This is a genomic window from Paenibacillus sp. Marseille-P2973 (genome assembly GCF_018101095.1).
Classification (GTDB): domain Bacteria; phylum Bacillota; class Bacilli; order Paenibacillales; family Paenibacillaceae; genus Fontibacillus; species Fontibacillus vini.
On the sequence record NZ_JAGQEH010000012.1, the window covers coordinates 1 to 57,671 of the forward strand.

Annotated in this window: 53 protein-coding genes (1 of these 53 running past the window's edge); 47 read left to right on the top strand and 6 right to left on the bottom strand. The window is 50.8% G+C overall.

Going from position 1 to position 57,671, the window contains the following annotated elements; all coding sequences use genetic code 11:
* Positions 1 to 216 precede the first annotated feature (216 nt).
* The 10 genes from KB559_RS19525 (at position 217) to KB559_RS19570 (ending at position 11,887) form a co-directional block, all read left to right on the top strand.
* A complete protein-coding gene (locus tag KB559_RS19525) occupies positions 217 to 738 on the top strand; it encodes an RNA polymerase sigma factor (protein ID WP_211024171.1) in 522 nt (173 codons plus the stop codon).
* Positions 728 to 1,732, top strand: a complete 1,005-nt coding sequence (gene rsiV, locus KB559_RS19530; protein WP_247681964.1) for an anti-sigma-V factor RsiV — start codon at positions 728 to 730, stop codon at positions 1,730 to 1,732. Before KB559_RS19525 ends, rsiV begins: the two co-directional genes overlap by 11 nt.
* A 148-nt stretch (positions 1,733 to 1,880) precedes the next feature.
* The gene (locus tag KB559_RS19535) at positions 1,881 to 2,831 is read left to right on the top strand and encodes an alpha/beta hydrolase (RefSeq protein WP_211024173.1); all 951 of its coding nucleotides are present in this window, start codon (positions 1,881 to 1,883) and stop codon (positions 2,829 to 2,831) included.
* Positions 2,832 to 3,261: 430 nt separating this feature from the next.
* Positions 3,262 to 5,175: a threonine--tRNA ligase gene (gene thrS, locus KB559_RS19540; protein ID WP_211024175.1), complete on the top strand. Its 1,914-nt coding sequence runs from the start codon at positions 3,262 to 3,264 to the stop codon at positions 5,173 to 5,175.
* 23 nt (positions 5,176 to 5,198) lie between these two features.
* Positions 5,199 to 6,119 carry a ketopantoate reductase family protein gene (locus tag KB559_RS19545; protein WP_211024177.1) on the top strand — a complete coding sequence of 307 codons (921 nt, stop codon included), beginning with the start codon at positions 5,199 to 5,201 and terminating at the stop codon, positions 6,117 to 6,119.
* A 22-nt stretch (positions 6,120 to 6,141) separates the two neighbouring features.
* Positions 6,142 to 6,969, top strand: coding sequence for a class I SAM-dependent methyltransferase (locus KB559_RS19550; protein ID WP_211024179.1), 828 nt, complete (start codon positions 6,142 to 6,144; stop codon positions 6,967 to 6,969).
* A 75-nt stretch (positions 6,970 to 7,044) separates the two neighbouring features.
* On the top strand, positions 7,045 to 7,218 hold the full coding sequence (locus tag KB559_RS19555) for a hypothetical protein (RefSeq protein WP_211024181.1): 174 nt from the start codon (positions 7,045 to 7,047) through the stop codon (positions 7,216 to 7,218).
* A 128-nt stretch (positions 7,219 to 7,346) separates the two neighbouring features.
* Positions 7,347 to 7,676, top strand: coding sequence for a YnfA family protein (locus KB559_RS19560; RefSeq protein WP_211024386.1), 330 nt, complete (start codon positions 7,347 to 7,349; stop codon positions 7,674 to 7,676).
* A gap of 114 nt (positions 7,677 to 7,790) precedes the next feature.
* Positions 7,791 to 9,965 (top strand): ATP-dependent helicase, encoded by a 2,175-nt coding sequence (locus KB559_RS19565; protein ID WP_211024183.1) that lies wholly within the window; start codon positions 7,791 to 7,793, stop codon positions 9,963 to 9,965.
* 161 nt (positions 9,966 to 10,126) lie between these two features.
* Positions 10,127 to 11,887, top strand: a complete 1,761-nt coding sequence (locus tag KB559_RS19570; RefSeq protein WP_211024185.1) for an alpha-glycosidase — start codon at positions 10,127 to 10,129, stop codon at positions 11,885 to 11,887.
* Between the two features lie 443 nt (positions 11,888 to 12,330).
* Here the strand turns inward: KB559_RS19570 and KB559_RS19575 are convergent, their stop codons facing one another.
* Positions 12,331 to 12,723 (bottom strand): CopG family transcriptional regulator, encoded by a 393-nt coding sequence (locus KB559_RS19575; protein ID WP_211024187.1) that lies wholly within the window; start codon positions 12,721 to 12,723, stop codon positions 12,331 to 12,333.
* A gap of 261 nt (positions 12,724 to 12,984) precedes the next feature.
* Between KB559_RS19575 and KB559_RS19580 the strand changes: the two genes are divergently transcribed.
* Positions 12,985 to 14,706: an ABC transporter ATP-binding protein gene (locus tag KB559_RS19580; RefSeq protein WP_211024189.1), complete on the top strand. Its 1,722-nt coding sequence runs from the start codon at positions 12,985 to 12,987 to the stop codon at positions 14,704 to 14,706.
* Positions 14,707 to 14,717: 11 nt separating this feature from the next.
* Here the strand turns inward: KB559_RS19580 and KB559_RS19585 are convergent, their stop codons facing one another.
* A complete protein-coding gene (locus KB559_RS19585) occupies positions 14,718 to 15,617 on the bottom strand; it encodes an AraC family transcriptional regulator (RefSeq protein ID WP_211024191.1) in 900 nt (299 codons plus the stop codon).
* Between the two features lie 200 nt (positions 15,618 to 15,817).
* Here KB559_RS19585 and KB559_RS19590 point away from each other — a divergent pair, with 200 nt between their 5' ends.
* The 8 genes from KB559_RS19590 to KB559_RS25500 all read left to right on the top strand — a co-directional run bounded on the left by KB559_RS19590 (position 15,818) and on the right by KB559_RS25500 (position 24,612).
* Complete coding sequence (locus tag KB559_RS19590) at positions 15,818 to 16,546, top strand: ThuA domain-containing protein (RefSeq protein WP_211024193.1); 729 nt, start codon at positions 15,818 to 15,820, stop codon at positions 16,544 to 16,546.
* 157 nt (positions 16,547 to 16,703) lie between these two features.
* Positions 16,704 to 17,294 carry a TetR/AcrR family transcriptional regulator gene (locus KB559_RS19595; RefSeq protein ID WP_211024195.1) on the top strand — a complete coding sequence of 197 codons (591 nt, stop codon included), beginning with the start codon at positions 16,704 to 16,706 and terminating at the stop codon, positions 17,292 to 17,294.
* Between the two features lie 165 nt (positions 17,295 to 17,459).
* A complete protein-coding gene (locus tag KB559_RS19600; RefSeq protein ID WP_211024197.1) occupies positions 17,460 to 18,659 on the top strand; it encodes an MFS transporter in 1,200 nt (399 codons plus the stop codon).
* A 172-nt stretch (positions 18,660 to 18,831) separates the two neighbouring features.
* On the top strand, positions 18,832 to 19,998 hold the full coding sequence (locus KB559_RS25395) for a winged helix-turn-helix domain-containing protein (protein ID WP_211024199.1): 1,167 nt from the start codon (positions 18,832 to 18,834) through the stop codon (positions 19,996 to 19,998).
* 104 nt (positions 19,999 to 20,102) lie between these two features.
* Positions 20,103 to 21,395 (top strand): MFS transporter, encoded by a 1,293-nt coding sequence (locus tag KB559_RS19610; RefSeq protein ID WP_211024201.1) that lies wholly within the window; start codon positions 20,103 to 20,105, stop codon positions 21,393 to 21,395.
* A gap of 180 nt (positions 21,396 to 21,575) precedes the next feature.
* Complete coding sequence (locus KB559_RS19615; protein WP_247681968.1) at positions 21,576 to 21,998, top strand: MarR family winged helix-turn-helix transcriptional regulator; 423 nt, start codon at positions 21,576 to 21,578, stop codon at positions 21,996 to 21,998.
* 26 nt (positions 21,999 to 22,024) lie between these two features.
* Positions 22,025 to 22,996, top strand: a complete 972-nt coding sequence (locus tag KB559_RS19620; protein ID WP_211024388.1) for a ring-cleaving dioxygenase — start codon at positions 22,025 to 22,027, stop codon at positions 22,994 to 22,996.
* 143 nt (positions 22,997 to 23,139) lie between these two features.
* Entirely contained in the window at positions 23,140 to 24,612 is a 1,473-nt protein-coding gene (locus KB559_RS25500) for a sensor histidine kinase (RefSeq protein WP_211024205.1), read from the top strand.
* Between the two features lie 6 nt (positions 24,613 to 24,618).
* Here KB559_RS25500 and KB559_RS19630 read toward each other — a convergent pair whose 3' ends face one another.
* The gene (locus KB559_RS19630; RefSeq protein ID WP_211024207.1) at positions 24,619 to 25,206 is read right to left on the bottom strand and encodes a response regulator transcription factor; all 588 of its coding nucleotides are present in this window, start codon (positions 25,204 to 25,206) and stop codon (positions 24,619 to 24,621) included.
* A gap of 262 nt (positions 25,207 to 25,468) precedes the next feature.
* On the opposite strand from KB559_RS19630, the gene KB559_RS19635 reads away from it, so the two are divergent.
* The 18 genes from KB559_RS19635 (at position 25,469) to KB559_RS19720 (ending at position 40,028) form a co-directional block, all read left to right on the top strand.
* Positions 25,469 to 25,915 (top strand): hypothetical protein, encoded by a 447-nt coding sequence (locus tag KB559_RS19635; RefSeq protein WP_211024209.1) that lies wholly within the window; start codon positions 25,469 to 25,471, stop codon positions 25,913 to 25,915.
* Between the two features lie 16 nt (positions 25,916 to 25,931).
* Positions 25,932 to 26,987, top strand: coding sequence for a phage tail sheath subtilisin-like domain-containing protein (locus tag KB559_RS19640; RefSeq protein WP_211024211.1), 1,056 nt, complete (start codon positions 25,932 to 25,934; stop codon positions 26,985 to 26,987).
* 40 nt (positions 26,988 to 27,027) lie between these two features.
* Complete coding sequence (locus tag KB559_RS19645; protein WP_211024213.1) at positions 27,028 to 27,462, top strand: phage tail tube protein; 435 nt, start codon at positions 27,028 to 27,030, stop codon at positions 27,460 to 27,462.
* A gap of 119 nt (positions 27,463 to 27,581) precedes the next feature.
* Positions 27,582 to 27,980, top strand: a complete 399-nt coding sequence (locus KB559_RS19650; RefSeq protein ID WP_211024215.1) for a phage tail assembly chaperone — start codon at positions 27,582 to 27,584, stop codon at positions 27,978 to 27,980.
* A 213-nt stretch (positions 27,981 to 28,193) separates the two neighbouring features.
* Positions 28,194 to 30,374 carry a phage tail tape measure protein gene (locus KB559_RS19655; RefSeq protein ID WP_211024217.1) on the top strand — a complete coding sequence of 727 codons (2,181 nt, stop codon included), beginning with the start codon at positions 28,194 to 28,196 and terminating at the stop codon, positions 30,372 to 30,374.
* The gene (locus KB559_RS19660; RefSeq protein WP_211024220.1) at positions 30,374 to 31,033 is read left to right on the top strand and encodes a LysM peptidoglycan-binding domain-containing protein; all 660 of its coding nucleotides are present in this window, start codon (positions 30,374 to 30,376) and stop codon (positions 31,031 to 31,033) included. Before KB559_RS19655 ends, KB559_RS19660 begins: the two co-directional genes overlap by 1 nt.
* Entirely contained in the window at positions 31,030 to 32,046 is a 1,017-nt protein-coding gene (locus KB559_RS19665; RefSeq protein ID WP_211024221.1) for an XkdQ/YqbQ family protein, read from the top strand. The genes KB559_RS19660 and KB559_RS19665 overlap by 4 nt, the downstream gene beginning before the upstream one ends.
* The gene (locus tag KB559_RS19670) at positions 32,046 to 32,495 is read left to right on the top strand and encodes a DUF2577 family protein (RefSeq protein ID WP_211024223.1); all 450 of its coding nucleotides are present in this window, start codon (positions 32,046 to 32,048) and stop codon (positions 32,493 to 32,495) included. Before KB559_RS19665 ends, KB559_RS19670 begins: the two co-directional genes overlap by 1 nt.
* Positions 32,495 to 32,908 (top strand): DUF2634 domain-containing protein, encoded by a 414-nt coding sequence (locus tag KB559_RS19675; RefSeq protein WP_211024225.1) that lies wholly within the window; start codon positions 32,495 to 32,497, stop codon positions 32,906 to 32,908. Before KB559_RS19670 ends, KB559_RS19675 begins: the two co-directional genes overlap by 1 nt.
* A gap of 2 nt (positions 32,909 to 32,910) precedes the next feature.
* Positions 32,911 to 33,972: a baseplate J/gp47 family protein gene (locus tag KB559_RS19680; RefSeq protein ID WP_211024227.1), complete on the top strand. Its 1,062-nt coding sequence runs from the start codon at positions 32,911 to 32,913 to the stop codon at positions 33,970 to 33,972.
* The gene (locus KB559_RS19685; protein WP_244861607.1) at positions 33,962 to 34,540 is read left to right on the top strand and encodes a YmfQ family protein; all 579 of its coding nucleotides are present in this window, start codon (positions 33,962 to 33,964) and stop codon (positions 34,538 to 34,540) included. Before KB559_RS19680 ends, KB559_RS19685 begins: the two co-directional genes overlap by 11 nt.
* 28 nt (positions 34,541 to 34,568) lie before the next feature.
* On the top strand, positions 34,569 to 35,621 hold the full coding sequence (locus KB559_RS19690) for a discoidin domain-containing protein (RefSeq protein ID WP_211024229.1): 1,053 nt from the start codon (positions 34,569 to 34,571) through the stop codon (positions 35,619 to 35,621).
* Entirely contained in the window at positions 35,614 to 36,054 is a 441-nt protein-coding gene (locus tag KB559_RS19695) for a hypothetical protein (protein WP_211024231.1), read from the top strand. The genes KB559_RS19690 and KB559_RS19695 overlap by 8 nt, the downstream gene beginning before the upstream one ends.
* Entirely contained in the window at positions 36,044 to 36,280 is a 237-nt protein-coding gene (locus tag KB559_RS19700; protein ID WP_211024233.1) for a hypothetical protein, read from the top strand. Before KB559_RS19695 ends, KB559_RS19700 begins: the two co-directional genes overlap by 11 nt.
* Before the next feature lie 82 nt (positions 36,281 to 36,362).
* On the top strand, positions 36,363 to 37,445 hold the full coding sequence (gene desA / locus KB559_RS19705) for a Delta(5) desaturase DesA (protein WP_211024236.1): 1,083 nt from the start codon (positions 36,363 to 36,365) through the stop codon (positions 37,443 to 37,445).
* A gap of 88 nt (positions 37,446 to 37,533) precedes the next feature.
* Positions 37,534 to 38,664: a sensor histidine kinase gene (locus tag KB559_RS19710; protein WP_211024238.1), complete on the top strand. Its 1,131-nt coding sequence runs from the start codon at positions 37,534 to 37,536 to the stop codon at positions 38,662 to 38,664.
* A gap of 14 nt (positions 38,665 to 38,678) precedes the next feature.
* On the top strand, positions 38,679 to 39,284 hold the full coding sequence (locus KB559_RS19715) for a response regulator transcription factor (RefSeq protein ID WP_211024240.1): 606 nt from the start codon (positions 38,679 to 38,681) through the stop codon (positions 39,282 to 39,284).
* A gap of 117 nt (positions 39,285 to 39,401) precedes the next feature.
* Positions 39,402 to 40,028 carry a TVP38/TMEM64 family protein gene (locus KB559_RS19720; protein ID WP_211024242.1) on the top strand — a complete coding sequence of 209 codons (627 nt, stop codon included), beginning with the start codon at positions 39,402 to 39,404 and terminating at the stop codon, positions 40,026 to 40,028.
* Between the two features lie 28 nt (positions 40,029 to 40,056).
* Here the strand turns inward: KB559_RS19720 and KB559_RS19725 are convergent, their stop codons facing one another.
* Positions 40,057 to 41,034 carry a helix-turn-helix transcriptional regulator gene (locus KB559_RS19725; RefSeq protein ID WP_211024244.1) on the bottom strand — a complete coding sequence of 326 codons (978 nt, stop codon included), beginning with the start codon at positions 41,032 to 41,034 and terminating at the stop codon, positions 40,057 to 40,059.
* A gap of 130 nt (positions 41,035 to 41,164) precedes the next feature.
* Between KB559_RS19725 and KB559_RS19730 the strand changes: the two genes are divergently transcribed.
* Entirely contained in the window at positions 41,165 to 42,058 is an 894-nt protein-coding gene (locus tag KB559_RS19730; RefSeq protein ID WP_211024246.1) for an SDR family oxidoreductase, read from the top strand.
* A gap of 127 nt (positions 42,059 to 42,185) precedes the next feature.
* Here the strand turns inward: KB559_RS19730 and KB559_RS19735 are convergent, their stop codons facing one another.
* Together KB559_RS19735 and KB559_RS19740 are read right to left on the bottom strand one after the other, a co-directional pair.
* A complete protein-coding gene (locus KB559_RS19735) occupies positions 42,186 to 42,620 on the bottom strand; it encodes a DUF2500 domain-containing protein (RefSeq protein WP_247681965.1) in 435 nt (144 codons plus the stop codon).
* A 322-nt stretch (positions 42,621 to 42,942) separates the two neighbouring features.
* Positions 42,943 to 43,878, bottom strand: coding sequence for an ArsR/SmtB family transcription factor (locus tag KB559_RS19740; protein WP_211024248.1), 936 nt, complete (start codon positions 43,876 to 43,878; stop codon positions 42,943 to 42,945).
* Between the two features lie 145 nt (positions 43,879 to 44,023).
* On the opposite strand from KB559_RS19740, the gene KB559_RS19745 reads away from it, so the two are divergent.
* From KB559_RS19745 to KB559_RS19785, 9 genes are all read left to right on the top strand, one after another.
* Positions 44,024 to 46,792 carry a glycoside hydrolase family 2 protein gene (locus KB559_RS19745; protein WP_211024251.1) on the top strand — a complete coding sequence of 923 codons (2,769 nt, stop codon included), beginning with the start codon at positions 44,024 to 44,026 and terminating at the stop codon, positions 46,790 to 46,792.
* Positions 46,793 to 46,822: 30 nt separating this feature from the next.
* Positions 46,823 to 47,788 (top strand): glycoside hydrolase family 43 protein, encoded by a 966-nt coding sequence (locus tag KB559_RS19750; protein ID WP_211024253.1) that lies wholly within the window; start codon positions 46,823 to 46,825, stop codon positions 47,786 to 47,788.
* Between the two features lie 237 nt (positions 47,789 to 48,025).
* The gene (locus tag KB559_RS19755) at positions 48,026 to 48,964 is read left to right on the top strand and encodes an ArsR/SmtB family transcription factor (protein WP_211024254.1); all 939 of its coding nucleotides are present in this window, start codon (positions 48,026 to 48,028) and stop codon (positions 48,962 to 48,964) included.
* A 284-nt stretch (positions 48,965 to 49,248) separates the two neighbouring features.
* The gene (locus KB559_RS19760; RefSeq protein ID WP_211024256.1) at positions 49,249 to 50,604 is read left to right on the top strand and encodes an ABC transporter substrate-binding protein; all 1,356 of its coding nucleotides are present in this window, start codon (positions 49,249 to 49,251) and stop codon (positions 50,602 to 50,604) included.
* 79 nt (positions 50,605 to 50,683) lie between these two features.
* A complete protein-coding gene (locus KB559_RS19765) occupies positions 50,684 to 51,571 on the top strand; it encodes a carbohydrate ABC transporter permease (RefSeq protein ID WP_211024258.1) in 888 nt (295 codons plus the stop codon).
* Between the two features lie 2 nt (positions 51,572 to 51,573).
* A complete protein-coding gene (locus KB559_RS19770; protein ID WP_211024260.1) occupies positions 51,574 to 52,380 on the top strand; it encodes a carbohydrate ABC transporter permease in 807 nt (268 codons plus the stop codon).
* 17 nt (positions 52,381 to 52,397) lie between these two features.
* Positions 52,398 to 53,429 carry an acyltransferase family protein gene (locus tag KB559_RS19775; protein ID WP_211024262.1) on the top strand — a complete coding sequence of 344 codons (1,032 nt, stop codon included), beginning with the start codon at positions 52,398 to 52,400 and terminating at the stop codon, positions 53,427 to 53,429.
* Between the two features lie 27 nt (positions 53,430 to 53,456).
* Positions 53,457 to 55,217, top strand: coding sequence for a glycoside hydrolase family 2 protein (locus tag KB559_RS19780; protein ID WP_211024264.1), 1,761 nt, complete (start codon positions 53,457 to 53,459; stop codon positions 55,215 to 55,217).
* Between the two features lie 96 nt (positions 55,218 to 55,313).
* On the top strand, positions 55,314 to 57,671 hold the 5' portion of the coding sequence (locus KB559_RS19785) for a family 43 glycosylhydrolase (protein WP_211024266.1). It continues 159 nt past the right edge of the window; 2,358 of the gene's 2,517 nt are visible here — the first part of the coding sequence; its start codon is at positions 55,314 to 55,316; its stop codon lies beyond the right edge, outside the window.

Below are 57,671 nucleotides of genomic sequence, written 5' to 3' on the forward strand. Positions count from 1 at the left end.
TAAGTGAAAGTGACAAAAACACTGAGCCTGAACAATTTTATTGTCAGGCTAGCGTCTTTAGGCGCAGTTTGGCAACAGGGGGTTATACCCCAAGAGCAAACCACCCGTTGGACGGGTGGTTATGATTTTGGGCGTCCGCAAACTTTTTACCGTACCTCGTGCGTCTATTTACTGATTGCAACGTTAGCTAACGAGAGGAAATCAGGTGGTGGCAAGATGAACAAGCCTAGGCAGTACGAACTTATTACGGATGTTGTTATGCATAACAAAGATAATTTTTACCGGCTGGCATACGGCTATGTTTTGAATCCGGAGGATGCGCTCGATATCGTGCAGGACTCCATTCACAAAGCGATCAAGTCGGACACGCTGCATGACGAGACAGCGGTTAAGAGCTGGTTCTACAAGATCGTGGTTCATACAGCGCTCGATTTCTTGCGGCGGAGAAAGAGGGTTGCCGTCGCAAGTGACGCCGAGCTGGAGTATCGGGATTCCGGGCAAGAGGATCATTACCGGGATATGGATCTGGAAAAGGCGCTGGACGAGCTTCCGCCCGATTATCGAAGCGTCGTCGTACTCCGATATTTTGAGGATTTAAAGATTGAGGAAGTCGCCGAGGTGCTTGGTCTGAATGTGAATACCGTTAAAACCCGGCTGTATAAAGCTTTAAAGCTGCTGCGAATTGAAATGGAAGAGGTAGAGGTAAACATCGAGGAGGCGCCAGAATATGGACGATAAAAAGGTTAGAAACATGGACGAATTAAAGAGACAATACGCATCCATTCCGATTCCCCCGGAGCTGGACCAAATCGTGAAATCCGCATTGCAGACGGGACGCCAAGCCGATTCCGGTAACGGGCACCTTGAGCCGCATACTGGAGGTCGGGATATGACGGGCGCCGGAGTACAGAGTGGATCGCATTCGGACGTGGGAGCACAGGCAGGTCCCCGCACGCGTTCCCGCTCCCGGTTGCGCCGTTCCTGGGTCATTGGGGTAGCTGCGGTTGCGGTTTTCGTGGCCGGTCTGAACACGAGTCCGGCATTTGCCCGAACGTTATCCGAAGTCCCCGTGCTCGGAAGTTTGGTAGACGTTCTGACCGTCAGGGAATACAAAGCCGACAAAGGCAATTACGAGGCGGATATCAAAGTACCTTCAGTCGGCGATTTGGGCGATCCGTCGCTGGAAAGCAGCCTGAATGAAAAGTATTTGGCGGAGGGTCAGGAACTGTACGATAAATTCATGGCCGAAATGAACGCTCAACAGGCGGTCGGCGAAGACGGACATTTCAGCGTGGACAGCGGCGTCGTCATCAAGACGGAGACCGAGGGACTTCTGTCCATCGGACGTTATGTAGAGGAGACGGCGGGTTCCTCGGCTACAAGCATTCAATATGATACGGTGGATAAAAAGAATCATGTGCTGCTTACCTTGCCGAGCTTGTTTAAAGACGACAGCTACATCGATGTGATCAGCGAAAATATTAAAGCCCAGATGAAACAGCAAATGGCGGAGGATCCGAACAAAATTTACTGGGCGGAGCCGTCGGAGGATATGCCGGACGCTTTTGTGAAAATTGCGAAGGATCAGAACTTCTATATTAATTCATCGAACCAGCTCGTCATTTCATTCAACGAATACGAAGTGGCCCCAGGTTATATGGGCGTCGTGGAATTTGTCATCCCGACCGAAGAGCTCTCATCCGTGTTGGCGAGTCAGGTATACCTCAAATAGTTCAGTCAAGTGATTGCGCACTGCCGCTCCTTCCATACGGGAAGGGGCGTTTTTTTTTCAGTTTATAAAAATTATCATCATGTGATGTGGTCTGAAAACGGTATAATGTTATGTAATGTAATTCAAAGGCAAGCCGTAGGAAATTTTGATGAAGAGAAAGGTGTTTATGGTGGTTGCTTCCGTAATTATTCTTGTATTTCTTGTACTCACCGCTGCAAGCTTCTATTTCTACAATGTTGCGGTCGCCCGCGCCGACAAGGAGTTTTTAAACGGCAACCCGGACCTGGAGGTCAGTGTCAGCGCCGATGAGACCCCTTATTCGAAAAATGAACACTGGTGGGAGCAGCAGGCTTTTGAGGACTGGAGCCTGAAGTCGGATGATGGACTTATGCTGCACGCCTTCTACCTGGATGCAGAAATCCCAAGTGATAAAACCGTTATTATTGCGCACGGATACAGCGGCAAAGCTGCGGATATGGGCAATTTGGCGCAAATGTACAGGGAAAAGCTGGGCTATAATGTGCTTCTGCCGGACGCCCGCGGACATGGTGAAAGCGAAGGGGATTATATCGGATTCGGCTGGCCGGAGCGAAAGGATTATGTCCGGTGGATTGAGCGGGTCATCGAGCATTCGGGTGATCAGGCGCAAATCGTGCTGCACGGCGTGTCCATGGGCGGGGCAACCGTTCTGATGACCAGCGGGGAGAAGCTGCCGGCCAATGTGAAGGCGATCGTAGACGATTGCGGGTATACGTCGGCCAAAGATCAGTTAGCTTACCAATTGAAACGAATGTATCATCTTCCGTCCTTCCCGTTAGTTCAGACTACCAGTCTGTTGACGAAATTGCGGGCTGGATATTTCTTTGGGGAGGCATCCGCCCTGGAGCAAGTGAAAAAATCAGTTACCCCGACTCTATTCATTCATGGCGATGCGGATCTGTTCGTGCCGACCGAAATGGTGCATGAATTGTACGAGAACGGCCCGTCGGAGAAGAAGCTCGTGGTTGTACCGGGCGCCGGGCATGGTCTTGCCCGATTCGTGAATCCGGAGGCTTATGATCATGAGGTATCCGAATTTATTGGAGCCTACGTAAAATAAGGCCCTTGACATTTTGAATGACTTTGTAATATTGTTGTAGCCAATAACAAATACAAGGTGATGACCAAAGACATGATTCCCATCACGGACTGCCCAGAGAGAGAAGCCCAAGCTGAAAGCTTCTCCTGTTACGGACGTGGAATTACCCCTTTGCAGCCGTGGCATTGAACCCGCCGATCCACTGGATAGCGGCAGTATGTGCCACCGACTAATCCCCGATACCGGATTCTAATAAGGACTTCCATTCCCATCCCTTTAGCAAATGCCAGGCGATGAAGGACGGGGGTCGAATTAGGGTGGAACCACGAGTTGAACGCACTCGTCCCTTGGCGGATGAGATGCGTTTTTTTGCATTCTTTTTTCGGAAACTAATCTATAAGCTTCCGTTACCGCACCAGCGTCCAATCACTAAAGAAATGGAGGCTAAATCATGGAGATCGAAGTTACTTTGCCAGATGGAACTGTTAGGAGGTATCAGAAAGGAACCACCCTTGTCCAAGTCGCGGGGTCCATCAGTACCGGACTCGGAAAGAATGCTGTCGCCGGCAAGATCGACGGGAAGCTCGCAGACCTTAACTGCCCGATCGGCCAGAATAGCACTATTGAGGTGATTACGCTGGACAGCAAAGAGGGGCTTGAGATATACAGACATACCACGGCGCATGTCATGGCCCAGGCAATCAAGTCAATTTACGGGGACAAGGCGGTTAAACTCGGTATCGGGCCGGTAATCGCAGACGGTTTTTATTATGACATTGATATCGAAAAGCCGTTATCCATCGATGATCTGGCCAGGATTGAACAAGCAATGGAAGGGATCATCAAGGAAGATCTGCCGATCGTTCGCCGTGCAGTCAGCCGGGAAGAGGCGACGGAATTATTTGAAAAGCTTGAAGAACCGCTCAAATTAGAGCTGATTCAGGGTTTGCCGGAGGACGCGGAAATTACAGTCTATGAGCAAGGCGAATTTCTGGATTTATGCCGGGGGCCGCATCTTCCGTCCACCGGGCGGATCAAAGCGTTCAAGCTGCTCAGCGTGGCAGGGGCCTATTGGCGCGGAGATTCGAACAACAAGATGCTGCAGCGGATCTATGGAACGGCGTTTCCAAAGAAGGCTCAGCTCGAGGAGCATCTGCATTTTCTCGAAGAAGCCAAAAAACGCGACCACCGCAAGTTGGGCAAGGAATTGGAGTTGTTCATGTTCTCGGAAGAAGCGCCCGGCATGCCTTTTTATCTGCCCAAAGGAATGACGATCCGTACGGAGCTGGAAAATTTCGAGCGCGAGCTTCAGCGGCAAAGAGGTTATGACGAGGTTCGCACTCCGCTGATGATGAACAATCGGGTTTGGGAAGAATCCGGACACTGGGACCATTACAAGGACAATATGTATTTCACGAACGTGGACGACACGACCTATGCGCTTAAACCGATGAACTGTCCGGGGCATATGCTTATCTTTAAAAACAGCTTGCGTTCGTACCGGGATTTGCCGATCCGGATTTCGGAATACGGCCAGGTCCACCGCCATGAGTTTTCCGGCGCTCTTAACGGAATGATGCGGGTCCGCACATTTTGCCAGGATGATGCGCATCTGTTCGTGCTGCCGGAACAAATTGAGGAGGAAATCGGCAACGTCATAGCGCTGATTGACCATATCTACCAAATCTTCGGATTTGAATATAAGATTGAATTATCGACCCGGCCGGAGGATTCCATGGGTTCGGAGGAGCTGTGGGAGCAGGCGGAACAATCGCTGAAAAATGTGCTGGACCGGCGCGGCATCGAATATCGCGTCAATGAAGGCGACGGGGCGTTTTATGGTCCCAAGATCGACTTTCACATTACGGACGCCCTCAAACGCAGTTGGCAGTGCGGAACGATTCAGCTCGATTTCCAAATGCCGGAGAAATTCGGCCTCTCCTACATCGGCGAGGACAATCAAAAACATCTGCCGGTCGTGATTCACCGTGCGGTGTACGGATCGCTCGACCGATTCATCGGGATGCTGACCGAGCATTACGCAGGGGCGTTTCCGCTGTGGCTGGCACCGGTTCAAGCCAAGCTGCTGCCTGTTTCCGAGAACTATGTCGACTATGCCTACCGGGTGAAAAAGTCGCTCGAGGAAGCAGGGATCCGCGTAGAAATTGATGCCCGAAATGAAAAGCTTGGCTATAAAATCCGAGAGGCCCAGTTGGAGAAGGTTCCGTACATGCTAGTCCTGGGTGAGAATGAGAAGAACTCGGACAGCGTTTCCGTAAGAAAACGGGGCGAAGGAGACTGCGGTTCAAGAACCATCCCGGAAATCGCCAACCAGATTGGCGAAGAAATTCGCTCGAGAAATTAAACCGGAAAGAGGGAGGACGAGATATGCGTATTTTAGTGCTTGGAGCAGGAGGGGTAGGCGGATACTTCGGCGGGCGGTTGGCGGAAAAGGGAGCGGACGTTACATTTCTGGTCCGCCAGCAGCGCAAACAACAGCTGGAGAAGGATGGCCTGGTCATCCGCAGCGTCGCCGGGGACATCACGCTGCAGCCGAAGACGATTACGGCTTCGGACCCGGCAAGCGCCTATGATCTGGTGCTGTTTTCAACCAAATCCTATCACTTGCAAAGCGCAATCACGGATTTGAAGCCTTTCGTCGGAGAGCATACGGTGGTTCTGCCGCTGCTGAACGGCGTGGCGCATTATCCCATCCTGCAAGAGCAGTTCGGAGCCGATCAAGTAATCGGCGGCCTTTGCTTCATAGAAACTACATTAAATAGCGAAGGACATGTCCTCCATTCCAGTCCGAATCATTACGTTGTGTTCGGAGAATTCGGACAGAAGGATACGGAAAGGATTCGAAGGATCGAAGAAGCGCTAAGCGGGACGAAGACTTCTTTTGTCCGCAGCGGCCATATTGAAACGGATATTTGGCATAAATATTTATTCATCGCGACGATGGCGGGCGTGACGACGCTGATGCGGGCTCCTATGGGCCCGATTCGGGAAAGCGGCGGCGACGACTTCCTCCGCAGCGTCCTTCGGGAGATTGAATCCGTAATGCTTGCGCACGGAGCTCCGCTCGATCCCGAGATCGTAAACAAGCATATGGCAACGATGGGAAAGATGTCTTATGAGATGAAATCCTCCATGCAGCGGGATATGGAGAAGGGTTTCTCCATTGAAGGAGATCACCTGCACGGTTACTTGCTGCAAATCGCGGCGGATCACCAAATCGACACTCCGCTGCTCAAAGCGATTTATCAGAATCTGAAGGTGTACGGTATCACGGCAGGAAAAGCTTAAAAATGGGAGAGGTGTGGAAGCAATGACGATACCTGAAGGAAATTTGAAAGGCAATGTGGAGCGCTTTACCGGATTTGCGGATCTATATGATCAATTTCGTCCGGAAGCTCCGAAACTCGTTGTGGACATTTTGACCTCCTATTTGGAAAAGAGACCTGGACTGGTGCTGGACTTGGGGTGCGGAACGGGCTTATCCACCCTCATATGGAAGGACTATGCGGATCGAATCATTGGAGTTGAGCCTAATGACGACATGAGAAGCAAAGCTGAGAAAAAGCGCCAAGCACTCCCGGGTGCAGCTCACATTTCTTTTGTTCCCGGCTATTCCAACTCCTTGGGTGACATCGGGGACGCATCGGTCGATATTATTACCTGCTCCCAGTCGTTTCACTGGATGGAGCCGGTCGGCACCATGAAGGAGGCGGGCCGGGTATTGAACGAAGGCGGCGCGTTTGCGGCATACGACTGTGATTGGCCTCCGACTATCCATTGGAAGCTGGAAAAGGAATATCTTCAGCTGCTGGAAAAGGCGGACTTGCTGGCTCAGCAATTAACGGACAGAGAAGACCAGGCAGTCAAGCGAAATAAGAATGAGCACCTGAAGGTGTTGAAGGACAACGGGGTATTCCGCTATACCCGTGAAATTGTGTTTCATAACAAGGAAACCTGCGACGCTGAACGCTATACGGGCCTTGCCCTGAGTCAAGGCGGACTCCAGACGGTATTGAAACAGGGTTCGTCGGAACTCCATCCGGAGATTGAAGACTTCCGCAACCACGTGGAGGAATACTTTAACGGCGAGATCAAGGAGATATTGTTCAGTTACCGAATGCGTCTGGGGATCAAATAAGGCAGGCCATTCCTTGAAACCTGCTGCATAGATCACCCCCTAAATGGCAAGTATGGGAAATGAGGGGGTGATCAGATGGATATTACACTCGACGCAGACCAGGTGATTAACCGGATCAGGGAACTGCAAAGAAACGGCGTGTCTATCAGCAAGAAGCAAGTGAAGCAGTCCGATCCTCAATTAATGCGAAGCGCTTTGTTTTATTTTCCAAGCTGGGAACATGCCTTGAAGAATGCTGAGAATATATAACTACATTTCTATTAGCCGTTAAGAATCGGATTATTCGGTTCGGAACGGCTTTTTTCTTTGATGGCTTGCAGATTGAAAGTATAATGCCTGTAGACGATATATTTTCAGAAAAAGGTGAAGTGAATTATATGTTGCAGTCCATCATCTTATTTATCTTGGCGGGCATCGCCGAAATCGGCGGCGGTTATCTGGTTTGGTTATGGTTGCGGGAAGGGAGATCGCTTGGCCTCGGCATCGTTGGCGCTCTAATTCTAGTGCTTTACGGCATTATTCCCACGCTGCAGAAATTCCCTTCGTTCGGCAAGGTTTATGCGGCTTATGGCGGTGTATTCATTATCCTCGCGGTATTCTGGGGATGGGCTGTGGATAAGAAGACGCCGGATATGTTCGACTGGATCGGAGCGGCGATTTGTCTGATCGGGGTGTCCGTCATGCTGTGGTGGCCGCGGCCATCCTAGGCGATTAGTGCCGGCTTTTGGAAGCAGGATGATGATCATCCGTGCGCCCCTGACTGAAAAAACGTGGTATGATAAAGTGATTCATGCCGCATTTTGTGAAAGGGTACATCGAGAATGAGCGTAAATTATAAGACAGCATTTTTTGAACGTAAGCAAAGCGAGCTCGGCGTCGCATTAAACGATATTCAGAAGCAGGCAGTTCTCCATACCGAGGGGGCTGTCCTGCTTCTTGCGTCTCCCGGGTCGGGGAAAACGACCACGATCATTATGCGGATCGGCTATCTGATCGAGGAGAAAGGCGTGCAGCCTGCCCGAATCAAGGCAGTGACGTTTAGCCGTGCTTCCGCCAATGATATGAAGGAGCGGTACCGGCGATTTTTTCCCGGGCTACCGCCTGTACAGTTTTCCACGATTCACAGCCTCGCCTACGAGGTGGTCCGGGAGCATTTCCGCAAAACGGGGATCGACTATCAAATGATCGAAGGGGGCGGAGAGCTGGAACGGGCGGAGGAAGAAGGACCCGAACATGCACCGCTGCATAAAAAGGTTATTTTGCGCCAAATCTTCAAATCCCTAACCGGGGAAAATATGACGGACGATCAAATGGACGAGCTGACGACCTATATCAGTTATGTCAAAAATAAAATGCTTCCACCGGAAAAGTGGGGAACCGTGAAGGCCGGGGTCCCGGAGGCGGAGTCGATCCTACGCGAGTATGAAGACTTCAAACGCTCAGGCCATCCGAAGCTGCTGGTCGATTTTGACGATATGCTGACCTTGGGGAACGAGATTCTCGAGCGGGATACAGCGCTGCTGGGGAAATACCAGGGAAAGTACGATTATATGTTGACGGATGAAAGTCAGGATACGTCGCTGGTTCAGCATGAAATCATCGCAAAGCTGGTCCGGAGACATGGCAATCTTTGCGTGGTGGCGGATGATGACCAGTCCATTTACAGCTGGAGAGGAGCGGAGCCCTCCTATTTGCTGAACTTCCGGGAGGCTTTCCCGGATGCGGCGATTCTGTTTATGGAGCAAAACTACCGCTCCACTACTAGTATCGTAGACCCGGCGAATCAGTTTATCCGGCGCAATAAAAACCGGTATAACAAGAACATGTTTACGGAGCGGAGAGAAGAGGGAGAGCCGATCGGAATCCGGACCTTTGCGGATTATAAATCGCAAACCAAGCATGTGGTACAGGAAATCGCGAAGTCGGACCAGCTCTCAGAGGTCGCCGTGCTGTACCGCAATAACTCCTCTTCTATCGCTTTAATGAATGCGCTCGACAGAGCCGGCATCCCGTTTTATATGAAGGATACGGATAACCGGTTCTTCTCCCACTGGGTGGTAGAGGACATTTTGAATTTTATGAGGATGACGTATACCGATAAACGGACGGACATTCTGGAAAAGATTCATTTAAAGATGGCCGGATACATCAGCAAACAGCAGATGGCGGCTCTTAAGGAGATCCAGAACAACGAGTCCGTTTTCGACAATTTGCTGAACTATGTGAAGCTGCAGGATTACCAGCGGGGGCCGATTGTGGCCAACCGGGACACGTTCCGGGAGATGAGCGGCATGCCGCCGCTGCAAGCGATCCGGGTTATCCGGGGGCGGCTCAGCTACGAGAAGGCGCTGGACAAAATGTGCGAGTGGCTCGGATTTCGCAAGGAGTTTTTGATCGGGATCCTGAATACGCTGGAGGAAATAGCGGATACTCTGGCGACGATGGAGGAATTTGCGAACCGGCTGAAGGTGCTGGAATCGGCGCTAAAAACCTCGAAAAGAAACAAGGGAGACCATGCCGTCACGCTGTCCACGTTTCACAGCGCAAAAGGCCTGGAATTCGAGAAAGTATACATGATCGATCTGGTTGACGGCATTATACCTTCTTCCGAAGATATCAAGAAGAATTCAGCGGGGGATGAGGCGTTGATGGAGGAGGCCGTCCGTCTGTTCTATGTCGGTATGACGCGGGCGAAGCGGCGGCTGGAGCTATTGACGTATCAAGAACGGGACGGGGAAAAAGTCGCCGAATCCCGTTTCCTCTCTCACATCCGAACTATCGTAAAGCCGGCGGAGGATAGCAGCGAAGGTGAAAAATTAGCAGCTGCCTTTGCGGCAGGGGACAGCGTCCGCCATAAGGTTTTCGGGCAGGGAGAAGTTCGCGGTCGGCATGGTGATTTGATCGACATCGCGTTTCACCAAGGGATAAAGACCTTGTCCCTTCAAACCTGCGTGGAGATGGGACTGCTGGATGTGATCTCATCGAATAGCGATTGACACCCGGACCAAGCCGATCTATACTACCAATTAAATAGAGCACATCAACATAAGGGCAATGCCTGACTTTTCATCCGGAGCGAATGAAGAGCACAACCCCGTAGAGCATCTGGGGATGTGCTCTTTTTTATTTTTTTAATTGACGAAGGAGGAAGAAACAAATGATTAAAGAAGCGATTTTTCACCGTCCAAAAAACAGTTATGCCTATGCCTACGACGCTAACACACTGCATATTCGGCTGAGAGCTAAAAAGGATGATTTGACGAGCGTGGAGCTGATCCACGGGGATCCTTACCGCTGGGCGGAAGGGCATATGCTGTCGGACAAGGTTCCGATGACAAAGACGACGTCCGATGAATTGTTCGACTATTGGTTTATCGCGATCTCGCCGGAAAATAACCGGTTTGTTTATCAGTTCGAAGTGACTGACGGCAACGAGACTTGGGTTCTGGGCGAAATGGGATTCACGGAGGATTTGGAGGACAACCGCTTTTTCCGGTTCCCGTATTTGAATGAAATCGATGTGTTTGATGCACCGGCGTGGGTAAAGGATACGGTATGGTATCAAATTTTCCCTGAACGTTTTGCGAACGGAAACCCCGGCCGTAAAACAAATACTAATGGAGTATGGGGAGACACCCCGAAACCGGACAGCTTCTTTGGGGGTGACTTTGAGGGGATCATTCAGCATCTGGACTATTTAGCGGAGCTCGGGATTTCCGGCATTTATATGACTCCGATCTTCGAGGCGCCGACCAACCATAAATACGATACGATCGATTATATGAAAATAGATCCGCAGTTCGGCGATAAGGAAACGTTCCGGAAGTTAGTCCAAGAATGTCATGCTCGGGGCATCCGCGTTATGCTGGACGCCGTGTTTAATCATTCGGGTTACGGCTTCGCCCCGTTCCAGGATGTGTTGAAGCATGGCGCGAAATCCCGGTATGCGGATTGGTTCCATATGCTCAGCTTCGGGGAGGAAGAAGGGGATCATCCGACATATGAGTCTTTTGCCTTTACGGATAACATGCCCAAGTTGAAAACGAGCAATCCCGAAGTGAAAGAGTATCTTCTGGGCGTTGCGAAGTATTGGATCGAGGAGTTCGATATCGACGGCTGGCGGTTGGATGTAGCGAACGAAGTGGACCATAAATTCTGGCGCGAATTCAGAAACACCGTAAGAGCCGTGAAGGACGATGTCTATATGGTGGCGGAAATCTGGAACGACGCGATGCCATGGCTGCAAGGGGACCAATTTGATTCGGTCATGAACTATCCGTTCACTGAGGCGGTCATCGACTTTATCGCCAAGGGCAAAATCGGCGCTTCCCGCTTCGGAAATTTGCTGATGAGTCATCTTCAGCTGTATCCCGAAAATGTCAACGAAGTGTTGTTCAATCTGCTGGGCAGCCATGATACGGCGCGCGTTTTGACCCAGTGCGGGGATGATACCGCCAAGCTGAAGCTGGCGTTCCTGCTGCTCTTTACGTATCCGGGCAGCCCGTGCATTTATTACGGCGATGAACTCGGCCTCAAGGGAGACGGCGATGATTTCGCTTACTACCGTGCGTGCATGGAATGGGATCCGGCGAAGCAGGATCAGGATTTGCTGAGCTTCGTCAAACAGCTGATTGCCATCCGCAAGAGCCATTCGGCCATCACCGCAAACTGTCATCTTCAGGTGCTTAAAGCGGATGACGCCTCCGGCTTGTTCGTCTTCACGAGAAGTCGGGGCGACGAGGAAATCGTGGTCGCTTTGAATAACGGGGAAGAGCCGTCAGCGTTCAGTCTGCCTTCAAAATGGCATGGACAAAACGCGGCCGATCTGTGGAGCGGCGAGAAGGTTGCCGTTGGCGCGCACAACGCGTCTTATCCGCTGGAACCGATGCAGTTCCGAATTTTTGCTATCAACAAATAAACAGTTTATTCACATTATTCACATACCGGGTTGTGTACAAGGTTGAATAACTGGATAACTTTGAATAATATCTGGATAACTTTGTGGATAAGCAGGAGTAATTCATAGATATCCTAAGGATCATGATGGATTTGGCGGTCGAAATTTGCTGCGAGACTGGATGAATTGCGAATGTCGCCGGCAGATTTGTGTATAACTACATTTGATGTTGGGGCAAAAGGGAGTTTCATTGGATATTTCTAATAAGATTGAGGATAACGAGCGGAATTGGGGAAATCCATTGGAAAAATCCAATCGAAAAGTGAGAAACTCCTCTTTTGGCCCTAAACCGTCGAGATTTCATTGGATTTTTCCAATGAAAACAATATTTAACCGAAAAAGGCGGCAGCCCATTGGATAATTCCAATGAACTGCCGCCTTTTTTTGCTTTTTTTAGGATGCGCTCAAGATTCTTGCTGCAGTTCCCTTAACCATTTCTTCACCGGCTCCGGTCCGCGGATCATCCCGAACACTTTTACCTTCTCAAACGTCTCTTTGGCCAATTCCAGAGTGACATCGCTAGAAATAACAAGTGCGCCCACCAGCTTTACATTCAGCCGTTTCCCCAGGCTTTTCAGGTCCTCCAATTCGCTGCGGTTAAATTCCGCTACACCGAACACAAAGTATTTTTCTTGCTTGTACTGATTAATTTCATGGCTGTGAGAATCAATCTGGTTGCGGATCGCGATACGGATGAAATCCGTCCGATTCGAATAGAAGCCCTGGTCAACGAGCAAATCGATTTGTCCCAAATCGACCGGCCCAACATTGATCGTAATTTTCTCCAAATCTGCCATTTCACATATCCTCCTATCATTAAGACTTTCATTAGCTCCATCGAAACAACAATTCTCTTTAATATGCATGAATCCTTTTCACTCTGTCAACACCATTCCCCATCAAGAGGAGTTGCGGGACCTGGGGGATTATGGTAGTATGGATTCCAATTGGATGGTATATGGATGGTATGAGGATGTTCTAGAGAAGTCTATCGGATGTTATTAAAGCCATTACGATCCATATACCTTACCTAAACTTTTATGAAAGGAAGAATGCAATTGGAATCAAAAAGCACATTTCGGCGTTTGTTGGGGTACACGAGGCCGTATAAATCCGTCTACCTGATTCTGTTAATCACGATGATCGCCGGCGTAACGCTTGATTTAAGCATCGCTTGGTATTTAAACCGGATTACCAATGCTGCTGTGGAAGCAGATTCCTCAGCTTGGCCGTCTCTAATCGGGACGGGAGTTTTAATTCTTGTGTTGACAGTAATTAACGGTTATGCAGATACCTATTACAAGACACGAGTCTCCTCCTCCATCAGAAATGATATTCGGCTTGGAACGCTTAAGAAGCTGCTGTGTCTCCCTGGAGAATTTTATCAAAGTCATCATTCCGGGGAATTGCTTACCCACCTAACCAGTGATAATCAGGCAATTGGCCAGGCTTGCAGCGATACCTTAATCTCACTCATCCGCAATCCCCTGATGGCACTCCTCTCTTTTATTTATCTTTTGACGATTAACTGGAAGTTGGCGCTTATTTGTATCTTTATCGGGCCAGTGACACTGATCATTGGCGGGCTCTTCGGCAATATGCTTCGTAAAAACTCCAATGAGCTGCAGCACCGGATTGCCGGCATGACCTCGCAGATCCAGGAAACTCTCGGTTCCAGTATGGTCTTCAAATCATTTGGCTTGGAAAAAAAGCTGTTTCAACGCTTTCAAATGAAGAGTAACGAAGTAAGCGAAACTGAAATTCGCGGCGGGCGAATTCAAGCTACGGTTAATGGGGCAGCCACAGCAATCGGAATATTGGCCTTTATTATCACTTTTATTGTCGGAGGATATTTTGTGTCCCAAGGTATGATGGCGATTGGCGGGCTGATTGCGTTCATTCAGTTGATGAATCATCTCACCTGGCCATTCACGGGGATAGCCGCGCTCTGGGGAGAGCTTCAGCAAGCCATTGGCGCGGCTGACCGGATTTTTAAAGTGCTCGATGAAAAGGAGGAGTATCCTGCTATTTCTGAACAGACCGGCACACAATCGGATTTTCAAAGTCTCGAGCTTCGGGAAATATCTTTCGGGTATGACCCGGATCAGCCCATTTTGAAGGAGATATCGATAGATGTAGAGGCAGGAAAGACAACGGCCATTGTAGGTCCGAGCGGGAGCGGAAAATCGACGCTGTTCAACCTGTTGCTTGGATTGTCGCAACCGCAGGAGGGCAAAATAATGATCAATGGAGAGGAGATTCAGGCAACAAACTTGAACCGGTTACGGAGTTTCTTTTCATTAATACCGCAGGAGAATTTTTTGTACTCCGGAACGATCCGTGACAATATCGCAGACGGTAAAGCGGATGCGACAGAGGAAGAATTGATTCGGGCGGCAACGGATGCAAACGCGATAGATTTTATCAGGCAGATGCCGGATGGATTCGATACGGAAGTCGGAGAAGGGGGCTCCCGGTTATCTGTCGGACAGAGACAACGCATTTCCATTGCCCGGGCGCTGCTGCGCGATGCTCCGATTTTACTGATGGATGAAGCGACCGCCTCTCTGGATAACGAGTCTGAACGGTTAGTACAGGAGGCCATGGAACGTCTGAAGTCGAAACGAACCGTTATCGCCATTGCTCATCGCTTATTTACGATCCGCAATGCGGATCAAATCCTTGTGATGGACAACGGAACAGTGACGGATCGTGGTACTCATGAAGAACTGATCATGTCAGAAGGTCGGTACCGCCAATTGTACTCCGGCGTTGAATAACACCTTACCGTTTAATCCTTGTCACTTCCCTGCTCCCGCACGTTTTTGTAATATTGGCTGGGAGAGAGACCTTCGTATTTCTTGAACAGCTTGCTGAAATAATAAGGGTCTTCCAGTCCGGTCAAATAACCGATTTGGCTAAAGCTGAGATGGGTGGCCTCGATCAGTTCTTTCGCATGGTCGATCCGTACGCGGTTGACATAGCGCATGATGCTTTGGCCGGTCAGCTTGGTGAAAATGCGGTTGATATAGTCATAATTGCAGTCGAATTCCTGCTCAATGTCTGTGCTGGTGATTTTGCCGGCATAGTGTTCGTGAATATAGTCAAGCAAGGCATGAACTTTAATAGAAGATTTGGAACTGCTCCCTTCATAGCCTTGGAGGACATCGATAAAATGCTCCCGTGACACCTCGATCAGCCATTCGGTAAACTTCAGGGAGGTTAATCCGCGATTGAAGTATTTCCGTCTGTAGAGTTGAAGCATCTCATTCATGGCGGTAAAGGAGAGAGGACGGTCTTTTTTTGACAAAGTATAATGTTTGGGAAAATAGCAGATCGGATGATCCTGCCTGGCCTGCTGTGTCCCTTCCTCGAGTATGAGGTGCCTGGCTAGGGTAAGCATGTCCTTCACCGCTACCGATTTCAAATCGGGGTGTTCGAAGTGAATGTAATAGTAATCGCAAACATGCCTCTTCGTTCCTTCATGCTCCACATTCGGCTCCAGAACGAGGAAATCCCCTTTTTTGAGGATATAGTCGATACCGTTTTCCCGGAGATGGAGTTCGCCGCTTTTGATGAAGTAGAGAATGCATTCATGCGTCGTTCTTTTGAAATGAATCCATGGCTGTTTATAGGACACGAATCCCATCAGCTTGATTTTCGGCATCAGTTCCACGTTAATAGCAAGCATCATTATCCCTCCGGGCGAATCTCGAAAAAGTCGTTTTTGTACAAAAAGAGTATCTTTTCGCCATTCCCGTCCATTCTACCACAATCTATACTGGGGTAGTATGCAACCGATTTAGTAAAACAGCTCTCGTATAATGGTTCCGAACTCGACGTGGTGAGGAGCGGCGCAGGATTTGTCAAACAAACAGGAGGTTTCTTATCATGTCTAATATTAACGTTACCGTGTGGAATGAATTCCGGCACGAAAGACATAATGAACAGGTCAAGGCCATTTATCCGGAAGGCATCCATATGGCGATTGCGAATCATCTGAGCACCCAGGAAGGGTTGGATGTTCATACGGCCGTACTGGATGAGCCGGAACACGGGTTGACCGATGAAGTACTGGCTCGGACGGACGTATTGCTCTGGTGGGGGCATTTGGCTCATGAGGATGTCAGCGACGAGGTCGTTGAGAAGGTACGGCAAAGAGTACTGGACGGCATGGGACTCATCGTCCTTCACTCGGGGCACGCATCGAAAATTTTCCGTGCCCTTATGGGCACGAATACCGGAGCGTTGAAATGGCGCGATGACGGCGAGAAGGAAAGAATCTGGGTCATCGAGCCCGGTCATCCGATCGCAAAGGGCCTTGGAGAATATATCGAAATTCCGAAGGAAGAGATGTACGGGGAACGGTTTGAAATTCCGGCTCCGGATGAACTGGTGTTCATCTCCTGGTTCGAGGGAGGCGAAGTCTTCCGCAGCGGTTGCTGCTACAAAAGAGGACTGGGCAACATTTTCTACTTCAGACCGGGCCATGAAACATTCCCGGTGTACCATCAGCCTGAGGTGCTTCAGGTAATCACTAACGGGGTACGTTGGGCCGCGAAAAGCGAGATCGCCAAAGTCTCTTATGGACGTGTGGCTCCTTTGGAGCCCGTGCGTTAAGCAGGGAATTCCGGAGAGTGTTAAGTGTTGAAACCGACTCTCCTTATTGTTAAACTAAAGCCGCACTTGCATGCGGCTTTAGTTTTTGATAAGATACAGAACGAATGTTCAGTATAAATAAGAGCTGCCAATTTTATTTGAATGGGGTGGAAGCGGAGTGAATAAAAAACAGCTGCAAAGCGAACAAACTAAAAAGCGGGTTGTGGAAGCAGCAAGAATACTGTTTGCCCAAAAGGGATATAAGGCCACTTCCATCGAAGACATTGTAGCAGCAACGGGAAGCAGCAAGGGGAATCTTTATTATCATTTTAAAAGCAAAGAAGGCCTTTTTCTCTACTTGATTGACGAATGGGACCGGGAGTGGGAAGAAAAATGGCAGGAGAAAGAGCCGTTATACAAAACGACGACGGAAAAATTGTACGGGTTTGCCGAACTGCTCGTGCATGATGACCTGAATCACCCGCTTACCAAAGCCGCGGATGAGTTTTTCAACAGCGATAAGACCACCGAGGTGGAAGAGCGTGTCGGCGAATTGGTCGACAGACATCTCCAGTGGAATCAACGCTTGATTCAGCAAGGCATCGATAACGGCGAATTTAGACAGGGAAGCGCTAAAGAACACGCCGTTATTCTGGAGAGCCTATTGATAGGTCTTAGCCAGATGTCCAGGAAGAAATCTCCTGAAGAGATACTTGAGCTGTATAAGCAGGCTATGAAGGTATTATTGTATGGAATAGCGGATCGCTGAAATTGCAGGCGGGTTATGGCTAGCCGGCTTAAATGAAAATACCATTGCATGTACTATTGCTTCATAATACAAAACGAACGTTCAGTATAAAGATGTATATATTTTGATCAACCTCCCATTTATCGTCAGGCTGATCCTTATGCACAATACAGGAGGAAAAATGAAATGTCGCTTTTAATAAGAAACAGAGGAGCTATGCTCCTGCTCATGTTAAATATCTTTCTCGTTTTCACGGGGATCGGTCTCGTAGTTCCGATTATGCCTACTTATATGACCGAGCTCCATATCAGCGGAAGTATGGTGGGGCTGCTCGTTGCGGCGTTCTCCCTTACCCAGTTATTGTTTTCCCCCTTTGCCGGCAGGTTATCCGACACATTGGGCCGGAAGAAAATCATTGTTGCCGGGATGGTCGTTTTCGCCCTTTCCGAGTGGTTGTTCGGAGCCGTCAGTTCACCGGTGCTGCTGTTTGCAGCGAGAATGTTAGGTGGGGTTGGTGCGGCGCTGATCATGCCGGCCGTCATGGCTTATGCCGCGGACGTAACCTCGAATGAGGAGAGAGCCAGGGGCATGGGATATATCAATGCCGCGATCACGACCGGCTTCATTATCGGCCCGGGGATCGGGGGTTATATTGCGGAATTCGGCATTCGCGTTCCATTCTATGCTGCAGCGGTGGCTGGAGCGATAGCGGCAATAATCACGTTTTTCATCCTGCCTGAATCCGTTTCGGCGGAACAGCGGGCGGAATCCCGTTCGAATCCTGCAGAGAAGCAGAGCCTCCTTACGCAATTGTTGAATTCCGGCCGGGAACGCTACTTTTTCAATTTAATCATCGTGTTTGTGCTGGCATTCGGATTAGCCAATTACGAGACGGTGTTCGGACTGTTTGTGGATCATAAATTCGGCTTCACGCCAAAAGATATCGCCTTTATCATTACGTTCGGCTCGATTTCAGGCGCTGTGGTACAGGTTACGATATTCGGCTGGATTCTGAACCGCTTCGGAGAGAAACGCGTGATCTCGGTCTGCCTGTTTTTGTCCGGATTGTTCGTGGTCCTTACGCTGTTTGTGTCCAGTTACTGGCTCATCGTCGCAGTGACCTTCATTTTATTTTTGTCGATCGATATTTTGCGTCCGGCCGTGGGTACACAGTTGTCCAAAATGGCTGGAGAACAGCAAGGATATGTCGCCGGACTGAACTCGGCCTATACCAGCCTTGGCAATATCGCCGGACCGATCGTCGCGGGCTTCCTGTTTGATATTGACATCAACTTCCCATACGTGGCGGCTGCCATTGTCCTGCTCCTTTGTTTTGCACTTTCCCTTAGAGCCGGCAAGGCTCGCGGTTTGTCATCCGGAAACTGATATTAAGTTCAAGCTGCCCATGAATAAGATTTATTGAAAATAGAGACGCCTGCGGGCGTCTTTTTCTTTTGTAACCAAACAGAACCTCAAAATTCATATAATTATTAGCTGTGTTATGTATTAAAATGGACATCAACGGAACATGTTTTTTATCTGGAAAGGAAGAATCCTCATGGCAAAACTCATCTTTGATCCGGCGGGATATACAGTGACCGAAGGGACGGAGTCCGTGGAACTGCTGGCCAAGGAATTCGCCTTACTGCAGTTTTTATATGAGCACCGGGGCAAAGCGTTTTCGCGCGAGCAATTGCTGGACCGGGTGTGGGTGCTGGAATACCCGGTGGAGCGGACGGTCGACGACCATATTTACCGCCTCCGCAAAAAGCTCCATCGCTGGGGGCATGTCCGGATCAGTACGATCCGGGGGTACGGATATAGCTTGAGCATAGCCGAACCTAAAGGTGTGGATAATCCGTCCATGCGTGATGAAGAGATTCAGTCCGCCGTAACCGGTCTGTTTGAGAAATATCATTTGCTTGGACAGGGAAAATCGATCATCGCACTGGCGGCCCAGCACGAGGTTCTGGGATTTGAGATCGATGCTTTTTACCGGAGATATATCCGGTTTTTGCAGGCTGACATCAAATGGTTTGTGGAGACGAACGAGCTTCAGCCGGGGGAACGGCTATACGGGCTGCTCCTTATTTTAGCAGGGATAACGCCCGATTCCACCAGGGTACTCGGCTACTGCGAGACGGCATTGAAACAAGGGTTATTGCCTCCGATACAGCACAGAGAAATGGAAATCCTGAATATTCTCGAGGTGTATGCTGACGCTGGGCTGCCCGAGAAGGCGATTCAACGCTTTGAACAAACCCGCCGCGTGGTGGAGCAAGACGGATTGACGGGCTTCGTTATGCCGGTTGCTTTGATGGAAATGTACGTTCATCTGGTTGCCGGGAACTGGAATGAAGCCGATCAGACGGCGGCCAGGCTGGAACGGCTGCTCGAGAAAGAGCCTTATATCAGGGAGATAGGCAGATTCGGGGTTTTAAAAGGACTGCGGCTTCTCTTGGAAGGACGCGAACGGGAAGCGGAGCAGTGTCTGGATGAGGGGCTGGAAGTGCTGAGCATGTCATTGCACATGCCGCTCTATCTGGCCGCGATTAACCAGATCAATCTGTTTTTACGGCGCCGTTACCCGGAGAGTCCATTAGTGCATAAGTTTGCCTCCTTGTTTGAAGCGACGGAGAAAGAATACCACCTTTTAGAGCTTCGTCCCGCAATGGAACAGTGTATTATGGATATTCTTTCAGTTGAAACAGGCAAAAAGGAGTAAGTCCGTTCGGGATTCATATTCTCATCTGATAATCCTCTGACATTCATCGGTTAATCTGCTAAGAAAGAAAACGAAACCGATGTGTGAAGGATGGAGGAAATGAAATGGCATCAGCAATGCGCTCCGGACTGTGGTCGATCCGCAGCTACCGGAGCATGTTTTCCGCTTACGCGCTTGCCTCGTTCGGCGACTGGTTCGACGCGCTCGCGATTCAGGTCTTGGTCGTGTACCGTTGGGGAATCGACCCGTTTATGATTGCGCTCATTCCGGTCTGTATGGCGCTGCCGTCCGTCTTGTTCAGCTCCTTTGCAGGCACGCTGGCGGACCGGGTGCAGCAGGCCAAACTGATGATGTTCTGCGATCTGTTGACCGTGCTCTTGACAGTAGGCGTACTGTTCGCTCCGAACTTTGCATGGTTGCTGCCGCTCCTGGCGCTTCGGGCCATGGCCGGCGTGTTTCATGTGCCGGCTCAACAAGCGCTGACCCGCCGGGTCGTTCCGGCAGATCTGCTGCTGCAGGCTACATCTTATAACGGCCTTGTTGGCCAAGGATCAAAGGTAGCCGGGCCTCTGCTTGGCGCGGTAACGCTCGCGGTCCTGTCCCCGCAGGCCTGTATTCTGATTAACATGGGAGCGAGACTGTTGTCCGCCTTGTTGCTGCTTGGATTATGGAGGCTGCCTCATAGTACGGCCGGTCAGGATAGAAACCCGGACAAGGAAAGGATCCGCAAACCAAGCTTCTGGAGCGAATGGAAAGAAGGCTGGACATTTCTTTGGCACCGTAAAGTGGTGTTGAATACGATAATCTTCGGCTTTATCGGTTTAGCGGCGATCTTGATGGTCGATTATCAGTTTCCGACTCTGTTCAAGTCGATCTCGCCCCGCAATGAAGCATTGACTGGCCAGGTCGTTGCCGCAATTGGAGCGGGGGCCGTAGGCGCGCTTATTATTTTGAACAGGCTGGGCAAGATCAACTATGGCTGGGGACTTGGGGGAGGCTGCGGATTGATCGGCCTCGGTGTGGCGCTGCTGGGCTTATGCCCTCCGGGAACCCATCTCGCGACGATGTTGGGCTTCGGTTTGTTGCTCGGAGTCGGCAACGGAGCGTATATTTTGACCCAGAATTATATTTTGCAAAAAGAAACCTCACCGGATGTCGTCGGGCGCGTGTTCGGCATTCAGAATACGATGAACAGCTTGGTGATGCTCACAGCACCGCTGGTCGGAGGCTTGTTGATCCGGGCGGTTTCCGTCGGTGCAGCCTTCTTGTCCATCGGCGTGGTGATGGTGGGGCTTGGACTGCTGGGAGTTTTGTTCCGCCGTCAGCTCTGGCCCCAAATGGAAGTCATCGCAACCGGCTCTTCTGGAACCGAAGCAGGCACACTAACCCAGAACTAACCCAGAACTAACGTGGAACTCAGGGGATTTTACGATTGAATATCGAAATGACCATAAGGGCTGTTGGGAAGAAATTCTCGACAGCCTGTTTGCTTTTCTTTCAGTTTAGTGCTAAACTGACAACAATCACAGCAAATGAGGTGAGAGCAAATGGAAAAAGAAGAACGAAGATATAAAGCCATGTCCAGGCGGGAAGAGAAATTGGGCTTGCTAGTATGGTTCCGTCTTTCGCGGATTTATAACCGCAGCCTTCGTGCCTCAAACCAGCATCTTAAGCAATGGAATCTTTCGGTGGCCCAATTCGATGCGCTGGTCCAGATTGGCAGCCATCAACGGCTGACCCAGCAGGAGCTGGCCGACAAATTATTGGTATCGAAAGGAAATATAACTCAGCTGTTGACGAAGATGGAAGAGCTGGGATGGATCGCGCGGGAGCAGGAATGGAAGAAAAAATGGCTGTCGCTAACCGAGCTGGGATGGGAACTCTATCATGAAGCGGTTCCTTTGCAGGAACAGTATCAGGCTTCGCAGTTCGCCGGATTAAACCAAGAGGAGAAGCTTCAGCTACTGGGGCTGCTTCGGAAAATTCAAAGAAACCAATAAATTAAAGGAGTGATTTCACTATGAAGATGGAATTCAAAGGCATTCACCATGTATCGGCCATAACCAAGACGGCATCGGAAAACTTTCAATTCTACACGAAAGTATTGGGCCTCCGACTCATTAAAAAGACGGTCAACCAGGATGATATCTCCGTCTATCACTTGTTTTACGGGGATGAAGTCGGCAATCCGGGAACCGAATTGACCTTCTTCGAAATTCCGAACGCAGGGCGGAATGTCGACGGGAATAACAGCATCTCGGCGCTTTCGCTGCGCGTGCCAAATGATCAGGCTTTGGATTTCTGGACCCGGCGTTTGGATGAATTCGGAGTAGAGCATGAGGAAGTGAAGCAGCGGGCGGGTCGTGCGACGCTGGCGTTCAAGGATTTTGAAGGGCAGCGTCTGGTTCTCGTATCGGATGAAAATAATACCGGTGTACCCGGCGGCAAGCCTTGGGACCGGAGCCCGGTTCCGGCGGAGTTCGCCATCCTGGGCTTAGGGCCGGTCCAATTGACGGTCGCCCAGCCTGACCTGACGATCTCGGTACTGACGGAGCTGATGGGCTTCCGCCGGAAAGGGCAGTATCCTTCATTCGTGGAAGGCCAGCCCGATATCATCGTGTTTGAGACGGGGGAAGGCGGCACCGGTGCCGAAGTGCATTTGGAGGAGAGAACCGACCTGGCGCCTGAACGATTGGGACGGGGCGGGGTGCACCATGTCGCATTCCGCGTGGAGGACGAGGAGGAGCTGCGGGCCTGGATCACCCAAATTCGCGGGGCCCGTTTCCCGAATTCGGGATTCGTGGACCGTTTCTACTTCCGGTCGCTTTATTTCCGTGAGCCAAACGGAATCCTGTTCGAGGTTGCGACCGACGGACCTGGCTTTGCCACGGATGAAGATCCCGCTCATCTCGGCGAGTCACTGGCGCTCCCGCCTTTCCTGGAGCCGAAGCGCGCACAAATTGAAGCCCACTTGAAGCCGCTGGATACTGTGCAATAAAAGGAAATTCGTATGGAGAAAGCTTATCTGGAACAAACGCTTGAATCCATGAGATTTTTGTTAATTCCAAGCAGGAATTCATGAAAGTTACAGGGAATAATTAGAAATTAAAGCTAAATCTGCGATTTGAAGGAGTAAGTAAAGTGCGGATTATTTATATTCTAATGTTCCTGTCGTTGTGGTCCTTGGGGTTGTTTATCTTACTGCACCGAACCCGATCCAATCTTTGGATCGGGTTAACGATTCTGCTGGGAGGGTCGGCCAGTTACGCGTTCAGCATGCATTTGTCCATTATGCCGGTATTTGCGGATGCCGCATGGATGCCTCAGTTTCTTAGCCGACTTCTGTACTTATCAACGGTGGTTGGAATGAACATCTACTTCTTTGTTTTGCCTTACGTATTTAGTATGGGCGGGTTATGGCTTAACGACAAGATGTCTTCCCGCTGGAAGTGGGGTTTGACGGGGCTGCTTTTTATGGGAATGGTTCTGTTGTTGGGAGCCCACTTGCGTGCCGGTCCCTGGAACGTCTTTAATATCGGCCAGTTCCGATGGTGGGACGGTTTGTTTGTCGGAATTGGATGTTTCTTTTATTTGCTGGCTTATTTCCGCGAAAAAAACGAATTAAGAAGGCGAAGTCAACGAAGAACGCTGTTGTTTCCCCTGGTGATGATCTGGGCCTTTATGTCGGATTACGTAGGTTTCGATCATCTGAAACTGGGGTGGTGGTCATTCGACCTGAGGAGCAACGGGATGTGGCAGGCGAATTTTATCGTGATTCTCAGCACGGTCGCTGTCGTTTTATTCTTCACAATCCGTTACGGATTTCTCGGCATCAAGCTGCGGATCGAGCGGGAAAGAATTGATTATTCCATCCGCACCCTTACGATGGGCGTGTCCATTCTGAATCATTCCATCAAGAACGAAATTCAAAAAATAGACTATCTGGCGGAGAAAAGCAGGAATTTGCTCTCGACGGGGCAATCGGAAAAGGCTGTTCAAACGATCGGTCAAGTTCATGGGCTGACAGCTCATCTGCTTCATATGGTAAACCGGATCAAGGAAAAAGCGGAGGATGTGGTGCTGGATGAGAACGAGCATGAGGTCCGAAAGGTGCTGGATGACGTTATAGCTTCCAGCGGAACGCTTACGGAGAATGGTACGGTTACTCTGTCCGTTGCCTATGAAGTTGAGGGGTTATTGACCTGTGATGCGGTACATATCAGGGAGACTCTTTCGAACCTGATCCGCAATGCCATCGATGCTATGCCGCCCGGCGGAGGAGCGGTGGAGCTGTATACCTCGGCTACCCGGAAGGAATTCAGGATCGAGGTCAGAGATAATGGAGTCGGCATCCCCCCGGAACATCTGGCAAAAATCTTCGAACCGTTCTTTACCACCAAGAAAAACGCGCTCAATTACGGGCTCGGACTTCCCTATTGCAGCAGCGTGATGTCCAAACACGGAGGCAGGCTTTCTGTGGCAGAGACTGAACCCGGCAAAGGAACCACGATTATGCTTCATTTTCCAAAATACAAATTTAAACCGGAGTCTCCTGCGCCTAGCCTTAAATTACCGCGGGAACACCGAAGATTGGACCCTCTAAGTCCTTCTTAATCTATCTTAATCCATCTTAAAATGGGTGAGCTTGTTTTTGATGCTGCGCAGCTGAGTTTTGATCGTATTGGTCGATTTGTGCAGGCGTTCGGAAATTTCCCGTTTGCTCATCCCGCTCCGGCGCAGTTCAAACACTTCCCGTTCAGTAGGCGATAGCTCCATCAGTTGAACTTCGCTTCTCATCGCTCTGGCGGCATCCGGATGAATGGAAGCCCGGCCGCTATTGGCCTCGCGGATTGCATTCAGAATATCCCGGTAGCTTGATTTGTTTATGTAATTCATGGCGCCAAGCCGGAAGGACTTCATAATGACTTCGGCTTCGGTGATGGAAGTCAGCATGATAATCTTTACGGAACGGTTTCGTTCCTGATGCAAAATTTGCTCGGCGGCATCCAGTCCGTCCAAATTGTTGCCGGTTAGATTAATGTCCATCAGAATTACGTCCAGATCCTGCTTCGAAGCCAGTTCAATGGCTTCCTCTTTGGTTGCGGCAACCCCGGCCACTTGGATGTCAGGCTCGTCTGCTAAATCCCCACTGATATGATCCCGCCAAAAGGAATCGTCCTCCACCAGCATGACCCGAATTCGCTCCATGAAAATAAATCCCTCCGCATCTTACAAAGTTTTACAATTAAACCCAGTATATCAGCGAAAATTACAAAAAGGTAGGATGAACCTTCTTCACCCCCAGGTGAAGAAAGTTCATCCTATTCGTCGTTTCACGCCCGGCCTATAATCCGAAATGCGGCCAGCAAGTTGAACGGCTGAACAATGAGGCGGAAGGCGGGGGATTAATTTCAAAGCGTAGCACGAAAGTTGTTGTATTAGAAACAACGGCCGAAAGGAGCGGGACGATATGTTTTTGGCCGAAGAAGTAGGCAAATTTGTAGAGCTGATCGCCGCTAAATACCCGGAAGCTGCCGTTCACCGATTCCAGGAGCCGGCTCATCCAGCGGCGGGAGAATTTGCGGTCACAGTGAAACAGGAGACCCGACGGAGCGAAACACGAAGCCATACGCTGGTCGAACGGCAGTATGCGATGGTCTGCTATGCCGAGGATGCGGAAACGGCGATCCTTACCATGGAATTGCTAAGCCGCTGCATTATGAACGAAGGCGTGGATGGCAAAGGGGTATCCTCGGGACCTATACGGGCGGAGTCGGTCAGCATCGACGCCCCGGAAAAAATGGACGGCGGTCTTCAGAGATGCATTGGTACGGTTTTAGTTCGTGCTAGGGAGTCCGTTACTTTCGAGAATTATGAAAAAATAGGCAAGGTAGAAACGCGCATGACAACTATTTGAAAGGTGGCATGAAATCATGGGTGGAACATGGGATTCAATTAGTTTACCGGTACGTCCGGGTCTGTATATTAATTTTGTGGAGGCGGCTGCCGCGCAAATCAAAGGCGGCGCGCGCGGAACGGTAGGTTTGCCGCTGTTTCAATATGCGGGAGCCGAAGCGGGCAAATTCTACACGATTGAAAAAGAATCTGAAGCGATTGAATTGTTCGGCGCAGCAGAGATAGAGCCGATTCGCCTCGTCTTGCAAGGCGGTGCTAAGGAGGTGCTCGTGTATACGGTTCCTAAAGGAGAAGACGGTAAATGGAACGCCGCGGCGTATACCGCAATTCGGGATGCATTCAGTTCCCGGCAATTCAATGTGTTCGTATTTCCGGATGAGATTTCCGAAGAAGAGCAGAAAGCGACTCAGTTATGGTGCAAAGACAACCGGGAAGACGAAGGCAAACATTTCATGACGGTATTTGGCGGCTCCGCCGAAGATGACGCCGATCCTGCAGCTGGCAATGAACGTACCGTTGATTTGGCGGATGATTATGTAGTTAATCTCATTTCCGGTGTCAATATTGGCGGTAACGTATACAGCTCGGGCAGGTATGCTCCGTATATTGCCGGTTTGATTGCCGGAACCGGAATCAATAAATCGATTACGTACACGCCTGTACGTGCAAACGATGTGATTAAGCGATTAAAGAATAGCGAAATCAATACAGCGCTGCAAAAAGGCTCGTTGGTGCTTGTGCACGACGGGGAGAAAGTGAAAGTGGAGCAGGGTCTCGTAACAAGCAAAAGAAAGATCCGCGCCATCCGGGCGCGTCAAGCGATCTCGACCGACATTCCCAAAGCGGCTGCCGAGTCTTACATAGGCAAGCTGGACAATAACGCCGACGGGCAGGCCGCACTCATTTCCGCCGTGAAGGCCTATCTGGAACGCCTCGAGCTGAACAATGTGCTGACCGATATCGTCGTCACGCTCGATCCCGACCGGAAGTCCGAAGGAGATACGGTATTCCTGCAGATCAGCTTTACGGAAATCGACAGTATGGAACGGATATTCCTGACGATCAAAGTTTAGTTTACAGTTTCTCATTTTTATTTAATTAGGAGGGGTTCATGTGCTGGATTCAACCCGTGTAATTAATGGGACTTACGGATACGTGTATTACGATGGAAAATGGCTGACCAATATCAAGTCGGCGGAAGCGAACGTGGAAATCACCAAGGAGGAGATTAAACGTTCCGGCACGCGCTGGACGGCGCATAAAGTGACCGGGCTTAGCGGATCCGGCACGATCACCGGCTACAAGGTAACTTCCGAATTCGTCGAGCTCATCGGCCAAATCGCCGACGACAGCAAGGGAACGTTTACCACGGAATTGATTTTGAAGCTGGAAGATCCGGAATCCTACGGTGCCTACCGGGTGCGTCTGAAGGGCGTTACTTTCGACAAAGTGCCTCTTATGCACTTCGAAGTCGGCTCCATTGTGGAGGAAGAGCTCCCGTTTAATTTCACCGGTTATGAGCTAATGGATAAGCTCGTGGCCGAATAAATCAACTAAGTCCGGAATTGGCAGGAACCCGGCTTGTCACCTGACATACTCATCCGGGTTCCTGGCCTTTCCCTATCAAGCGGAAACGCAAATGACCAAAAAAAGGAGATGGATCACGAATGGCAATTACGGAGAACAGACAAAGCAGCGTACTTCAGGCGCTTTTAAGCGCGGACAGCAAACCGACGAAGGATATTCCAATGAAACGGCTGGGAGTTGATTTCCAAATTCAGGCCCTGGACGGAAAGACGATCAACAAAATTCAGGAGCAATGCACGCACTATGTGGGAAAAGGACAAAAACGGGAGAAGATCATGGACGAAGAGCAGTTCGGAGCGCTCGTCATTCAAAAAGCCTGCCTGATTCCGGATTGGTCGGCCAAGGAATTGATCGAGAAATACGGAACACCGACGGAAGCGATCCTGGGCTTGCTGCTTGCGGGTGAAATCGCGAAGCTGTCGACGGAAATCTTGGAAATCAGCGGCTTCGACAGCGATGAAGACGAAATAAAAAACTGATCAAAGCGGGCGGTGAGGCCTTTCTGCTGCATCTTATTTTTCAGAGGCATCATATTTCTCCGGACGAGATGTACAACAAAGACGAGAATGTGAAGCGATTCATGTATGCTTCGATGATGCTCCAGCTGGAAGAAGAAGAAAAGATGCGCAAGGAGCAGGAAAGGGCTGCCCGCAGAACGAGGCCGTAAAGTCAGGCCCAGGGGGTGAATGGCTTTGAGTACGAGTTCCAGCCTCTCGGAGTTGGAGAAGTTGTCCAACCGCATCAAACAGGCGAAAGCGGATCTCTCAAAGTTGACAAGAGGAACGGTTCAGACCATAGGTATTGAACTGGCATTCAAGTTCACAAGCAAGAAAACGATTAAGAAATATTTCGACGATCAGGCCGCGGCGGTCCGGAAGGAGTCGCAAAGGGCGGCTCAGTTGGCGGCGGAACAAGCGAAAGCCGCCGAAGAGGCGGCCGAGAAGGCTACGATTGCTTATCTAACCCAGAACAAGGGGAAGAAAGCCAAACAGAGTCTGAGGAAAATGCTCGCAGCCAAGGAGGCCAGGGAGAAAGCTGCCGAGGCAGCGAGGGCCTCAAAGGCTGCAGCGCTTCAAGCGGAAGCGGCCAGGAAGAAAGCCGATCCGAACAGCATCCGCAGACGGATCAGCGAGAAGTTTGAGGAGCCGAAGGGCAAGATTGCGGCCTATTACAAAAGGCTTCGGCATCCGCTTGGGAACTTTGGCAACAATCCGCTGCAATCGTGGTGGTTGAAGCCGAACTTGCCGGCCAAGGCGGGAAGCGCCAAGGAAAAAACGGCTGGTGCCGCAAGCGCCGCGGCAAGTCCGCGGGACAAAATCGCCAGCGCGTTCAGCACGGCCGGAAGCTGGTTAAGTTCGGCCAAGGATCAATCCTTGGAAGCGGCCAAAGTGTTCGATGCCGCTTATGTCGTTTTGCGCTCCACCTCGGGGGCCTCTCAGAAGGAAATGGAGAGCCTGCTTCAATCTTTTAGAGTCGTGGGGGGGCAAGTGCCTCAAAGCTTGAGTGAAGTCGGTAAGGCAATGGGGATTTTGCAGCGGGATACCACGCTGACGGGAACCGGCCTGGAGAACTTGTCCAGGTTGCTATTAACGGCTTCCAGGCTTACCGGATCGGACAGCGCCGCAGCCGCAGAATCGGCCGCAAGGGCGATGAGCGTATGGGGAGTTGCCGCGAAGGACGGCGGGGAGATGCTGGAGAAGTTTTTTGCCGCGAGCCGCGCCGGAGGAGTGAATATGGGCGATCTGATGAAAAGGATGGCCCAGTTCGGCATGCCGATGCAGCAAATGGGCCTCAGCTTCGAGCAATCCATGGTGCTGATGGCCAAATGGCAGAAGGAAGGCATTAACCCGATTGAGGACGCCCTCAAGAAGAAGTTGCCGGATGGCGGATTCGCCAAGATTGCGGAAGACATGAGGAAGGCTTCGACTTCTGCGGAATTGGCCAAACTCGCCCTGGATAACTTCGGTCCATTGGTAGGCGGAGAACTGGCGACCGCGCTAAAAGGCGGGCAAGTGGAATTCAATGGAATGCTCGGGGCCATGAACCAGTCCAAGGAAGGAATCATGGGTCATGCCGAAGCCTTACAAAGCTTTGGGGACCGTTTCGATACCTTAAAGAACCGGATCACGATAGCTCTCGCGCCTTTAGGAGAAGCGCTGCTTCCGTTCGGGGAAGGCATGGTCGCCGCGCTCGAGTTCGTGATGGAATATGCGGATATTATGGGGGCCGCGCTGTTAGGCATGAGTGCCGTGTTGATCACCGCATTTGCACCTGCGCTGTGGGCTTCCGTTACCGCGCTATGGGCTTCGGCCATGGGTGCCTGGGCATTGGTTATTCCATTTTTGCCGCTGATCGCCATCGTCGCTTTGGTCGGGGCGGCCTTCGGTTTACTGGCTTATCTCGTTAAGTACCATATGGACGACATTCAAAGCATCATCGACACGATAACCGGCGGAATCGTAGGTGCGTTCAACTGGGTCTCGGACGGTATTAAGGGAGCTCTGGTTTCGGCCTGGGAGTATGTAATGGAAAAAATCAATTCACTCAAGTCGTTATTAGGCCTTGGCGTCAGCACTCAGGCTACCGTCCAACTGAATACAAACGCCGCGGGCCAGGCAACCGCGGGCGGCGGTCCGCCGACCAGCAAATATCACGGGATGGACTATGTCCCTTGTGATGGCATGATGGCCCGGTTACATAAGGGCGAACGGATCATGACGGCGAGCGAAAACCGGGAATTCTCCCAAGGCGGCACAGGGGGAACGATATCGATTACGGGCAATACGTTTAACGTCCGTCAGGAATCCGATATCGATGCCATTGCCAGAGCGTTGGCGCGCGAAATCAAGACGGCAGGAGGATTGATGGCATAATGGCATCGCTGGAATTCTGGCTTAAAACGATTGACGAGAAGGAATGGCTTTGGCTGCCGGTCAATCCGGACCGGGTCTCTGTCAAAACATCGCATGGTTACGACGACGTGCAGGTTACTCAGTTGGGAGAATACACGGTGATCGGGGAGGCCGCATTAAAGGAATACTCCTTTTCGTCTTTTTTTCCGCGCGATTATCATCCCGGATATTGCGAATATGAAGACCTTCCGGTGCCTTGGGACACCGTGGAGAAGATTGAGGAATGGATGAATAGGCGAACCCCTGTCCGCCTGGACATCACCGGTACCAAGATCAAAGGGCTGGTCACGATCCGTTCCTTCCAATATAGCGAACGCGCGGGAAATCCGGGCGACGTGTACTATGATCTGGAATTGAAGGAATTCAAGGAAGTACAGTTCCGCCAGGTGGAAACCTCGGGAACCGGCAAAGCGATGGTCATCACGGGGGAGCACCGCCCCGATACCAAGAAGCCTCCCGCATCTTATGTCGTCGTTCCAGGAGATACTTTATGGAAAATCGCCCAGCGGACGCTCGGAAACGGGGACCGGTGGAGTGAAATTTATGCGGCCAACGGAGCCGTCATCGGGAAAAATCCGAACCGGATAACCCCCGGACAGAAGCTGGTGATCCCTAAATGAACTGGAATGTCATCTACAACGATGCAAACCAAAACGTCTATTTGGATCATATCGTCAAGTCGATTCAATGGTCCGGCGATATCAAGCAGGCGTCCCGTAAGCTGGTTGTGGAGTTGTCCAATACGGGAGACTTGCGGGAACTGTTCATGACGTTCGAGAAGGGCGCGGAGCTGCGACTAATCCTGAATGAGAAGCAGGAGCTGTTTCGCGGCGTGCTGTTTGCGGACCAGATCAACGCCAAGGGGCAAATGACCTTAACGGCTTATGACGAAAATATTTATCTGACCAAGAGCAAGGATACGAAAATTTTTCGCGGTCAATCCGCATCGGCAATCATCAAACGGCTGTGCAATGAGTTTTCCGTCCCGACGGGTGAAATACACGATACGGGTTATGTGATTCCGAAGCTGGTTTTCCGCGAGAAAACGCTCTTTGAGATGATGGTGACCGCGCTCACCGAAACCCAGAAGCAAAACGGACAGCATTTTTGGATCACCTCAAAGGAAGGCAAATTGCAGCTGTTGGCCCGGAAAGAGCAGGAAGGAAAATGGGTACTGGAAAACGGGGTCAACCTGCTGGATGCCAGCTACTCCCAATCGATCGAAGATACCCGTACACAGATTAAGGTCATCGGTGACGATGCGAAGAAAAAGGAAATCTCCGCGAACGCCAAGGATGGAGAACTGATCAAACGGTTCGGAGTCATGCAGCATCTGGAGAAGCCGGAAAAAGAAATGACCAAATCACAAATGGAGCAGAGGGCAAAGCAATTGCTGAAGGATTTGTCCACGATCGAGGATCAGGCCCGCATCGATTGTTTAGGCATACCCGATGTGGTTGCGGGTTCCTGCGTTTACGTCAAGGAATCGATAACGGGGATTCTCGGCGGATACTATGTATCGGCCGATGAACACCGGTTCCAGAACGGAAGCCATACGATGTCGCTGACTCTGTCGGCGACCGATGACATTCCGAAGATGGAATACAAGGAAGAAAAGAAGGGGGCCAAGTAATGGAACGCATTGAAGGCTCGGGAGCAAGCCAGCTGGTGCAGTTGATCCGCAAGATTGGATACAACAGCGAAATCACCTTCGAGCTTGCGACCGTCACGGCCAAACCTCCTGACTTGAAGATCAAGGTGGATCATATGAATGTGGAGCTTGAAAAGGATGATCTGATCGTCGCCCAGTCGCTGACAAAGTATACGCGGAAAGCGAACCTCAGCACCGAGAATAAAGCGGAGATCTCCTCATCCTCCATATCCCAGTCCTCTACTTTAACTTTATCGCAAGGAACGGGAACCATAGAGTTCCTTTCTTTTGGGCTGGCCTCCGCAAAATTTGTCGCTAAAGAAGTTGAACTGGAATTTCTCGACGAGCTCAAGGAAGGCGACCGGGTCATCGTCGCCGGGATTCATCAGGGGCAGACCTACATTATTTTGGATCGGGCGGTGATGTACTAATGGGGTTATCTCCGCTGCAAAGCAGGGAAGAACGTTTTGTGGAGGTGAAGCCGGTTCCGTCCGCTTCGCGGACATTCAGCCTTGATCTGGAATCGGGCGAATTAGCCGAGCGTATGGTGGACGGTAAAGAGGCGGTATGCCAGTCCATTCGCAAAGCGATCCAAACGGCGCGTTATCGTTATTTGATCTACAACGGCCAATACGGCTGCGAGCTTGAAAGCCTGCTGGGTCAGGACATTTCACAGCAATTGTTAAAAAGTGAAATCACTCGGGTCATTACCGAAGCTCTCCTGGAGGACGACCGTATTCAGGAGGTCCGAAATTTTCAAATCGCCAGGGATAACGATAAATTGTTCGTCACGTTTACGGTCCAGACCAGCGAAGGAATCATTGAGCAGGAGGTGAGTATTTAACCGTGTATGAAAATCAGACGAAAGCAGCGATATTGCAGCGGATGCTGGACGCTACCCCGGTGGAACTGGATAAACGTCAGGGATCGGTCACCTTCGACTTGCTATCCCCTGCCGCCATTGAGCTGGCGCATGCCTACATTGAGCTTGATAATGTATTGAAATTCGGTTTTGCCGGCCCGCAGCAGCCGGGTGAATTTCTTGATTTGCGTGCGGGCGAATTCGGCCTTACCCGTCTTCCGAGCGTCAAGGCGGAGGGGGAACTTCTCTTCCGTGGCGACGAGAATACGGTCATCCCGCTTGGGACCGCCGTATCTACGGATGAAGAGGAAGCCGTCGTGTTTGTGACTTCCGAGGAAGGAATCATCAAACAGGGCAAAGCCGTTGTGAAGGCTAATGCGGTTTTGGGCGGCAGCCGGGGGAATGTAGCGGCAAGCCGGATTACGCTGGTCCTGGGCAATCAATCGGGCATCGTTACCGTAACGAACCCGGACCCTTTTGCCAACGGGGCGGAAATCGAATCGGACGAATCGCTTCTGGTAAGATATTTCGACCGCGTGCGTAGACCGGCGACCAGCGGCAACGCTTGGCATTATAGACAATGGGCGCTGGAAGTGCGGGGCGTTGGCGACGTGAAGGTATTTCCCGTATGGAATGGCGGGGGCACCGTGAAGCTGTCCATCCTGTCGGCAGATAAAAGAGCTCCAGGACCAACGATCATCAAGCATGTCCAAGAAGCGGTGGAAGAGCGCCGCCCGGTTGGCGCCCTGGTCACCGTATCTCCCGCGGAGGAAGTGAAGATTGACGTATCTGCCCGATTGACACTGGCACCCGGTTCGGTACTGGCGGACGTGAAGGTGCAGTTTGCCAAGGAATTGGAGAAATATCTGGCGGATTTAGCTTTTCATAGCACCGTGGTTCCATATAACAGGGTGTTTGGGCTTTTGCTTGATATTGAAGCAGTCACCGACTTTAAAGAATTGAAGATTAACGGAGCTTCGGAGAATCTGCAAATCAATGAAGATCAAGTGGCCGTAGCCGGGGCGGTGAATTTCGTTGTCTCGTAATATAAAGACCGATATGCTTGATTATTTGCCCCATTATTATGGTGACTCCCGTATAGTAAGGAATTTGACCGCCCGGGAAGCGAAAGAATTCATACAGCTGCAGGACCGGATTCAGGATGTACTGCAGCAGTTTTTTGTCGATACCGCAGTTTGGGGGTTGTCCTATTGGGAAACCGTTTGCGGTATTCCCGTCGACGAGAGCAAGCCTAAGGAGCAGAGACGTTCCGTCATTAAATCGAAGCTGCGGGGAGCCGGGACGGTGACCCTTGCCGTCATTAAAAATGTGGTGGATTCGTTTGAAAACGGGGAAATCCAGCTCCAGGAAAACTTCGCGAAATATGAAGTAGTGATCACGTTCATCGGGAAGCGCGGCGTTCCGCCGAATCTGAATGATGTAAGAACGGCGCTTCGCGAAATCGTTCCCGCCCATTTAAGCATCCGGTTCGAATATACCTACTTGAGATGGGAAGAGTTGGATAGTGCGAAATTGAATTGGGATGAGCTTGAGGCTCTAAACATGACTTGGGACCAGTTGGAAGTCTGGAAGCCCGAAGCTAAGAAATTGTAACTGCATGTAATTAGAAAGGGGGAGCACGATGCCTAAACTGCCAACCGGGCTCAAAACATTTGAGCCCTCCGATACGGTCAGAAGAATCGCACAGAATGAAAATATTGAGGCAACCGACGCGTTGTTTCACGGCACGAGCGGCCATCACCACACGGGAAAGGCAGGCGATGCGCCGCAGATCCGGAGCGAGGGGATCGCCGGAGGGGCGGTGACGACCGACAAGATCGCGGCGGTTGCCGTTACCGGAGACAAAGTGGCGCGCTATACGCTATGCCGCCGACATTTGAAATCGGGCCGGATCAGCGGAAATATTGCCAAGTACAAACAGGTTACGGTGACGGCCGGACAGCTTAGCGGATTGCCAACCGTTCCGTATTTTCAGAGCGGTCTGAACGATAATTTCTGGGCTCTTTACTCGGCCTACAATCCGTTTCCCCAATCCATGACCGTGGCGCTGGGAGCGGAATATGCCGATATGGAGGGAGTCAGCTTTGAAAAAGGCTGGAACTCCGATCCCAAGGGCTTCTACGTGGATGTGAGCAGCGATAATGTGAATTGGCGCAGAGCCTATTCCTATACGCGCAGCGGTTCCGAAGAATTCCCGAGATATCACCCGTTCGATCAGGCAATGAACGGGTCCTATGTCCGATTGACGGTCACGGCCCCAAACGATCAGACGGGAAATGCCATTATCGCCGGCTTCGGCGTTTACAGTAGAGCTTCGCAGGAGAGCAGTCCCGACTTTCGCTTGGAAAAAGGGCTGCTGCAATATCATGACGGATCGGGGTGGAAAGGTGTGGGGATTAAAAGCGTACAGCGCGGAGCAACCAGTATCTCGTATTTTTATCCGAACGGAAACGGAACATTGATTCGAGACGTGGCGATCACTGCGGTAAATCCGCAGAAAACATTTGTCAATATTACCACATCCGGGTTGTCCCACTGGTCCCAAGGCTCGCCCCTGATGGACGGATCGGTTTGTGCCAGGCTCGTGGGAAATAACGTGGTAAGGTTTAATTTTATGGAAGGTTTCTTTGAAGCCTATGCCGAGATTTCTTGGGAGGTGATCGAGTTTGCCTAATTACTATGCGCAAATTGATGAAGAAGGCCGCGTTTTCACGCTCAGCGAGCTGGCCGGAGAGGTTAAGCACGATCACCTGATCCCGATCAGCGAGGAGCAATATCAGGACCGCAGGCTGATGCATACAAGGTATGTCGATGGCGATTTTCAAGGATTGTTTGCCGTGATAGAGGCAGACAAACCGGCCATCAAGCCGGATGGCGAAGATGTGCTGACGGTTCAGGTTACCGTGACTGATTGGCAGGGGAAAGTGCAGAAAGCATACAATGAGGAGCTGGAGGTCGAACTGAACGGAATGCGGCAAAGCCTGAAATTGACTAAGGGTACGGCGGATATCACGATCAGCAGCAGCGAGCCGGGACAATTTGTGTTGAAGACTGCCGGCCTGGACCGGAATAGCGAGCTGAAGGTGGTGGTTACGGATGGCAACTAAAAAGCCTGTGAACAAAACGCCTCATTTTCATATTCCGGCTGACCCGCTAAGGGTTAAATCGGAGGAGATCCGGGCACGAAGCCTGGACAGAAAAGAGCAAGGGCTTCGAGCCGCAAAGGGAGTGCAGGAGAACGCGGTGACGCTGGAAACTCTCTATAGCATGCTAACAGACGTGCTTGAGAGGCAAGAGATTCTGGAACAGTGGATACGTAAAAACGTAAAATGAGCTCTCCGTAATGCTGCCTATATGACAAGTGTCATATGAAAATAATGATATTTGAGAGTACCCCTGATTTCTGATCTTTTATATGATCAATATAGAAGCTCAGAGAAAGTGGGAAATCATATTGATTAACACAGATGCAAACAAGACGAAGCAGTTGCATAATGATGTTGCACCGTTTGCCAAATCTGATACGCGAATCAGTATTAACCAAATCATCAATACCATACTGCCGTTGTTACTCATTTGGGGAGCCGGCTATGCGGTATTGCCTTATTCACCATGGTACACCGTATTATGTAGCGTTATTGCATCAGGCTTCGTTGTGCGTACATTTATTATTTTCCATGATTGTACACACGGGTCGTTCTTCAAGAGCAAAAGAGCCAATGATATTGTCGGAAATATTACAGGGATCCTGACTTCCTTCCCCTACGAAAAGTGGAAACGCGAGCATACGCTTCATCACGCAACAAGCTCGAACTTGGATAAGCGCGGGATCGGCGATATCGATATGCTGACTGTGGATGAGTATTTGGCCAAATCGAAGTTTGGTCGCCTAGGGTATCGTGTATACCGCAATCCGTTAGTGATGTTTGGATTAGGCCCTCTATACATGGTGCTTGTATTAAATCGATTTAACCGTAGTGGGGTACGTAAAAAGGAGCGGTTGAATACTTATTTTTCTAATATCATGTTGTTGGCTGTCTGTGCAGCACTCATTCTGGCATTTGGCTGGACTGCATTCTTACTTGTGCATGGTCTAACGTTATTGATCGCAGGGTCGATGGGGATTTGGTTATTCTATATTCAGCACACGTACGAGGATTCTTATTTTGAACATAATTCGAAGTGGGATTATGTCAAAGCAGCCGTTGAAGGCAGTTCTTACTATAAGCTGCCAAAATTACTGCAATGGGTAACTGGTAACATCGGCTTCCACCATGTTCACCATTTGGCGCCTCGCGTACCGAACTATAAGCTGGAGGATGCTCATGAGTCGATTCCGCCATTACAACAGGCAACCACGATCACGCTAAAGACGAGTTTAGAGTCGATTCGTTATAAGCTCTATGACCCTGAACGGCATAAATTCGTAACGTTTAAAGAGGCTGCAAAGTTAGAAGTGACTCGCAATAAAGTGGTATTGACTAAAAAATACAGCTAGCTTTTTGGAAGGGTGCCTCTACATAGGTAAGAGGTGCCCTTTTTGAGTTATAATGATTGAAAAAGCGAACATAAGAAGCGAGGCTGTTATGCAAAAGTGGTACAGTATCATTCCTAAAAGTCCGATGTTAAGTATCTATCTGTGGATCATCGTCTGCATTATGCCCTTCTACTTTATTATTCATATTATCCATTCGTTTTCATTGTGGCTCATTAGCGTAGCGGTATTATTGATTATCCTATATTTTTTAAGCTACTATTTTTCGTTCAGTGCACGGACGGGCCTGAAGTACATGTGGATCAGCCTCCAAATGGTGCTGAATATTCTAATGACGCTTTCGTTTGGTTATGCGTATTTTGTCCTCTTTACGGCGATTTTGATCGGTTTTAATTTCAAGAAGGCTGTTGGCTTTTATATCATGTATGGTTTGAATATTCTGTTTACAACGGTCACCATCGAAGTGGGGTATTTTTTCTTCCAGGATTTGTTTATATCCCAAACGCCTTTCATTATCGTTACTGCTCTAGGTGTAGTATTAGTGCCCTTTGCTCTATATTCCAAGTCGAAACGCGAGAATCTGGAGGGGGAGCTTGTAACGGCAAACGAGCGTATTTCCGAGCTGACGGTGCATGAGGAGCGCCAGCGTATTGCACGCGATTTGCATGATACGCTGGGTCAGAAGCTATCCATGATCGGATTGAAAAGTGATTTGGCGACACGCTTAGTAGAGAATAATCCGCAACAGGCCATCCAGGAAATCAGGGATATTCGTCAAACGGCAAGCATTGCTCTCAAAGAAGTTCGTGAGCTGGTGGCGGATATACGCGCGATCCATCTGGCGGATGAATTGGTTCGTGTCGAACAGATATTAAAGGCCGCGCAGATTAAATTCCGTTTAAACGGGGATACCAGTGAGATTCATATGCCGGTTTTTGCTGAAAATATCGTAAGTATGTGCTTGAAAGAAGCGGTAACCAATATCGTGAAGCATAGTCAGGCAACGATCTGTCGCATCAGTTTTTATCAAAGTGATGAAATGTTTAAGCTGACGATTCATGATAACGGAATCGGTTTTCCGAATGTCAAACGATTTGAAGGCGGCAACGGCTTGAAAGGAATCCAGGAACGAATTGATTTTATTAACGGTTCCTTTCATATGAAGACGGACAAAGGTACGACCATGATTATTTCTGTCCCGGTTACGATTACAAACCAATAAGGGGGGAAGACCATATGATTCGTATTGTGATAGCGGAAGATCAGGGGATGCTGCTCGGTGCCATGCAATCCTTGTTAAACATGGAGGAAGATTTTGAAGTAGTCGGCATTGCCAGAAACGGCGAGGAAGCCGTTAAGCTGGTGATTGAATTACAGCCGGATATTTGCATTATGGATATCGAGATGCCGATCCAGACCGGTTTGGACGCCGCGGAGGCGCTTTTGGACAGCGACTGTAAGATCATTATCCTAACCACGTTTGCGCGTCCCGGTTATTTTGAACGTGCCCGCAAGGCGGGGGTCCGCGGTTATTTACTGAAGGACAGTCCCATTGAGGAATTAATAGCTTCGATTCGCATTATTATGGAAGGCCGCCGTATTTATGCTCCGGAGCTTGTGGATTTTGTCTATGAGGATGATAGCGAGAATCCGCTCACGAACCGCGAAATCCAGGTGTTGGAGCTTGTTGCCGAGGGCAAGAAGACAAAGGAGGTTGCGGAGGAGCTTTACCTCTCCCAGGGAACCGTACGCAACTATATATCAACGATCTTAGAAAAGCTGAAGGTGGGGAACCGGATCGAGGCTATTGCGCGATTTAAGGAAAAGGGGTGGAATAAGTAATCGAAATCACGGGGTCGGGGGTCATCCTCATTCATAATAGGATTGTCGAATATTACTTTAAGGTTTCCGGTTCGCTCATAGTATAATATAGTGACCCCTATTAGAAGAGGTGAACAAATGCTTGATGCAGAGCTCAGTATCATGGATTATTTTACGGAACAAAATATTCAGCTGTTTCTGGACAGGTTCAGATCGCTTGGGCCGCTGCCCGGAATTTTGCTCACGTTTATGAAATCTTTCGTCCCGCCGCTGCCTACGATCATTATTGTCGGGGCTAATGCAGCCATTTACGGTATGTGGCAGGGATTCTTATATTCCTGGATCGGTCTCGTAGCCGGAAGCCTGCTCACGTTTCTGCTCATTCGCAAAGCAGCCGGTTCCGCACTCATCCGGAGATGGGCCGAGAAGCCTAAAGTGCAGAAGGCGATGGTCTGGGCCCGGAAGAACGGGTTCAGCTTTGTATTCCTGCTCAGCATGCTCCCGGTCGGACCTTTCGTAGTCATAAACATGGCCGCGGGGCTGACGCGGATGCCGGTGAGAACCTTTGCGGCGGCGGTGGCTTTAGGCAAGGCGGTCATGGTCTTCTGCGTGTCCTACATCGGGACCCATTTGTCCGATTTTGTGGACCAGCCGGCCAAATTTCTCGGCGTCGCGCTGTTTATCGCAGCTTCGCTGTGGCTGAACCGGAAGCTGCAGGCTTATTTTACGTCAGTTGCCGTTGCAGCAGCCGAGCCGGCGGAATAAAGCAGGCGTTGCTGGCGCTTGCCGGCTGTCACCGGTAAAGCGCCGAGATTGCCGCCGCTTCGGCGCCGATCAACTCCCGCAGCTCCTGCGGGTGCAGTGCTTCGGCTTCCCGGCCGCAGGCGAGCAAAATTTCACACGCTGAATCCAGCGTGTGAAACTCGATGCTTACGCGCATCCAGCCAGGCTGGCCATTCTCTGGCTCGGCGCTAAGCACCTTGGCGTAGCGCTCCCGCTTCAACCGGGCGAGCCTCCGCTCCGTGATGCGGATCTGTGCCGGGTACCGCGGCAGAGCGGATTTGAAATCCGCGGTCGATTGCTCCCAGTACCCGCTCAGTGAGAAGTCGTTCGGGCGCTGAAAGGACTCTTCCAGCACAGCGGCCTCCGTGATCCGGGAGATGCGGAAAGTCTTCATCTCTCCGTTCTCCTCCGCCACCAGATACCAGACGTTTCGTTTGGCCACCAGGCCTAACGGGTGAACGGTCCGTCTGGAGATGGCACCGGCGTTGACGGCATCGCTGTCCGATTTGCGGTAGGATATGTCCAGCTTGCGTTGTCCCCAGACCGCTTCCTGCACTATCTTTAACAGCGGAAAGCTTTCGCCCGATGTATGCCAGCCGGCTCCGTCGATATGAATGCGTTCCGAGAGCATTTCGGCATCCTGCCGGACAGGGGCAGGAGAGGAAGCGAGCAGCTTCTGGTACGCGGCTTCGAAACTCCGCTTCGGAATTCCTATCTCTCCCAGCAGATGACTGTAACTGGTCAAAAGCAGTGAGAGAATTTCTTCCTGATTCATCCCCGTCAGACTTGTCCGGTAATTCTCCGCCAGCATCCATCCGCCAAGAGGACCGCGTTCCGCATACACCGGAATTCCGGCGGAGCTCAAAGCGTCCATATCCCTCACGATCGTCCTCTCCGAGACCTCCAGTTTTTCAGCAAGCTGGCGCGAGTTTAATTTGCCGCCGTTCTGCAGCAACAGCAAAATGGACAGCAGCCGATCCGCTCTCATGTACATCCCTTCCTTCATCTTCTTTTCCTAGTTTGAATTGTATCATTTATATAAGACAATGGATGTCATATTTGTCGGGTAAACTGAAAATGTCTTTAGAAACAGAAGTTATCGGGAGGATGATCCATCTATGGAAAACAAGACTTTGAAGCCATTGGCCGGGAAAGTTGCCGTGGTAGCCGGAGCCACGCGGGGAGCGGGCCGCGGGATCGCCGTCATGCTGGGGGCGGCGGGAGCTACCGTTTATTGCACGGGACGCAGCGTCCGTGGCGGCGCCTCGGACATCAATCGGTCCGAAACGATCGACGATACGGCGGAGATGGTTACTGCTCGCGGCGGAATCGGTATTCCGATCCGCTGTGACCATACGCAGGAAGAGGAAGTTAAGGCTTTGTTCGAGCGGATCGCCAAGGAACAAGAAGGACGCCTCGACCTCCTCGTCAATGATATTTGGGGCGGAGAGCAGTTGACGCATTGGGGTACTCCGTTTTGGGAGCAGCCTTTAGGCGATGCGCTGCTCATGCAGGAGCGGGCGATCAAGACCCATTTGATCACGAGCTACTACGGGGCTCCCTTAATGATCAAACGGGGAGAGGGACTGATCATAGAAGTTACTGACGGATCCACTTATAATTACCGGGGGAATTTGTACTACAGTCTCGCCAAAATTTCGCCGATCCACTTGGCGGCGGCTATGGCGGAGGAGCTGCGCCCGCATCATATTACCGCCCTCGCGGTTACACCGGGATTCCTGCGGTCCGAACAAATGCTGGATCATTTTGGAGTGGGGGAAGATAACTGGCGGGATGCGGTTGCCCAGGAACCGCATTACATTGAATCGGAAACGCCTTACTTTGTCGGCCAGGGCGTAGCTGCCCTTGCCGGTGATCCTAATGTCCATGAAAAGTCCGGCCGTGCACTGACAAGCTGGGATTTGTCCGACGAGTACGGATTTAGCGATGTCGACGGCAGACAGCCGCATTGGGGTAACTATGCGAAAAAGCAGGGGCTTCCAGTGAACTGAATTAAATGTTAAATAACAATAGCCCCTGACCGGTCCATTAACCGTCAGGGGCTTTCATTTGAAGTGATTCTATATTAAGCTTTGTTCCAACATCTTGGGGGGCGACCTCAAACACGACTACGAGCCTCTAGAACCGGCTCCCATTTTGCACTTGGCCCGCATTCCGTTCGAAGGCCACGATCCAGTCTCCCTGGACTGCGGCGTATCCGACGTCTCCCTCGGCGACAAGGCCGTACAGATTTTTTACGTCCAGATATTCCTGCCGCTGCCCGTTATCGAATTCCAGCGTGATGTAATAATAGGTGCTCGAAGAGTTATGCATGGAATCATTCATATTGTGCGAGTGATGTCTTACGTCCATTCGTTTAGATACGATGCGGGCGTAACGTGAATCTTTTGGTGAGCTGGCGTTCTTCACATATTTTGCGCCGCTGCTAATAAATCCGATAATGACGATAACAAACACGATCACGATCAAGATGGGTACCAGCGTAAACATAAAATTAAAACCAGAACTAGCGCTCCCGCCGCCAAACGGAAAAGGGTCAGGTCCGAAGTTCATTTCCGAGGCCTCCTTTAATAAGTTGTTCAAAAAGTCATCTTTCCATGACGAAGCAGATCATGATGAGGGTTCGACGTCGAATCTTGAATTCAGCCGGGCCTTCCGTTGCTCACGTACCCCATGTACGCTCCGCTACTCAGTCCCTATCTTCATCCAACCTTCTCGGTCCTGAAAACCTTACTTTTTGAACTCGCACTTTATGTACGTTCAGGACACCACAATTTCGAACTTGCGTCCTTTCCTTATATTTACGCCTCGGCGGAGACATTTGTTTCATTAAGTTTTGATTTAAAAGCGAAGGAAGGCTTTGTTTCTTCTAAACTCAGCTATCCCCGCCGCGTCGTATGAACTCCAATACGATATCCTGCGGATGATCCCCGAACTGGCTCCCGAACAGATTAAGCCCCCGTTTGTTGGCAGCATCCTCTTTCACTTCAAACCGGATAGAAATGGGCTGGTTATACGCCAAATGAAGCATTCCGATCGAGGTATCGGCGGAAGGAACGCCGTTTACCAAGCTCCCTTGATGGCCGATTCTCCATTCCGTCAGCATGCCGTATTCCGTTCCGCTTTTCCAGCGTTCGGGAGTCAGCTTTCCTTTTCGGTCCCCGAAATCGGAAGGGCAGGTCCAAGTTCCGGCCTCCAGTCCGTTTACCGTGACCGTAATATCCGTAGCCCAGTCGGCACGGAAGGAGGGGGCTTCGGAACACAGCTCGGCACGAATGCGCAATTCATCAAGCTCGACGCCTGGAGGCAGCGGGTTGGCGAAAAAGTATTCGATATAACCGGCTTCGGCAAACCAGAGAAGCGCGGCGTCGACCCGTTCGGGCATATAAAAGACCCGGGGATCATCCTGCGAGCCGATCAAGGTCCCGTCCTTGCCGGCCATGCCGCAGGAGGGCTTCACCGAACAATGCGAATACATCCCGATCGGCATATGAATGCTCTCTACGGGATGAAGGCCGTCCCCCGGTTTGGACGGAAGCTCCAATTGGATGGAGCGGCAGGTGACGGAACATATTTTTTCCCGGTTGGCTCCTTGCACGGAGGTGACGAGCTCGGCTTGCTCCAGCGTCTGCACGTTGATGGAGACGGTCGGTTGGGCAACGCCGAGAGCTTCGGCCAATTGGCTGACGCTCATAGGCTTTTCCCCAAGCGCCTCCAAAATGCGGACCCGAAGGTCCCCCGACAGCGCCTTGGCTACGTCAAGAATTCGTGAAGCCGGGTAGCGGATCATATCCTGGATCGGTTCATTCATCGTTAAAGTTCCTTTTCATATACAAGATTATTGACTTAATTGTACAATGAAGAGGTAATATTGTAAAACCATAATAAACATTGTAAAAATCATATACTGGTGCTAAAATGGGCGCATAACCTCTTGCGAAAGGTCGTGTATACTCATGAGCACCTCCATTATGAACGCGGAGAACCTGGTCATTCCTCGTCCGGAATTTCCTCATCCGCATTGGCAGCGACAGCAATGGCTGAATTTAAACGGTTCCTGGTCTTTTCGCTTTGATCCTAACGATGAGGGAGTTCGCAGCAACTGGAATAAGGATAGTGAAGTACCTTTTGATGCGGATATCCGGGTGCCTTTTTCATGGGCCAGTCCCTTGTCCGGGATCGGCAAGGACATTAAAGGAATCGGTTGGTATCGGCGCACGGTGACCTGGAGTCTTCCGACTGCCGGCGGTTCACGCCTGTTTTTGCGTTTCGGAGCGGTGGATTATTTGTGCGATGTCTGGATTAACGGATCCCATGTCGGATCTCATCAAGGCGGCTATGGCTCATTTGAGTTTGAAGTTACCGGCGTCTGGCGGATGGACGGTGATAATACAATCATCGTACGAACCGAGGATCAGGATCATAACTATCAAGCGCGCGGCAAACAAGGCTATGGTGAAATTCGCGGCATTTGGCAGCCGGTCTGGCTGGAAGTCCGTACGCAAACTTATATCAAAGACGCCAAGTTCAGAACCTTCATGGACGGCCGGATTGAGGTAGCGGCGAGAATCGTTGCGGATCAAGCCGGAACGGCCGAGCTTGCTATGGATTTTGCGGATCATGCCGTTCAGCATACGGTGACTGTGAATCTTTTGGCCGGTGAAAATGAAGTGAATACCTCGTTTAGTGTGAATGACCCGAAATTGTGGAGCCCGGAAACCCCGTATTTGTATGAGGGGGCGCTTAAGCTCGGCGGATCCTTTGGCCTGGATCAAGTCAGCACTTATTTCGGCATCCGGGAAATCGCGACAGCTGCCTTCGGCGACCGCGGTTACCGCTGGATTACGCTTAACGGGAAGCCGGTTTATTTGAACGGAACGCTGGACCAGTCTTACCATAAGACCGGTTATTTTACTTACCCGTCGGATGAGGAAATGCATGACGAAATTTACCTGATGAAGCGGCTGGGGCTCAATTTTGTACGGATTCACATCAAGCCGGAAGAGCCGCGTAAGCTGTATTGGGCGGATAAGCTGGGCATTCTCGTGATGGAGGATATGCCTTGTTTCTGGGGGAACCCGGACGAAACGGCACGCAGCGCTTATGAACGTGAGGCGCTTGAGGTGATCGAGCGGGATTACAATCATCCGTCGATTTTCTCCTGGGTGATGTTCAATGAGACATGGGGCCTTAAGACAGACCCTAAGGAAGCCGGAGTTACGGGGAATGGCGGGCAGCAGAGCAGTTATTTGCCGGAGACCCAGGAATGGGTGCGGGACAAATACCGCTGGGCGAAGCAGCTCGATCCGACCCGAATTATCGAGGATAACTCGCCATGCAATTATGATCATGTTGAGACCGATATCAATACATGGCACTTCTATATCAACGGTTATGAACAGGTCCGCGGCCATCTGAACGAGGTCGTCAACAAAACTTATCCGGGCTCGGCCTTCAATTGCATCGGCGGCAATGTCCAGTCCGACGCACCGCTGATGAACAGCGAATGCGGCAATGTTTGGGGGATCGAAGGCGGTGCCGGCGACAGTGATCTGGCTTGGCATTACCGGTATATGCTGAACGAGTTCCGGAAGCATGACAAGCTGTGCGGCTTTGTGTTTACAGAGTTCCGTGACGTAACGAATGAATTCAACGGATATTATCGTCTCGATGGAACGGGCAAAGACTTTGGCTATGATGCTTTTGTACCCGGTATGAGAATTGCCGACCTGCATTCGCCGGATTTCATCGTCATCGACGCACCTCCGTGCCGGACGGTTTCCGCTCAGGAACAGGTCGCTGTTCCATTGCTGAGATCGAGCTTTAGTGAACGTTACCATAGCCAAAAGCTGAAGGTGCAATGGGAGCTTTGGCATGACGACCTGGGTACCCGCACGGTAGCGGATAGCGGTGAGATCCAAGTCGATTGGGATGGTTACGGCGTGTCCCCGCTTTCCCCGCTGAACTTGACGATGCCTGATCGGGACGCAGTAGCCGTGCTGGCGGTTTCCCTTGTGAATGAAGCGGGAGAGGTGGTTACGCGGAATTTCACTACGTTCGATGTGAGAAGCGGCGAAACTGCCGGAGAACTCTTAGCGGGCGACGGTGTTATTCAAATCCCGGTGAGCTCTTATGCAGAGCAGACGTTTGAGCATCAGTGGAGCTCGATTCAACATGCAAAAGTCAGCGGTGCGGGAACGGGACGATTTAGTTATGACATAACATTGCCGAACATCACGGAGAAGGCCGCTATTCACGAGATTGAAATTGTGTTCGAAGCCGGAGCAAAGCGGGTATTGGCCCGGAATATCGAAGGCTCGGCAAATACCGACATGGGAATCGGAGCGATGCATGGCGCTGATGCTAAGGTGGAATATAATCCTAACACTTATTACATGACTGATGAGGAAAAGCATCCTTCCCGCCTAAACGTGCTAGTTGATGGCGAAAGCATCGGCTCTCTAGTTCTGCCGGACGATCCTGCGGACAGCCGGGGCGTGCTGTCATGGCATTATCAGCCGGTTCCGAACAAATTGGATGAAGCCGGCTCGTACGGTTATCTATGCAAGCTGAGCGTCCCGGTACAATTGATGACCAGACTGAACCACAGCCGTGCTTTCCGCTTGGAACTGCAGGTTGAGGAGGGCGGCGGTGTTACCTTGTACGGCCGCAATGCCGGACGATATCCGCTGGATCTGCAAATCCGCTACAAAAGCCAGGCTTAGTTCCTTGCACAGGACAAAAGGAGGGGTTCCATGATCCGTAATTCATTCAGCAACCCGATCTTGCAGAACGGTGCCGATCCATGGATCACAAAGCGGAAGGACGGCAGTTATTACATGACGGTTACGCTGGGGAATGAAATCGCGCTTTGGCATAGCAAAGCCATGACCGGACTGGGCAGTGTTTCTCCGAAAACCGTATGGATACCGGACGCGGCTGGCCCGTACTCCCATAACTTATGGGCCCCGGAGCTTCACTATATCAAGGATCATTGGTATATCTACTATACGGCGAACGACGGCGGGGGAGACGAAACCAGGCGCGTATGCGTCCTTCAGCTTAATGGGGACGATCCCATGAACGACGAGTGGATATTTAAAGCAGCCGTCAATACGGAATTTCCCGGCCTGGACGGAACGGTATTGCAGAACCGGGGAGAGTTGTATTTCTTTTACTCAGGCTACGGTCATTTCCCCGACTATGGGTCGGCCATTTATGCAGCGCGCATGATTAATCCATGGACCTTAACCGGGCCGAACGTGCTTATATCGGCACCGACGGAGCCATGGGAGAAGCAAGGCGGGATGGCCATTAACGAGGGACCGGTATTTTTGCGGCGAAACGGGAAGATCTATCTTGTTTTTTCGGCAAGCGCAACTTGGTCTGACGAATATTGTCTGGGAATGACGACGATTTCTGAATCTGAGGATCTGTTGGATGCGGAGGCATGGACCAAACATGAAGGGCCGGTTTTTGCCAAGAATCCGGAAGCGGGCGTGTACGCGCCCGGTCATAACAGCTTTACCGTTTCGGCGGACGGTTCGGAGGATTGGCTGGTTTACCACGCTTATTCCTACTCCGAAGCTGAACAGGATCGCTCGGCGGGCGGCCCGCGAAGCACGCGGATTCAAAAGTTCGGCTGGAAAGAGGACGGAACGCCGGATTTTGGCGTTCCGCTGGCCACGGATGTGAACATTCCGCTGCCGTCGGGGGAATGAAGCTGGAGAGCACGTTCCGATTGTTTAAATAGGCATAAATACTCAAAAAAACCGGCATGGTCCACTGCCGGTTTTTTATTTTGCTTGCTTGTCACACATTTTACATAGTAAAAAAAGCATACGGGCAGCGCATCGTTTAATATAATTAATATTATTGCTTTAATACAGCTTAGTGTAGTAAAGTACATTAGAGATTGCTTATGTAAAATTCTTGTAAAAATCCGTAGGAGGATTCTTATGTTGGAAGTCGGTATCCATGAAGCCGAGAAGTTGGTTCAAGTGGCTCATGCCTTATCCACGCGTTCCAGGGTCGATATTCTTCGCCTGCTGAATACGCGGAGTATGAACGTGATTGAACTTGCCGAGGCCCTGCAGCTTCCGGTTTCCACTGTCGCTAACAACGTGAAGGTGCTCGAAGCGGCTAAACTGATCAATACGGAACTGCTGCCGGCGGTTCGTGGAGCAATGAAGGTGTGCAGCCGGAATTATGACGATATTCTTATTTCACTAAATTCAAGCGTCCGTTCCACCAAGGACGGGATGAAGTTTTATGAGGTCGAGATGCCGATCGGACATTATAGCGATTGCGAAGTCCATCCGACCTGCGGCATGGCGACTCACGAGGGTATGCTGGTGAGGGAAGATGAACCGGCCAGTTTTTATCATCCGAAGCATGTGGGTGCGCAAATTATCTGGTTCCGCAAAGGTTATGTGGAATACTTGCTTCCCTTGGAAATTCCCCAGAATGCAAGTATTCAATCGATCGAGCTATCCATGGAAATGTGTTCGGAAGCGCCGAATTACGACAATGACTGGCCATCGGACATTTCGGTATGGATCAACGGCGTTGAAATCGGAATGTGGACCAGTCCGGGGGATTTCGGTGACCGGCGGGGCGCGCTCAATCCGGCATGGTGGCTGGATTGGACGACGCAATACGGTTTGTTGAAAACATGGCGTATCGACCATGAACGGACGACGCTGGATATGCAAAAGGTGTCCGATGTGACGTTACAAGATCTGCAGCTTAATCAGCGCCCCAGTCTACGGCTGCGGATCGGGGTCGATCCGGATGCGGTACACAAGGGCGGCGTTAATCTCTTCGGCAAGCAATTCGGGGATTACGATCAGGATATAGTCATGCGGGTATCTTATACTCAGGAAGAGACGGAATAATAGGAACCATCATTTCACCAAGAAATGATGGTTTTTTATTTTGGGAAGGAGATCTGACGAGAGGGAAAGTTGTCCCAATATTATATATTGGGGCTAAGGGACAAGTTGTTTATTACAATAAAACTGTAACAAAAGACCTAAACGATAAAATATTACAATAAAATAGTTTGAAACCGTTGACATTTGGAAAAACGGGCATTATATTAGCTTCAAAGGTACAAAAAATATGTAATAAAACAATAATGATGTTTTGTGCCTCATCAAAAGGTAAAGGGGAGGTCTACATGAAAAAAAGTTTTGGGATTGTGCTCGCCTTATTTCTTTCGTTATCTTTGATCTTAAGCGCATGCGGCGGCAGCAACAGCGGCAAATCAGGCAATAACGGAGGAACAGACACCACGAATGAGGGAACTGGAAATCAAGGAAATGGAAGCGCTTCAGATGATGGCGGCGGAGAGAAGGTCACTTTATCGTTCTGGACGCTCTTCTCGGGCGGCGACGGCGATAATATGCAGGCGATGATCGACGCTTTTAACAAGGAACATCCGAATATTCAAGTCAAAAATACGAAGCTGGAGTGGGGAGAGTACTACACGAAGCTGATTACCGCAGTGGGTAACGGCAACGGCCCCGACGTTGGAATTTCACATATTTCCCGCTTGCCTGACCTGATCGACCAAGGGGTTGTATCGGAGTTGGACGATGTGGCCGAAGAGGCCGGCGTGGATTGGGCAACCTTCAACCAGAACATTCTGGAAGCATCCATTGTAGACGGAGCGCACTATGCGGTACCGATCGATACGCATCCGTTCATTATGTACTACAACAAGAAGCTGCTGAAAGAAGCGGGGCTGCTCGATGACGAAGGCAAGCCGATTATGGAGCAGTCAGCCGACGGGTTCGTGACTTTCCTGACTACGCTTAAAGAGAAATTGCCTCAGAAAGTAACCCCGTTCGCTATGTCGAACGCCAATGATGACCCGTTCCGTTTGTGGTGGGCGCTTTACTCCCAGCTTGGCGGTAACGACGTAGTATCCGATGATCTGAATTCGGCGCAAATCGATACCGACAAAGCGGTCAAAGCGGCCCAGTATGTCCAAGACTTATTCCATAAACATAAAGTGATTAAATTGAACGATCCGGACTTCTATAAAAACTTCCAAAGCGGTACGGCAGCGATCATGATGACCGGGGTTTGGGCAACCGGAACCTGGGAATCCACGAAGGATCTTGAATTCGGTGCGATGCCGATCCCGAAAGTATTCGATCAGGAAGCGACTTGGGGCGATTCGCATACCGTAATCCTTCCGGTAACGAAGAAAGAAGATCCGGCTAAGCGGAAAGCGGCGATTACGTTCGCCAACTGGCTTGCGGACAATGGCCAGGTATGGGCGAAGGCGGGGCATATTCCATCCAAGCCGTCCGTTTTTGAGAAACAGGAATTCAAAGACCTTCCATACCGCAGCGATTATGTATCCGTAGCTTCAACGGTTAAATTCAACAAGCCGTCTACTAAGAACTGGCAGATCCGAGACTTGGCTATGTTCAAATATTTGAACGAAGTCTGGGCGAACAAATTAAGCCCGGCGGACGGTATCGCCAAAATGTCGGATGAAGTGCAGAAGGTATTAAGCGAATAGAAGATCAAGGCAGTGAATTCGGCGGACTTTGCGGCATTTGCCGTGAAGTCTGCCGGTCATATGGGGAGGTTAGACGCTTATGAAAATAAACAAATTGAGGGCAGACGTGCAGGCACTCCTGTTCCTGCTCCCCTTCTTGGTCGTGTATTTTCTGTTTACCATCTGGCCGATGATCAAGGGCGTGGAGATGAGCTTCTATAAATGGACGCTGATCAAGAAGATGAAATACGTCGGACTCGGCAATTATGAGCGGATGTTTCAAGATCATGATTTTTGGGCGTCCATCTGGCATTCTACGATTTTTGTCATTATCACGACGCCGTTAATGATTATTTTGGCCATTGTTTTGGCGCTCATCGCCAATCGCAACTCCAGGCTGCAAAGGTTTTATCGTAGTGTGTTCTTTATTCCGAGCATTCTCTCCGTGGCGGTTGCCTCTTTTCTGGGATTGTTTGTGTTCCAGCCTTATACCGGTCTTGTTAATTCTTTGCTTCATTTAGTAAAGCTTCTTCCTGAAGGCTCGGAGATCTTTTGGCTGTCGGAAACGAATCTGGCCTGGATCGCCATCTCGCTATTGACGTTATGGTGGACGGTCGGCTTTAACTTTATTTTGTACTTATCGGCGATGCAGGACGTGCCGGACGAAGTTTATGAAGCGGCGCGCCTGGATGGGGCGACTGATGCCCAGCTGTTCTGGAGGATCACTCTTCCGCTGCTCAGCCCGATTACGAAAACGATAACCATGCTGCAAATCATAGCTTCATTTAAAGTGTTCATGCAGATCTATGTCATGACCGGCGGGGGACCTCTCGATCAGACTCGTCCCGTCATCCAACTGATCTGGCAAACGGGCTTCCGCAAAAACGATCTCGGGTATGCGTCAGCCATGTCCTATATGCTGTTCGTCATTCTCCTAGTGCTGTCCGGGCTGCAATACTGGATCAATAACCGGAAGGAGGCGAACTAGAGATGAAATGGTTTTATCGGATCTTTTCCATGTTCATGGCCGTGCTGTTTGCTTTTCCGCTAGTTTGGATGCTCGTAGTTTCCGTGAAAAAAGAAGGCATGAAAATCACGTCCGTCGTGGACTGGTTCACGCCCCCTTATTCCTTCGCGGTCTATCATGAAATCATCACCGGTACGAAATTGATCAACTGGTCATGGAACAGCTTTTTTATCGCAATATGCGTGACTCTGCTGACGCTGATTATCGCTGCGATGGCGGGGTTTGCGATGTCGAAGGTTCCGTTCCGCTACAGAACTTTTATGTTTTTCTTCATCTTGGCCGGGCTGCTTATTCCGGGTGAAGCCATTCTCATTCCGCTGTACCAGGTCGCCAAAGATATGGGGATTCTGAATTCATACATGGGTCTGATATTTCCCGCGCTGGCTTCACCCTTTGCGATTATCGTGTTAAAAAGCTTCTTTGACGGAATCCCGAACGACCTGCTGGAAAGCGTTCAGATCGACGGAGGAGGCATCTGGCGGATTTTTCTCAATATCATGCTGCCGCTTACCCGTCCCGCGCTCGTATCGATCGCAATTCTGACGTTTATCGGCTCCTGGAACAATTTCCTCTGGCCGTTCCTGTCGGTTACCGACGATAACCTGTTCACGCTGCCGATGGGGATTCCTACCTTGATGAATCAGTACACGGAAGATTACGTGAAGCCGATGGTGATCAATACCGTAGCTTCCTTGCCGATCATGCTTCTGTTCCTGATTTTCGAGCGTCAGATTATTAAAGGAGTCAGCCTGTCGGGAATTAAAGGATGAGTGGAGGAGCAACGGTTGTGGCAGTGCGTCAGCGTGAAAGAGGGATCGATATTTTTAAGGGTCTGCTGGTGCTCGGAATGGTGTATTGCCATACCCTGCAATTTTTCAGTGATCCGATGATTTTCCCGCAGGGGCAGAAATGGATTGAGTTCATTAACTTAATCACTTTCTCGGGATTTGTATTCAGCTTCGGGTATGTGTGTCAGTTGGCGTATTATAACAAGGCGTTCTCGAAGGTTTGGCACCGCATGCTCGCAACGGCGTTCAAAACCTTGTTGGCTTTTTATATATCCGGGACAGCCTTCCGGTTGTTTATCGATCAACGGCCGCTGGAATGGAGAACGATCAGACCGATTTTGCTGCTGAACGATATGCCGGGCTGGTCCGAGTTTCTGGCTTCATTTACTTATTTAATCGTGCTGGGGCTGCTGTTGTTTGTACCCTTAAAATGGCTGGTCGGGCGAAAATGGACCGGATTCATGGCGGCGGGACTTCTGCTTCTCACCACATGGATTTCTAATGGATCGATTCATGAGCCGATATGGGCTCCGCTCCTTGGAACCAGGGACTTCGCCTCTTTTCCGGTGGTGCAATATTTCCCGTATTATTTGCTAGGCATGCTGTTTGCCCGGTACCGCATCGGCTTTGACTGGAGGGTTCTGGCAGGCTCGGCGCTTGCATCCGGCGCGTTTGTCTGGAGGTGGCTCTCGACCCCCGAAACTTCGTTGCCTGAACGTTTTCCTCCATCGGTTTGGTGGATCCTCGGTCCTGCTCTGCTGCTGTACGGTTATTATCTTCTGTCCCGGCTGATGGAGAAATATCCCTTGCCGTTTGTCCCGCTGGAGGCCATGGGTCGAAATGTACTTTGGTTTCTGGTGATGAGCAATGTGCTCATCTTCGCGTTGAAAAGTAATCAGCCATTGTTGCTGGCGGGATTGCTGGATGCGTTGTGGATGGAACTCGGACTGCTGGCCGTCATCGGGTACGGCATATGGATTATTACCAAACCTGCGCGCCGCGCTACTTCAAACCATGACACAAAAATATAACAACGGGATAAAGAAGGAGTAGAAGCTATGACTGACCAACTGCTACGCAATGAATATCCCCGTCCGCAATTTGTCCGTGAGGAATGGATGAGCTTAAACGGGGAATGGGATTTTGATTACGACGATCAGGGGATCGGCGAGCGGGAGGCTTGGTACGAAGAACATGATTTCACCAGCAAAATCATCGTGCCGTTCTGTTACCAAAGCCGGTTAAGCGGAATCGGCGATACGGCATTTCATGATACGGTATGGTATCGCAAAGTATTTTCCGTACCTGAAGCTTATAGAAAAGGCAGACTGCTGCTTCATTTCGGCGCCGTCGATTATGAGGCGAAGGTATGGGTGAACGGCAAACTGGTAGCCCTTCATGAAGGCGGCCACACCCCGTTCCATGCCGATATTACGGATGTTCTTGCCGAAGGCGATAATACCGTCGTTGTGAAGGCAGTTGACCACAGCCGGGATGTGACACTGCCGCGGGGCAAGCAATTTTGGGAAGAAAAGTCCGCTGGGATATTCTATACGCGCACTACCGGCATCTGGCAGAGTGTATGGCTTGAACCGGTTTCAGATACCTGTATCGGACGAATCCGCCTGACCCCGGATATAGACGTAAATGATATCGCAGTGGACGTTTTTCTATCCGGATATCGCCCGGGCGCACTGATCAGCATTAAAGCGTCTGTCACTTTTAAAGGTGAATTTGTAGCGGAAGATACGTTCTCGTTTAGACACGAGTCGGCCAGCCGGCGCATTCATCTCGAAGATTTCAACGATCATGGACTGGGGCGCTGGTGGACCCCCGAGAAACCGAACTTATACGATCTGGAATTGACCTTGAGCGTGGACGGCGTACTTGCCGATACGGTAAGCAGCTATTTCGGAATGCGGAAAATATCCATTGAGGACGGAAAGCTGCTGCTGAATAACCGGACTTATTTCATGAAAATGGTACTGGACCAAGGATACTTCCCGGAAGGGATCCTGACCGCCCCGAGTGATGACGACCTGCGCCGGGACGTGGAATTGACCAAGGAGATGGGTTTTAACGGTGCGCGCAAGCATCAAAAAATCGAGGATCCGCGTTATTTGTACTGGGCGGACCGGCTGGGCTTGCTGGTTTGGGGCGAAATGGCGAACGCCTACCAGTTCTCCGGACCTTATGTGGCACGGATAACGAAGGAATGGATTCAGGCGGTGGAGCGGGATTATAACCATCCTTGCATCGTAGCATGGGTACCGCTTAATGAGAGCTGGGGCGTGCCCAACATTCTGGTCGACAAGCAGCAGCAACAGCACGCCTTATCGCTCTACCATATGACGAAATCGCTGGATCTGACGCGCCCGGTCATCTCCAATGACGGCTGGGAGCTGGTCAACACGGATTTGGTGACCGTCCATGATTATGAATGGCGGCGCGAAGTGCTGACGGACCGCTATGCGACTAAGGAGGCGGCGCTGAGCGCTCAACCGGGGAACCGCTGGATTATGGTTCCGGGCTTCCCTTATTCGGGCCAGCCGATTCTCGCAACCGAGTTTGGAGGGATTTCCTTTAAGAAGAATGAGTGGGAAGGTTGGGGATATTCCGGCGCGGTGAATGAAGAGGACTTTACGGAGCGGCTCCGAAATGTCGTAGAACCGATGCTGCAATCGCCGATCATTCAAGGGTTCTGTTATACGCAATTCACCGATGTGGAACAGGAGATTAACGGCTTGCTGACCTACGATCGGAAGCCGAAGCTTCCGCTGGAGACTATCCGCGCAATCGTAGAGGGAACCCGGAAATAATTTAAAAACGGCAGATGACGTTATCCGTCGGTTCTGCCGTTTTTTCTTGAGAGACGGAGAGCTTTCGCGGGGTTATTTTGAAAGGGGAGAGTGGTTGTGCGTTTGGGAAAATGGTTGACGATCATGCTGCTGTTATTAACAGCGGCCTGCTCGCCTGTGGAACGGGAGCCGGTCCGGACATGGAGCAATCCCGTGTCATTAGCGGATGAATGGGAAGAGTACGGGCTGGGTGATCCTTTTATTTTCTCGTTCAATGGATATTATTACTTGTACGTAAGCACGCGGGATACCGACGCAGGGATTAAAGTATGGAGCTCGCCGGATTTGGTGGATTGGACCTATCGCGGATTGTGTACGGAAGATCCCCTTACGACGGCGGCGTATGCGCCCGAGGTCCGATATTGGAACGGCAAATTTTATATGTATACTTCTCCGGCCGGAAACGGCCATTATGTGCTAGAAAGCGATTCGCCTGTCGGACCTTTCCGGGTGGTAACGGGCAATTTCGGAAGAACGATCGATGCATCGACCTTTGTGGACGACGACGGCAGCTGGTACTTCTATTATGCCGGAACCGGCGGCATCGATGCCGCCCCGATGGATTCCCCGCTGTCCGTAACGGCTCCCGGCTCGCCCACCGGAGCCTATATGGATGGCTGGACCGAAGGGCCGACGGTATTCAAAAGAAACGGCTTATATTACATGACCTATACCGGGAATCACGTCTTCAGCAACGGGTACCGGATTGACGCGGCGGTGAGCGAATCGCCTCTGGGGCCGTTCGAGACGTTCCAAGGGAATCCAGTATTGATCCGAACGGAAGGGAAGACGGTTGGGCTCGGCCATAACTCGCTCGTTACCGGACCGGATCTTGATTCCATGTACATGATTTATCATAACCTGGAAGGTCCCGGTATTGTCGGGCCGCTTCGGCATATGAACATGGACCGGCTCTTTTGGAACGGGAACGGCTTTGCGGTGGCCGGGCCGACGGACACGCCGCAGCCGGCTCCGGCTTTGCCCGCGTTTGCCGACCGGTTCGAACGGGATAAGCTTGGCAAGTCCTGGGTGGCATCTCGCAAAGGCGACTGGAGCGTCCATCCCGAAAAAGGCGCGGGCGTCCGGACTGCGGATGCATCCGGCATAGCCATGCTGCGGACGAAGTCCAAGACCGAGCCGGGGTATACGGCGGAGTTCCACGTTCGCGCGGAGAGCGAAGCGAAGGCGGAAGCCCGGGTCGGGGCCGTGTTCTCGTATCGGGATGAACAAAATTACGGCACCGTCTGGCTGGTTCCCGCTTCGGGCCGGGTGGAAGTGACCGAACGGTCGGGCGGGAAGGAGCGTATTCTTGGCGAAAGCGATTTGCCTGCGGATTTCGATTATAGCCAGTGGCATAAAATCCGGATTGAGCATGCTGCCGCCGGGGATGCCGGGAGCGGCGGACATGCCGATCTGCGCGTTTATGTTGACGAAATGCAGAAGTATGCCGGTTCGTCGGCGAGTGATGGAGGAGCCATCGGCTATGCAGCTTCAAGTGTAGATGCGCGTTTTGGCTATATTGCTTATAGCAATGACGTGAACGGCAGCAGCGACTGGCGGTCTTATCAGCCGCTTCCGGGTCAAGTGCAGGCTGTTCACTTTGAGGAAGGTGAGGAGGGCAAAGCCTATATGGCCGTTAAGAAAGCGGAAGGTGGTAGCGAGTCTCCTTACCGCCCCGGAACCTTGAGTATGGAGAGCAATGAAGCCGGCGGCTATGTTTTGTCCGGGTTGCAGGAGAGGGAATGGGCGAATTACCTGGTGAATTTGGATGAAGCCGGGAGATACTCCATTCATTTTCGAATTCGACCTATGACAGAGAGCGCAACATTAAAATTAATCAGTGAAGATGATGAGGAGATTGCAACGTTTGAGGCGACTCGGGAGAAAGCGGGAGAATGGCAGACGGTTTCCGCGCAGGGCCTAGAGTTGCCTGCGGGACAACAACGTTGGAGGCTGGAGATCACGGCTGGAACTTTGGACTTGGACTGGTTCCGGGCGGAGCGTTACCAGGCCGTGGAGACATGGGAGGACAACTTTGATGACGGAAACGACTTTGGATGGACCCGGTTTGAAGGCATGTGGTCCGTAAAGGACGAGGAATTGCGGGCATCATCGGTGTCACCTGCCAAATCGTTGACCGGCGAGCCCGGTTGGTCCGATTATTTCGTTGAGGCGGATCTGCAGAGGATGGAGAATACGGGCCGCGCCGGACTGCTCATCCGTGCCTCGGAGCCTGCTAACGGACTCGATCAGAATCAGAACCGGTCCGATTTCGTCCGCGGGTATTACGTATATGCCGATGCAGAGGGCTTGCATCTCGATAAAATCAACTATGCCACCACCTCATTAATCAGTTTGCCTTGGGGAACGAATCTCCCCGGAGCGGACGGCAAGCTTCATTTAAAAGTATCCGCG

Excerpts from the sequence above, each read along its gene's own strand:
- KB559_RS19525 (WP_211024171.1), top strand. The coding sequence starts at position 217 with ATGAACAAGCCTAGGCAGTACGAACTTATTACGGATGTTGTTATGCAT.
- rsiV (WP_247681964.1), top strand. The coding sequence starts at position 728 with ATGGACGATAAAAAGGTTAGAAACATGGACGAATTAAAGAGACAATAC.
- KB559_RS19535 (WP_211024173.1), top strand. The coding sequence starts at position 1,881 with ATGAAGAGAAAGGTGTTTATGGTGGTTGCTTCCGTAATTATTCTTGTA.
- thrS (WP_211024175.1), top strand. The coding sequence starts at position 3,262 with ATGGAGATCGAAGTTACTTTGCCAGATGGAACTGTTAGGAGGTATCAG.
- KB559_RS19545 (WP_211024177.1), top strand. The coding sequence starts at position 5,199 with ATGCGTATTTTAGTGCTTGGAGCAGGAGGGGTAGGCGGATACTTCGGC.
- KB559_RS19550 (WP_211024179.1), top strand. The coding sequence starts at position 6,142 with ATGACGATACCTGAAGGAAATTTGAAAGGCAATGTGGAGCGCTTTACC.
- KB559_RS19555 (WP_211024181.1), top strand. The coding sequence starts at position 7,045 with ATGGATATTACACTCGACGCAGACCAGGTGATTAACCGGATCAGGGAA.
- KB559_RS19560 (WP_211024386.1), top strand. The coding sequence starts at position 7,347 with ATGTTGCAGTCCATCATCTTATTTATCTTGGCGGGCATCGCCGAAATC.
- KB559_RS19565 (WP_211024183.1), top strand. The coding sequence starts at position 7,791 with ATGAGCGTAAATTATAAGACAGCATTTTTTGAACGTAAGCAAAGCGAG.
- KB559_RS19570 (WP_211024185.1), top strand. The coding sequence starts at position 10,127 with ATGATTAAAGAAGCGATTTTTCACCGTCCAAAAAACAGTTATGCCTAT.
- KB559_RS19575 (WP_211024187.1), bottom strand. The coding sequence starts at position 12,723 with ATGGCAGATTTGGAGAAAATTACGATCAATGTTGGGCCGGTCGATTTG.
- KB559_RS19585 (WP_211024191.1), bottom strand. The coding sequence starts at position 15,617 with ATGCTTGCTATTAACGTGGAACTGATGCCGAAAATCAAGCTGATGGGA.
- KB559_RS19590 (WP_211024193.1), top strand. The coding sequence starts at position 15,818 with ATGTCTAATATTAACGTTACCGTGTGGAATGAATTCCGGCACGAAAGA.
- KB559_RS19600 (WP_211024197.1), top strand. The coding sequence starts at position 17,460 with ATGTCGCTTTTAATAAGAAACAGAGGAGCTATGCTCCTGCTCATGTTA.
- KB559_RS25395 (WP_211024199.1), top strand. The coding sequence starts at position 18,832 with ATGGCAAAACTCATCTTTGATCCGGCGGGATATACAGTGACCGAAGGG.
- KB559_RS19610 (WP_211024201.1), top strand. The coding sequence starts at position 20,103 with ATGGCATCAGCAATGCGCTCCGGACTGTGGTCGATCCGCAGCTACCGG.
- KB559_RS19615 (WP_247681968.1), top strand. The coding sequence starts at position 21,576 with ATGTCCAGGCGGGAAGAGAAATTGGGCTTGCTAGTATGGTTCCGTCTT.
- KB559_RS19620 (WP_211024388.1), top strand. The coding sequence starts at position 22,025 with ATGGAATTCAAAGGCATTCACCATGTATCGGCCATAACCAAGACGGCA.
- KB559_RS19630 (WP_211024207.1), bottom strand. The coding sequence starts at position 25,206 with ATGGAGCGAATTCGGGTCATGCTGGTGGAGGACGATTCCTTTTGGCGG.
- KB559_RS19635 (WP_211024209.1), top strand. The coding sequence starts at position 25,469 with ATGTTTTTGGCCGAAGAAGTAGGCAAATTTGTAGAGCTGATCGCCGCT.
- KB559_RS19640 (WP_211024211.1), top strand. The coding sequence starts at position 25,932 with ATGGGTGGAACATGGGATTCAATTAGTTTACCGGTACGTCCGGGTCTG.
- KB559_RS19650 (WP_211024215.1), top strand. The coding sequence starts at position 27,582 with ATGGCAATTACGGAGAACAGACAAAGCAGCGTACTTCAGGCGCTTTTA.
- KB559_RS19660 (WP_211024220.1), top strand. The coding sequence starts at position 30,374 with ATGGCATCGCTGGAATTCTGGCTTAAAACGATTGACGAGAAGGAATGG.
- KB559_RS19665 (WP_211024221.1), top strand. The coding sequence starts at position 31,030 with ATGAACTGGAATGTCATCTACAACGATGCAAACCAAAACGTCTATTTG.
- KB559_RS19670 (WP_211024223.1), top strand. The coding sequence starts at position 32,046 with ATGGAACGCATTGAAGGCTCGGGAGCAAGCCAGCTGGTGCAGTTGATC.
- KB559_RS19675 (WP_211024225.1), top strand. The coding sequence starts at position 32,495 with ATGGGGTTATCTCCGCTGCAAAGCAGGGAAGAACGTTTTGTGGAGGTG.
- KB559_RS19690 (WP_211024229.1), top strand. The coding sequence starts at position 34,569 with ATGCCTAAACTGCCAACCGGGCTCAAAACATTTGAGCCCTCCGATACG.
- KB559_RS19700 (WP_211024233.1), top strand. The coding sequence starts at position 36,044 with ATGGCAACTAAAAAGCCTGTGAACAAAACGCCTCATTTTCATATTCCG.
- desA (WP_211024236.1), top strand. The coding sequence starts at position 36,363 with ATGATCAATATAGAAGCTCAGAGAAAGTGGGAAATCATATTGATTAAC.
- KB559_RS19710 (WP_211024238.1), top strand. The coding sequence starts at position 37,534 with ATGCAAAAGTGGTACAGTATCATTCCTAAAAGTCCGATGTTAAGTATC.
- KB559_RS19715 (WP_211024240.1), top strand. The coding sequence starts at position 38,679 with ATGATTCGTATTGTGATAGCGGAAGATCAGGGGATGCTGCTCGGTGCC.
- KB559_RS19720 (WP_211024242.1), top strand. The coding sequence starts at position 39,402 with ATGCTTGATGCAGAGCTCAGTATCATGGATTATTTTACGGAACAAAAT.
- KB559_RS19725 (WP_211024244.1), bottom strand. The coding sequence starts at position 41,034 with ATGAGAGCGGATCGGCTGCTGTCCATTTTGCTGTTGCTGCAGAACGGC.
- KB559_RS19730 (WP_211024246.1), top strand. The coding sequence starts at position 41,165 with ATGGAAAACAAGACTTTGAAGCCATTGGCCGGGAAAGTTGCCGTGGTA.
- KB559_RS19735 (WP_247681965.1), bottom strand. The coding sequence starts at position 42,620 with ATGAACTTCGGACCTGACCCTTTTCCGTTTGGCGGCGGGAGCGCTAGT.
- KB559_RS19740 (WP_211024248.1), bottom strand. The coding sequence starts at position 43,878 with ATGAATGAACCGATCCAGGATATGATCCGCTACCCGGCTTCACGAATT.
- KB559_RS19745 (WP_211024251.1), top strand. The coding sequence starts at position 44,024 with ATGAGCACCTCCATTATGAACGCGGAGAACCTGGTCATTCCTCGTCCG.
- KB559_RS19750 (WP_211024253.1), top strand. The coding sequence starts at position 46,823 with ATGATCCGTAATTCATTCAGCAACCCGATCTTGCAGAACGGTGCCGAT.
- KB559_RS19755 (WP_211024254.1), top strand. The coding sequence starts at position 48,026 with ATGTTGGAAGTCGGTATCCATGAAGCCGAGAAGTTGGTTCAAGTGGCT.
- KB559_RS19760 (WP_211024256.1), top strand. The coding sequence starts at position 49,249 with ATGAAAAAAAGTTTTGGGATTGTGCTCGCCTTATTTCTTTCGTTATCT.
- KB559_RS19765 (WP_211024258.1), top strand. The coding sequence starts at position 50,684 with ATGAAAATAAACAAATTGAGGGCAGACGTGCAGGCACTCCTGTTCCTG.
- KB559_RS19770 (WP_211024260.1), top strand. The coding sequence starts at position 51,574 with ATGAAATGGTTTTATCGGATCTTTTCCATGTTCATGGCCGTGCTGTTT.
- KB559_RS19780 (WP_211024264.1), top strand. The coding sequence starts at position 53,457 with ATGACTGACCAACTGCTACGCAATGAATATCCCCGTCCGCAATTTGTC.